Source organism: Mesorhizobium sp. M0276 (assembly GCF_040321755.1).
Classification (GTDB): domain Bacteria; phylum Pseudomonadota; class Alphaproteobacteria; order Rhizobiales; family Rhizobiaceae; genus Mesorhizobium.
In genome coordinates, this window is record NZ_JAMYSC010000030.1 from 1 (window position 1) to 56,778 (window position 56,778).

The 56,778-nt window shown below is 60.4% G+C and carries 52 protein-coding genes and 1 tRNA gene; 14 read left to right on the forward strand and 39 right to left on the reverse strand.

All coding sequences use genetic code 11. The features are described 5' to 3' along the window. From NKJ01_RS22485 to NKJ01_RS22590, 22 genes are all read right to left on the reverse strand, one after another. Nucleotides 1-1,357 (reverse strand): rhamnan synthesis F family protein (locus NKJ01_RS22485; protein ID WP_352731047.1); only part of this gene is annotated, 1,357 nt, incomplete at its 3' end. Between the two features lie 100 nt (nt 1,358-1,457). Then, the gene (locus NKJ01_RS22490; protein ID WP_352731050.1) at nt 1,458-2,516 is read right to left on the reverse strand and encodes an NAD-dependent epimerase/dehydratase family protein; all 1,059 of its coding nucleotides are present in this window, start codon (nt 2,514-2,516) and stop codon (nt 1,458-1,460) included. A gap of 152 nt (nt 2,517-2,668) precedes the next feature. After that, nucleotides 2,669-3,550, reverse strand: coding sequence for a dTDP-4-dehydrorhamnose reductase (gene rfbD, locus NKJ01_RS22495; protein WP_352731053.1), 882 nt, complete (start codon nt 3,548-3,550; stop codon nt 2,669-2,671). Beyond that, entirely contained in the window at nt 3,547-4,617 is a 1,071-nt protein-coding gene (rfbB, locus tag NKJ01_RS22500) for a dTDP-glucose 4,6-dehydratase (protein ID WP_352731056.1), read from the reverse strand. Before rfbB ends, rfbD begins: the two co-directional genes overlap by 4 nt. Nucleotides 4,618-4,652: 35 nt before the next feature. Further along, the gene (gene rfbC, locus NKJ01_RS22505; protein ID WP_352731058.1) at nt 4,653-5,207 is read right to left on the reverse strand and encodes a dTDP-4-dehydrorhamnose 3,5-epimerase; all 555 of its coding nucleotides are present in this window, start codon (nt 5,205-5,207) and stop codon (nt 4,653-4,655) included. Beyond that, on the reverse strand, nt 5,208-6,089 hold the full coding sequence (gene rfbA, locus NKJ01_RS22510; protein ID WP_352731061.1) for a glucose-1-phosphate thymidylyltransferase RfbA: 882 nt from the start codon (nt 6,087-6,089) through the stop codon (nt 5,208-5,210). A 143-nt stretch (nt 6,090-6,232) separates the two neighbouring features. Next, nucleotides 6,233-7,570, reverse strand: coding sequence for an O-antigen ligase family protein (locus NKJ01_RS22515; RefSeq protein ID WP_352731063.1), 1,338 nt, complete (start codon nt 7,568-7,570; stop codon nt 6,233-6,235). After that, on the reverse strand, nt 7,567-8,826 hold the full coding sequence (locus tag NKJ01_RS22520) for a tetratricopeptide repeat protein (RefSeq protein WP_352731065.1): 1,260 nt from the start codon (nt 8,824-8,826) through the stop codon (nt 7,567-7,569). Before NKJ01_RS22520 ends, NKJ01_RS22515 begins: the two co-directional genes overlap by 4 nt. Next, entirely contained in the window at nt 8,714-11,086 is a 2,373-nt protein-coding gene (locus NKJ01_RS22525) for a GumC family protein (RefSeq protein WP_352731068.1), read from the reverse strand. Before NKJ01_RS22525 ends, NKJ01_RS22520 begins: the two co-directional genes overlap by 113 nt. 38 nt (nt 11,087-11,124) lie before the next feature. After that, the gene (locus tag NKJ01_RS22530; RefSeq protein WP_352608095.1) at nt 11,125-12,162 is read right to left on the reverse strand and encodes a polysaccharide biosynthesis/export family protein; all 1,038 of its coding nucleotides are present in this window, start codon (nt 12,160-12,162) and stop codon (nt 11,125-11,127) included. Next, complete coding sequence (locus NKJ01_RS22535) at nt 12,143-12,637, reverse strand: hypothetical protein (protein WP_352608093.1); 495 nt, start codon at nt 12,635-12,637, stop codon at nt 12,143-12,145. Before NKJ01_RS22535 ends, NKJ01_RS22530 begins: the two co-directional genes overlap by 20 nt. Before the next feature lie 148 nt (nt 12,638-12,785). Further along, nucleotides 12,786-12,965 carry a hypothetical protein gene (locus NKJ01_RS22540; RefSeq protein ID WP_352608091.1) on the reverse strand — a complete coding sequence of 60 codons (180 nt, stop codon included), beginning with the start codon at nt 12,963-12,965 and terminating at the stop codon, nt 12,786-12,788. A gap of 562 nt (nt 12,966-13,527) precedes the next feature. After that, nucleotides 13,528-14,673, reverse strand: a complete 1,146-nt coding sequence (locus NKJ01_RS22545) for a glycosyltransferase family 4 protein (protein ID WP_352731071.1) — start codon at nt 14,671-14,673, stop codon at nt 13,528-13,530. Beyond that, entirely contained in the window at nt 14,670-15,827 is a 1,158-nt protein-coding gene (locus NKJ01_RS22550; protein WP_352731073.1) for a glycosyltransferase, read from the reverse strand. Before NKJ01_RS22550 ends, NKJ01_RS22545 begins: the two co-directional genes overlap by 4 nt. Further along, entirely contained in the window at nt 15,805-16,614 is an 810-nt protein-coding gene (locus NKJ01_RS22555) for a class I SAM-dependent methyltransferase (RefSeq protein WP_352731076.1), read from the reverse strand. Before NKJ01_RS22555 ends, NKJ01_RS22550 begins: the two co-directional genes overlap by 23 nt. Before the next feature lie 5 nt (nt 16,615-16,619). Continuing rightward, nucleotides 16,620-17,396, reverse strand: coding sequence for a class I SAM-dependent methyltransferase (locus NKJ01_RS22560; RefSeq protein ID WP_352731078.1), 777 nt, complete (start codon nt 17,394-17,396; stop codon nt 16,620-16,622). Beyond that, on the reverse strand, nt 17,389-18,657 hold the full coding sequence (locus NKJ01_RS22565; RefSeq protein WP_352731081.1) for an MATE family efflux transporter: 1,269 nt from the start codon (nt 18,655-18,657) through the stop codon (nt 17,389-17,391). Before NKJ01_RS22565 ends, NKJ01_RS22560 begins: the two co-directional genes overlap by 8 nt. Beyond that, complete coding sequence (locus NKJ01_RS22570; RefSeq protein ID WP_352731083.1) at nt 18,654-19,547, reverse strand: glycosyltransferase family 2 protein; 894 nt, start codon at nt 19,545-19,547, stop codon at nt 18,654-18,656. Before NKJ01_RS22570 ends, NKJ01_RS22565 begins: the two co-directional genes overlap by 4 nt. A 46-nt stretch (nt 19,548-19,593) precedes the next feature. Further along, entirely contained in the window at nt 19,594-20,619 is a 1,026-nt protein-coding gene (locus tag NKJ01_RS22575) for an NAD-dependent epimerase (RefSeq protein ID WP_352731084.1), read from the reverse strand. Then, a complete protein-coding gene (locus NKJ01_RS22580; RefSeq protein WP_352731087.1) occupies nt 20,619-20,939 on the reverse strand; it encodes a UDP binding domain-containing protein in 321 nt (106 codons plus the stop codon). The genes NKJ01_RS22575 and NKJ01_RS22580 overlap by 1 nt, the downstream gene beginning before the upstream one ends. After that, nucleotides 20,939-21,487 (reverse strand): nucleotide sugar dehydrogenase, encoded by a 549-nt coding sequence (locus NKJ01_RS22585; protein WP_352731089.1) that lies wholly within the window; start codon nt 21,485-21,487, stop codon nt 20,939-20,941. Before NKJ01_RS22585 ends, NKJ01_RS22580 begins: the two co-directional genes overlap by 1 nt. Nucleotides 21,488-21,491: 4 nt before the next feature. Next, nucleotides 21,492-22,769 (reverse strand): sugar transferase, encoded by a 1,278-nt coding sequence (locus NKJ01_RS22590; protein ID WP_352731091.1) that lies wholly within the window; start codon nt 22,767-22,769, stop codon nt 21,492-21,494. Nucleotides 22,770-22,955: 186 nt separating this feature from the next. On the opposite strand from NKJ01_RS22590, the gene NKJ01_RS22595 reads away from it, so the two are divergent. Further along, on the forward strand, nt 22,956-23,291 hold the full coding sequence (locus tag NKJ01_RS22595) for a hypothetical protein (protein ID WP_352731093.1): 336 nt from the start codon (nt 22,956-22,958) through the stop codon (nt 23,289-23,291). 34 nt (nt 23,292-23,325) lie between these two features. On the opposite strand, the gene NKJ01_RS22600 is transcribed toward NKJ01_RS22595, so the two are convergent. Continuing rightward, nucleotides 23,326-23,916: a biotin transporter BioY gene (locus NKJ01_RS22600; RefSeq protein WP_352731095.1), complete on the reverse strand. Its 591-nt coding sequence runs from the start codon at nt 23,914-23,916 to the stop codon at nt 23,326-23,328. Between the two features lie 123 nt (nt 23,917-24,039). Here NKJ01_RS22600 and NKJ01_RS22605 point away from each other — a divergent pair, with 123 nt between their 5' ends. Further along, nucleotides 24,040-24,948: an MBL fold metallo-hydrolase gene (locus NKJ01_RS22605; RefSeq protein ID WP_352731097.1), complete on the forward strand. Its 909-nt coding sequence runs from the start codon at nt 24,040-24,042 to the stop codon at nt 24,946-24,948. A gap of 34 nt (nt 24,949-24,982) precedes the next feature. On the opposite strand, the gene NKJ01_RS22610 is transcribed toward NKJ01_RS22605, so the two are convergent. From NKJ01_RS22610 to NKJ01_RS22630, 5 genes are read right to left on the reverse strand one after another with little or no spacing between them, the layout of a single operon-like run. Then, nucleotides 24,983-25,903, reverse strand: a complete 921-nt coding sequence (locus NKJ01_RS22610; protein ID WP_352731099.1) for a phosphorylase family protein — start codon at nt 25,901-25,903, stop codon at nt 24,983-24,985. 14 nt (nt 25,904-25,917) lie between these two features. Next, nucleotides 25,918-26,709 carry an ABC transporter permease gene (locus tag NKJ01_RS22615; RefSeq protein WP_352731101.1) on the reverse strand — a complete coding sequence of 264 codons (792 nt, stop codon included), beginning with the start codon at nt 26,707-26,709 and terminating at the stop codon, nt 25,918-25,920. Further along, on the reverse strand, nt 26,702-27,583 hold the full coding sequence (locus NKJ01_RS22620) for an ABC transporter permease (RefSeq protein WP_352731103.1): 882 nt from the start codon (nt 27,581-27,583) through the stop codon (nt 26,702-26,704). The genes NKJ01_RS22615 and NKJ01_RS22620 overlap by 8 nt, the downstream gene beginning before the upstream one ends. After that, nucleotides 27,580-28,620, reverse strand: coding sequence for an ABC transporter ATP-binding protein (locus NKJ01_RS22625; protein ID WP_352731105.1), 1,041 nt, complete (start codon nt 28,618-28,620; stop codon nt 27,580-27,582). The genes NKJ01_RS22620 and NKJ01_RS22625 overlap by 4 nt, the downstream gene beginning before the upstream one ends. A gap of 27 nt (nt 28,621-28,647) precedes the next feature. After that, the gene (locus NKJ01_RS22630; protein ID WP_023760587.1) at nt 28,648-29,688 is read right to left on the reverse strand and encodes an ABC transporter substrate-binding protein; all 1,041 of its coding nucleotides are present in this window, start codon (nt 29,686-29,688) and stop codon (nt 28,648-28,650) included. A gap of 191 nt (nt 29,689-29,879) precedes the next feature. Between NKJ01_RS22630 and NKJ01_RS22635 the strand changes: the two genes are divergently transcribed. Then, entirely contained in the window at nt 29,880-30,878 is a 999-nt protein-coding gene (locus NKJ01_RS22635) for a LacI family DNA-binding transcriptional regulator (protein WP_352731108.1), read from the forward strand. A gap of 62 nt (nt 30,879-30,940) precedes the next feature. Here the strand turns inward: NKJ01_RS22635 and NKJ01_RS22640 are convergent, their stop codons facing one another. After that, a complete protein-coding gene (locus NKJ01_RS22640) occupies nt 30,941-31,726 on the reverse strand; it encodes a DUF1499 domain-containing protein (RefSeq protein ID WP_352731110.1) in 786 nt (261 codons plus the stop codon). 205 nt (nt 31,727-31,931) lie between these two features. Continuing rightward, a complete protein-coding gene (locus NKJ01_RS22645; RefSeq protein WP_352731112.1) occupies nt 31,932-33,560 on the reverse strand; it encodes a fatty-acid--CoA ligase in 1,629 nt (542 codons plus the stop codon). 181 nt (nt 33,561-33,741) lie between these two features. On the opposite strand from NKJ01_RS22645, the gene NKJ01_RS22650 reads away from it, so the two are divergent. After that, the gene (locus NKJ01_RS22650) at nt 33,742-34,098 is read left to right on the forward strand and encodes a hypothetical protein (RefSeq protein WP_352731114.1); all 357 of its coding nucleotides are present in this window, start codon (nt 33,742-33,744) and stop codon (nt 34,096-34,098) included. A 142-nt stretch (nt 34,099-34,240) separates the two neighbouring features. Then, nucleotides 34,241-34,630, forward strand: coding sequence for a DUF427 domain-containing protein (locus NKJ01_RS22655; protein ID WP_352731116.1), 390 nt, complete (start codon nt 34,241-34,243; stop codon nt 34,628-34,630). A gap of 174 nt (nt 34,631-34,804) precedes the next feature. Here the strand turns inward: NKJ01_RS22655 and NKJ01_RS22660 are convergent, their stop codons facing one another. The 3 genes from NKJ01_RS22660 to ppdK all read right to left on the reverse strand — a co-directional run bounded on the left by NKJ01_RS22660 (nt 34,805) and on the right by ppdK (nt 39,740). After that, nucleotides 34,805-35,545, reverse strand: coding sequence for a polysaccharide deacetylase family protein (locus tag NKJ01_RS22660; protein WP_352731118.1), 741 nt, complete (start codon nt 35,543-35,545; stop codon nt 34,805-34,807). Nucleotides 35,546-35,709: 164 nt separating this feature from the next. After that, a complete protein-coding gene (locus NKJ01_RS22665; RefSeq protein WP_023760594.1) occupies nt 35,710-36,813 on the reverse strand; it encodes a glycosyltransferase family 9 protein in 1,104 nt (367 codons plus the stop codon). Nucleotides 36,814-37,055: 242 nt separating this feature from the next. Further along, on the reverse strand, nt 37,056-39,740 hold the full coding sequence (gene ppdK, locus NKJ01_RS22670; protein WP_352731121.1) for a pyruvate, phosphate dikinase: 2,685 nt from the start codon (nt 39,738-39,740) through the stop codon (nt 37,056-37,058). A 214-nt stretch (nt 39,741-39,954) separates the two neighbouring features. Here ppdK and NKJ01_RS22675 point away from each other — a divergent pair, with 214 nt between their 5' ends. The 3 genes from NKJ01_RS22675 to NKJ01_RS22685 all read left to right on the forward strand — a co-directional run bounded on the left by NKJ01_RS22675 (nt 39,955) and on the right by NKJ01_RS22685 (nt 42,817). Next, entirely contained in the window at nt 39,955-40,299 is a 345-nt protein-coding gene (locus NKJ01_RS22675; RefSeq protein WP_352731123.1) for a VOC family protein, read from the forward strand. Nucleotides 40,300-40,427: 128 nt separating this feature from the next. Next, nucleotides 40,428-40,502: transfer RNA gene (locus NKJ01_RS22680), tRNA-Gln, on the forward strand. Nucleotides 40,503-40,726: 224 nt separating this feature from the next. Then, nucleotides 40,727-42,817 carry an O-antigen ligase family protein gene (locus tag NKJ01_RS22685; protein WP_352731125.1) on the forward strand — a complete coding sequence of 697 codons (2,091 nt, stop codon included), beginning with the start codon at nt 40,727-40,729 and terminating at the stop codon, nt 42,815-42,817. Nucleotides 42,818-43,010: 193 nt separating this feature from the next. Here NKJ01_RS22685 and NKJ01_RS22690 read toward each other — a convergent pair whose 3' ends face one another. The 4 genes from NKJ01_RS22690 to NKJ01_RS22705 all read right to left on the reverse strand — a co-directional run bounded on the left by NKJ01_RS22690 (nt 43,011) and on the right by NKJ01_RS22705 (nt 48,689). Then, nucleotides 43,011-43,403, reverse strand: a complete 393-nt coding sequence (locus NKJ01_RS22690) for a hypothetical protein (RefSeq protein ID WP_352731127.1) — start codon at nt 43,401-43,403, stop codon at nt 43,011-43,013. A 314-nt stretch (nt 43,404-43,717) separates the two neighbouring features. Further along, nucleotides 43,718-47,176 carry a chromosome segregation protein SMC gene (gene smc / locus NKJ01_RS22695; RefSeq protein WP_352731129.1) on the reverse strand — a complete coding sequence of 1,153 codons (3,459 nt, stop codon included), beginning with the start codon at nt 47,174-47,176 and terminating at the stop codon, nt 43,718-43,720. A gap of 105 nt (nt 47,177-47,281) precedes the next feature. Then, complete coding sequence (locus tag NKJ01_RS22700) at nt 47,282-48,025, reverse strand: DsbA family protein (protein WP_352731131.1); 744 nt, start codon at nt 48,023-48,025, stop codon at nt 47,282-47,284. Nucleotides 48,026-48,188: 163 nt separating this feature from the next. Then, nucleotides 48,189-48,689 (reverse strand): DUF721 domain-containing protein, encoded by a 501-nt coding sequence (locus NKJ01_RS22705; RefSeq protein WP_352731133.1) that lies wholly within the window; start codon nt 48,687-48,689, stop codon nt 48,189-48,191. A 55-nt stretch (nt 48,690-48,744) separates the two neighbouring features. Between NKJ01_RS22705 and mutY the strand changes: the two genes are divergently transcribed. Both mutY and NKJ01_RS22715 read left to right on the forward strand, forming a co-directional pair. Beyond that, nucleotides 48,745-49,917 (forward strand): A/G-specific adenine glycosylase, encoded by a 1,173-nt coding sequence (gene mutY / locus NKJ01_RS22710; protein WP_352731135.1) that lies wholly within the window; start codon nt 48,745-48,747, stop codon nt 49,915-49,917. Then, nucleotides 49,910-50,521: an HAD family hydrolase gene (locus NKJ01_RS22715; RefSeq protein ID WP_352731137.1), complete on the forward strand. Its 612-nt coding sequence runs from the start codon at nt 49,910-49,912 to the stop codon at nt 50,519-50,521. Before mutY ends, NKJ01_RS22715 begins: the two co-directional genes overlap by 8 nt. Nucleotides 50,522-50,578: 57 nt before the next feature. Here the strand turns inward: NKJ01_RS22715 and NKJ01_RS22720 are convergent, their stop codons facing one another. Continuing rightward, entirely contained in the window at nt 50,579-51,712 is a 1,134-nt protein-coding gene (locus NKJ01_RS22720; protein ID WP_023759150.1) for a site-specific DNA-methyltransferase, read from the reverse strand. 162 nt (nt 51,713-51,874) lie between these two features. Between NKJ01_RS22720 and NKJ01_RS22725 the strand changes: the two genes are divergently transcribed. Further along, nucleotides 51,875-52,564 (forward strand): HAD family hydrolase, encoded by a 690-nt coding sequence (locus tag NKJ01_RS22725; RefSeq protein WP_352608446.1) that lies wholly within the window; start codon nt 51,875-51,877, stop codon nt 52,562-52,564. Between the two features lie 42 nt (nt 52,565-52,606). Here NKJ01_RS22725 and NKJ01_RS22730 read toward each other — a convergent pair whose 3' ends face one another. Further along, on the reverse strand, nt 52,607-53,332 hold the full coding sequence (locus NKJ01_RS22730; RefSeq protein WP_352731140.1) for a hypothetical protein: 726 nt from the start codon (nt 53,330-53,332) through the stop codon (nt 52,607-52,609). A 128-nt stretch (nt 53,333-53,460) separates the two neighbouring features. On the opposite strand from NKJ01_RS22730, the gene thrC reads away from it, so the two are divergent. The 3 genes from thrC to NKJ01_RS22745 are packed head-to-tail and all read left to right on the forward strand — an operon-like array spanning nt 53,461 to nt 56,777. Further along, the gene (thrC, locus tag NKJ01_RS22735; protein ID WP_352731143.1) at nt 53,461-54,858 is read left to right on the forward strand and encodes a threonine synthase; all 1,398 of its coding nucleotides are present in this window, start codon (nt 53,461-53,463) and stop codon (nt 54,856-54,858) included. A 14-nt stretch (nt 54,859-54,872) separates the two neighbouring features. Beyond that, on the forward strand, nt 54,873-56,165 hold the full coding sequence (locus NKJ01_RS22740; protein WP_023759146.1) for a M16 family metallopeptidase: 1,293 nt from the start codon (nt 54,873-54,875) through the stop codon (nt 56,163-56,165). A gap of 15 nt (nt 56,166-56,180) precedes the next feature. Continuing rightward, nucleotides 56,181-56,777, forward strand: a complete 597-nt coding sequence (locus NKJ01_RS22745; protein WP_023759145.1) for a GNAT family N-acetyltransferase — start codon at nt 56,181-56,183, stop codon at nt 56,775-56,777. Nucleotide 56,778 lies beyond the last annotated feature (1 nt).

Genomic DNA, 56,778 nt, shown 5'->3' on the forward strand with positions numbered 1-56,778 from the left:
CAAACCAGGAATGCCCCATGGTCGGATATGAGATATGAAAGATCGGCGGAATGGCCAGCCCGATTGAAGGATTGCCGTGAAACATGTCCAACACGTTGTGAACGTAGCCACGGCTATTCAGCAGATTGTCAAGCATGTGCCGCTTGAACAGATTGCCTCTCGACGATTGCACTTGCGGCGACTTCTTTGTGTGCAGGCGGCAGACGAGGTCATAGCGATCGTCGATGAGCAAATCGCGCAAGGAGATGAACAGCGACGACATGTCACGACCGCGATTTTTCTCGATAACGCGGACGATGGCATTCTTTACACCAGGGCGTTTTGCCAAGGCGGCTTCAATCTCGACCTTCTTCTCCGCGGTATCCGTGGTGGCGATAAAATCATAGGCAACCGGAATATTCTCGGTCAGGGCTAGGATCTCGTCGAGCATATCAGTGTAGTAAATATGCGCGCAGACCGCGACCTTGCCGTAGTCGGCAGCGGCGCCATCGCCTTTCATCCACTCATCCGGCAAGACGCTCATCAGCGCAGCGTTGGTGTTGAGATTCCTCAACTCCGAAGAGCGTAAAACATTGCGCCAAATCAAATTGAGGTCGTAGTCGGAGGTCTCTTTAAGCGCCCGCAAAGCCCGAGGCAAATCAATGCCATTCTGCTCTAAAAAAATCGGATCGTTAAAGAAAAGTCTCCGCTTCAGTATCGGGTTTCTGTTTGAAATAGTCTCATCAACTTCAATGAATACAGGATATTTCGACGTATACCTTTCCGAATCAACATAGACATCAGAACTATATCCGAAATCTTCAAAAAACTTGGTAAAACGCGACTCGTGAATCAATACAGAGTCCGTATAATCCTTGATTATCGGCATACTTTCCCAATAATTACGAAAAGCAAGCGAGGTGAGCATCGTCCTTCTTACCGCGATGAAATGAGAGTTTAGATGGCTGGCTAAGCTCCCCTGTCCCGTGAAAGGATTGGGTACCATTTCCTTGTGACCTGATATGCCCCAAAAATCACAATCTCGAAGTTCCATTTCTGAAAACATTTCCGAGAATGGGAAAAGAGGCCCGTAGAATGTGTGATTGAGTAAAAGGATTTCATCGTAGTCGCCGAGCTTGTCATAACCTATGAACTTGAGCCCATCGCTGTACGCTCCAACGTCGAGTCCCGTATTCTCACGGATGATGATCTCGTCTACAGCAGACCGCACTGCAATTTCCGACGATCTTGAAAGGTCGCCGTTGGAGACAAAGATAATCGTCTCTACGAATGGTCTCAGTTTGCCCAGAAGGAAGAGTATGTATTCATCGGCAAGACCTGTTTCATTATAGAAGAAAAAAATTGCCCCACGACGCATCCCCAATTCCCCGCAAAACCAAACCCACGTGGCATAGGGACCACGTCTCCCACGGAAGCATCTCGACGGCGGAACACTTCCGTGTCACGATGTCGTAGTTCTAGCTAAGCTGTGAATCTATCCATCCGGAAAGTTGGCCGATCCCCTCGCCCACAGTTTTCAAAGGTTGCCATTCCAGTTCACGAACCGTCCTGTCAATGTTGGCGACAGCGCAGCGCACATCGCCGTTGCGGAACATGCCGTTGACATGCGGTTCCGGCGCTCCGTATCTTTTTGCGATGATCCTTGCCAGGTCAAGAACCGTGGTCTTGGAGCCGGTACCAACATCGTAGGCGAGCGACTGCGACAGATCTGTAGTTGTGGCTTTGTCGAGGGCCGACGCTACGTCATCGATGAAAACGAAGTCCCTTCCGATATCCCCATCTTCATAGATCGGGATACTCTTGCCTTCCTTGGCCATTCTGATGAACAACGATACAATTCCGGTGTAGCTATTCGTCAAGGACTGCCCGGGACCATATACATTCTGAAGGCGAAGTACGTTGACGATTGTTCCGAACGAAAGAGCCCAAGCTCGCAATATTTGTTCCTGGGTTAGTTTCGTCGCTCCGTAGATACTGGTTGGATTCGGTATCGTTTTCTCCGCGTCCATTGGGAGAGGCTCAAGTCCGGGAAAATCCCACTCCGCGCGTTCAAGCTGCTGCTTTGATCTTTGACCAGGATAAGTTACCTCTCCCAGATTTCTGGACTGCCATGCCCCTTCTCCGTAGACGGCGCGGCTTGAAGCCAGCACAAAACGCTCAGGAACATGCGATGCCGTGGCGAAGGCGTCCAACATGCGGGTTGTGCCAAGGACATTTGCTGTCGCGTGGCGTGAGGCCTCGGTGAGCGACTGCCCCGTGCCCGTTTCAGCCGCCAGATGTACCACGACGTCCGGTCGGGTGATTTCCAATGCCTGAGCCCAGGTCGAAGCCTCGGTCACATCGGCAACCATGAGTTCGACGCGAGGGTCAAGTTCGGTAGGACGTTTCCGTTCAGCGTGAATCTGGGGATGCAAGCTATCGATGACAATTACACGCCCGAAACGGTTTGCCAATTTGGTGGACAACGCACATCCAATGAATCCGGCTCCGCCCGTCACAACACACATTTTGGACATTCAATCAGCATTCCATGTTTCGTTGATTTGGTTGCTCCGCATCGGTCGATCTGATTTGAACAGATTGGAGCCGCGAACCACAGCCGCTCTGCCGATCGCCGGGCGCGGCGCGCAAGGCCTTTTGTCAGATGTCTCAAGACCCATCCTGTCCCTCAGACCAGGACACGGTGCACCACCGCTTCCGTCGATTGCCGCCAGTCCGGCGCGTTCCAGCCGAAGACGGAGGCGAACTTCGCGCTCGAAAGCCTGGAATTGGAGGGGCGACGCGCCTTTGTCGGATAGTCCATCGTAGCAATGTCCCGTACCCGCGCCCAAGGACCACCAGACACGCGGCTTGTGTCCAGGATATGACGGGCAAAGCCGCTCCAGTTGGCTTCGCCGGTCCCGGCCAGGTGATAGGTGCCGGGCGCACCGAAGCTCTTGTCGCCATTCAGCTGTGCTGCCGCATGCAGGATTGCATCGGCGATATCAAGTGCGGATGTGGGATTTCCCCATTGATCGGCCACCACGGCGATCTCGTCGCGGTCGGCGGCAAGCCGCAGCATGGTCTTGACGAAATTCTTGCCGAACGGGCTGTAGACCCATGCCGTGCGCAGGATCAGGTGATGCGGGTTGGCTGCCGCCACCACCTGCTCGCCGGCTAGCTTGGAGGCGCCATAGACGCTGGCTGGTGCGGTCGCGTCGGTCTCGACATACGCGCTGTCCTTCGAACCGTCGAAGACATAGTCGGTCGAAAGATGGATGACGGGAACGCCAAGCCGCCTTGCTGCTTCCGCCACTTTGCCGGCACCGACGGCGTTTACCGCGAATGCCAGATCGGGCTCGTCCTCGGCCTGATCCACCGCCGTGTAGGCGGCAGCCGAAACGACGATGTCCGGCTTGCCGGCCGCAATAGCTTCGATCAGAGTATCGGGTTTTGCCAAATCAAGTTCCGGACGGCCAATGGCGATGACCTCCACGCCGGTACGCCCCTGACCGGCCTCCAGAAGGCTTGCCGCGACCTGGCCCTCGCGTCCGGTGACAACGAGCCTCACACTACCCCCTTGCGCGCTTCGCCCAGTCTTTCACCGGCATAGTGCTGTTCGCGGATCGGCCCCCACCACCATTTGTTGTCGAGGAACCAGTCCACGGTTCTCGCCAGGCCGCTGTCGAAATTCTCATTGGGCGCCCAGCCGAGATCACGGCCGATCTTCGATGCGTCGATGGCGTAGCGGCGATCATGGCCGGGACGGTCGGTGACGAAGGAAATCAGGTCGCGATAGCTCTTGCCACCGGCCCGGGGACGCCTGATGTCGAGCAGATCGCAGATCGTCTGGACGACGCCCAGGTTCGTCCGCTCGGAATTGCCGCCGACATTGTAGCTTTCGCCCGGCTGCCCTTTCGTGGCGACGAGTTCCAGAGCCCGCGCGTGATCCTCGACGAACAGCCAGTCGCGCACATTGGCGCCGGCGCCATAGACCGGTAGCGGCTTTTCGTCGAGCGCATTGAGGATGACCAGCGGGATCAGCTTTTCGGGAAAGTGGTAGGGTCCGTAATTGTTCGAGCAGTTGGAAAGCACGACCGGCAGGCCGTAGGTTTCGTGCCAAGCGCGCACCAGATGGTCCGACGCCGCCTTGGAGGCGGAATAGGGCGAGGACGGCGCATAGGGCGTTTCCTCGACGAACATGCCGCCATCGAAAGGCAGATCGCCGAACACCTCGTCGGTCGAGACATGATGGAAGCGGAAGCGGCTCCTCCTGTCCTCAGGCAGGCCGCGCCAGTATTCCAGCGCGGAATTGAGGATCTTGTAGGTACCGACGATGTTGGTCTCGATAAACGTACCTGGCCCATCGATCGAGCGGTCGACATGGCTCTCGGCGGCGAGGTTCATGACGATGTCGATATCGTCCCGGCGGAGGATGTCGAGCACAGCCCTCTCATCGCAGATATCGGCCTGCGCGAAGCGGTAATTGTGTGCATTCTCGATCGGCCGCAGCGAGGCCAGGTTTCCCGCATAGGTGAGCTTGTCGAGATTGGTCACGCGATAAGCCGGGTTGGCGCACAGATGCCGGCACACCGCCGAACCGATGAATCCAGCACCGCCTGTCACCAGAAAATTCATGCCGCTGTCCTCTCTGCGCCCTTTGGCAGCACCCATCACGCAAATACCTCGGCGGCGACCAGCAGCGGCGCCTCCAGGTCCTTGTCCGAAAGCTGGAACCCGCCAGCCAGCGATGGCCAATCGATACCGATGGCGGGATCGTCGAAGCGGATCGATCGGTCATGCGCCTGCGAATAGGTGTCGGTGACCTTATACAGGACCTCGGTGTCGGGCACGAGCGTCACGAAGCCGTGCGCGAAGCCTTTTGGCACCAGAATCTGGTTGCCCTTTTCAGCCGACACTTCGAGCGCGACCCACTTTCCAAAGGTTTTCGAGCTGCGGCGAATGTCGACCGCGACGTCGAGAATGCTGCCCCGGATGACGCGCAGCAGCTTGTCCTGGGCCCGCGGCGGAAGCTGGTAGTGAAGCCCTCGCAAGACTCCCGCCGCGGCGGAATAGGAATGATTGTCCTGCACGAAAAGCAGGTCGATGCCCGCCTGCGCAAAGCGTTCGGCATTGTAGGTTTCCACAAAGAAACCGCGCGCGTCGCCGTGCCGCTTCGGAACGATTTCCAGCACGCCATCGATGCCGAGGGACCTGACTTCCAGCATCTAGCCCTCCGACAGCTCGACGACACGCCGGCGCAGGTAGGCGGCATATTCATTCTTGCCCAGGCGGTCGGCGCGCCGCAGAATCTGGTCCACTGTCAGCCAACCCTGTTCAAGGGCGATCTCTTCTGGACAAGCAACCTTGATGCCCTGGCGATGCTCGATTGTGCGCACGAAGGAAGACGCTTCGTGCAGGCTGTCATGCGTTCCGGTGTCGAGCCAGGCATAGCCGCGGCCCAACCGGTGAACATGCAGCTGGCCGCGCTCGAGGTAGACATTGTTGACCGCCGTGATCTCGAGTTCGCCACGCGCCGAGGGCCGGATGGCAGGGGCGATGTCAACGACGTCGTTGTCATAGAAATAGAGACCGGTGACAGCCCAGTTGGATTTCGGCTCCTGCGGCTTTTCCTCGATCGTCAGCGCGGTTCCGGTGGCCTTGTCGAAGGATACGACACCATAACGCTGGGGATCCTCGACATGGTAGGCGAACACCGAAGCGCCCTTTTCGCGCGAGGCCGCAGCCCGGCAAAGCTGCGACAACCCGTCGCCGAAATAGATGTTGTCGCCAAGGATCATGGACACGCTGTCCTTGCCTATGAAATCCCGGCCAATGATGAAGGCTTCCGCAAGGCCGTTGGGCTGCGGTTGCTCGGCATAGGACAGTTCAAGCCCGAACTCCGATCCATCGCCAAGCAGATCGCGAAAAACTGGCAGATCACGCGGCGTTGAAATGACCAGAATCTCACGGATACCCGCAAGCATCAAAACGCTCAGCGGATAATAGATCATCGGCTTGTCGTATATCGGCAGAATCTGCTTAGAGATTGCTAATGTTAGCGGGTAAAGACGCGTTCCGCTGCCCCCAGCAAGGATAATTCCTTTCAAGAAGCTCTCCTTGACATGTCTAGGCCCCCCGGGCCCTTGCCGCCCGTGATTAGGTTCCACGCAATGGCTTGTCAATCTCGGCGCTCGACAAACGACCAGACTATATCCACCCCGGTGCCCATCGACGTTTTCGGCGAGCCGTTTTATCCTGCTGAGGTCGAAGGCCTGGCGGGAACAAGCCGATTGGCGTCATGGTGATCGACTTTGACTGGCTCGCCTCTTGGGTTCAACCGTTCAGCAAAGCCTTTGTGAAAGATAATGCCATTCATGTAGGCAAAAATCATCGCAAGCGCCGCTGTTCGCAAGGGGTAATCAACCAGCGAGTGAACGAGAAGAAACGACACCGAGAGGAACGCGGCTTTCTGCAGCGGATACCGCCGAACCCCAACGGACGACGTGAAAAGCAATGTCAGGTAAACCGCGATCAGAAGAACAACGGGCGCGCCACCCTCAAGTGCCAGTTCCAGATAGTCGTTGTGAGCGTGATTCACGTAAGGCTTGAAGATCATCTCTCCCCTTTCGTAAATCTGATAGACCTTCTGAAAGCTGCCGAAGCCCACTCCTGTCGCCCAGTTCTCTTCAATTCCCGCGATCGTCGTGCGAGCAAATTCGGCGCGCCCAAAGGTCGGATCAACCACCTCCGCATCGATCTTCGCCCACGCGCCCATCGTGTAGAGCGAAAGACCGATGAAAACCGCAAGAATGCCACAACCGCCTAGCCTGGAGCGAGCGGACAGAAAGACAACCGATACTATGGTGATCGCCAGTCCGATCAGGATACCGGCGCGCGAACCGGCGGCCAGAAGCAGCAGCAACAGCATTATCAATCCGAGCGATCCAGACAGAAGGTGCCCGCGGAACAGGCCGTGGCAGACAACGAAGGGGATGGACACGAACAGCAACGCCGAAAAGTGATTCTGGTTGGCAAACAGTCCCGCATTGATCGTGAACGGCAACAACCCCTCTATGGCAACCGTTTTGGAGAGTGAATACTGGATCGCGGCAGCCAATCCGTTACAGATGATACCCATGAAAAAGAACGGCAGCAGGCCGTAGACCTGATCCGTACGCAAGCGGATAACGCTCAGAAAGAATGCTGCCGCCGCCGAAAAATACAGAAAGCACTCGATCGTGCGCCCGACGCCAACACTGACGAAGCGCAGCCGGGTTTCGCCGGCGAGCCACGGAGTTGCGAGCAGCAGTTCCGGCCGCAATCCGCTCAACAGGGCCGCAGGCAGCGGCACGATCTGAAGGCAGAACACGGCAAGGGTCAGGGCAAGCAGCCACAAGACCGGACGAGGGATGCGCTGCCCCGATGGCCTTGAAAAGACGGCCGCGGCCGAGACGATCGCTGCAATTTCGATCAGCGTTTCGGTGTAGAGGCCACTCGCCGTGCCGCCGCCAATCAGCATCGACAGGAAAAGAACCGACCCAAGCAGATACTTTTCCCATTCCGTGGACCGGCTTGGGCGCTGTCTCACAATGAAACTCTTTCGATGCTCAGCTTGTGCATGACCAACGTGCCGACGTATCGAAATCGCCAGCTCTCAGCGATGGCTGCTGTTTCCAGCCGCAACAACTGCATCGGACACGCGCTCGTTCCGATCGCGAAATCAAGGCTCAGATGCTGCCGGTTGAATGTGCCTGCCGGAATGTTGAACCGGGCTATTTCGCTTGCCGGATCTGCGCAGCGGATGGACCAGAACAGCCCCTTTGGCAACTTCAGGTTTCTCCCGGAGGCAGTCAGGGAAATCCTGTAGGAGCCGGGAGGCAATTCGACATATTGCTGGAGCGCGGCGTTCTTCACCGGCGTGTTCAAAAATCGAACGATCGCTCCGCTGTCGCTTTCGCCGACATCGCGCGACCCGGCAAAAGTAATTTCCAGACCGGAGCGATCGTGAACCTGCCAATCGAAGGGCTTGCCGCTGCGGACGGGTTCAAAGCCGCCGTTGAAAATATAGCCACCCAGCGTCCGCTCCTGATCGGACAGGCTGAAAAGGAACAGCCGATAGGCTGGCTCGTAGTCCTTTTGCCTGATGTAGCCGTTGATCACGGCAGACAGTTCCTTCGATGTCGGTGGTGAACTCGATCCGGTAAGGTCGAGCAACAGTTGACTTGCCGCGCGCAGGCCTTGCGGATCCTGACCAAGGGCAGCGAAAAGATTGGACCTCCACGGAGCCTTTATCTTTATGGCTGCCAGGACAGCCCGGTATCCGTCCGGATTTGAAAGAATCGCCGGCATGCCCGCCGCGATGATTGGAAAGCGGTCCGGCCACCGGCGTAGCAATGTGTCGATCTCGGCGACAGCGCGTGACAGATCACCTACCTCGATCGAACGGTCGATCGATCTCTGAAGTGCATGGATTTCCGTCTTGGACAGTTTTCGAGCCTGGTCGAAGAATTCAAAAGCTTCGTCCTTCTCGCCGTGCCGGTACTTGATCTCGCCCAAAAGGCTGTAGAGCCGGGCATCCGCGACATTGAAGCGAAGCGCACCCCTCGCCCTGGCAGCCAAAGCATCCAGATCAGGATCACTGCCTGTTTCGTTCAGGTCACCTGTGATGTCACCTATCAACGCATTTATGTTCAGCGGATCGATCGCAAGCGAGACGGCTGGCGTTCCGGCCTCAAGGAGCCGACTTAGCCCGATCGACGAAGCGGCCAACACTAGAACGGAGGCGACGAACCAAACGCCTGACCGCAGGAGATTTCGCGTGAGCGGGCTGGCCTGCTCCATCATCGACTTTGCCTTCGATTTTCGGGGTGCTCGCGCCGTAGTCGTAGTACTGGTAGTTCATATATTTGTAGGCATAGTTGTAGTCGAACTTGTTCACTGCAAACTTCGACATCGCCCCTCCGATCACATTCGCACCGGCCGCCCGCAGACGCCTGAGCGCCGTCTTGGCTGATTTGCGCGTCACCTGGTTGGTGGAAACGACCATCAACGTGCCCTCCGCCAGCCGGCTAAGGATTGGGCCGTCGGAAAGGCCGACGACCGGTGGAGCATCGATGATGACCAGATCGAAGCGTTTGCCGAGATTGGTCAAGATCATTGCCATCTTCTGCGAAGAGAGAAGGTCGGCCGGGTTCGGCGGAATGGTCCCGGACGTCAGTACAGTCACGTTAGGGTATTTCGTCGTCCTGAAAATGCCCGCCAAATCATCCTTGCGAACGGTATTCGTCAGAAGGTTGCTCAACCCGATCACGTTGTCGAGACCGAACAGCCGATGCAGGTTCGGTTTGCGAAGATCGCCATCGACCAGCAGAACCCTTGCGCCGAGCGCCGCGAAATCCTGGCCGAGCTTGAACGAGGTGGTCGACTTGCCTTCCGAAGGTTCCGAACTGGTCACCAGCAGCGATCGCGGCGCACCCTCCGCACCGGAGAACTGCAGCGATGTTCGCAACGAACGATAGGCCTCTGAGAGCCCGGATTTTTGATCGGCGATGCTGGCTATGAGTTCGCGGTCGTCGACAAGCGGCAGGATGCCGAGCATCGCCAGTCCCAGCTCTTTCTCGACCTGCTCCGGATTGGTGAAGGTGTTGTTCAAGAGCTCGATGATGTAGATGATCGATGCAGTCAAAGCCATGAAAAGCGCCAGCGCGATTGCAAGATTGATGCTCAGGCGTGGAGAATAGGGGGCTACGGGCAGCGAAGCGAAGTCGACGATCGCGGCGCTTTGCGTCTTGAGTTCCGAGCTAACCCCAACTTCATTCAGCTTGGTGATAAGGCTGTCGTACTGCGACCGATTGGAATCGACCTCACGCTTCAGGATCGTGTATTTGATATTTTTGTCGTTGAAGACGGCCTGCTGTCTCTCCATTTCCGCGAGCTTGGATTTTAGGTCGGCCTCCTTGCCTTGCGCTTCCTGGTATTTCAGTCGCAACGAATCCGTTATCGCAAGAACGCCATTGTCATAGAGCCGCTGCAGTTCCCTGATCTGCGATTGCAATTGCTGCATTTCCGGATAACCAGGCTTCAGGATGCCCAGTTTCTGCTGATACTGGCTGGACAGATCCGCCAGCTTTTCGCTGAGCTTCTGCAGACCTTCGCTTTCCAGAACCGGGCCGAGGCTTGATCCGCGTCCCTTTTCTATCTGACTCACGACCCGCCCCGCATCCAGGCGCTCCTGGATCGCCATGGCCAGCGCGGTGTTCAGGGCTTCGATGTTAGAGTCGATCAGCGATTTGTCGTCGCCTGTGACCGTGATGCCGGCGTCTTTTGCGTAGGTGACCAATTCCTCCTCGGATTTTTGCAGCTTTTGCTTCACCTGCAGAACCTGTTCCTGGATGAATTGCCTTGCCAGATCAGAGGTCTCGCTGGTCTGGTCCAGTCGCTGATCGATAAAACTCTGTGCGACCTGATTGGCTACGTCGCTTGCATATTTCGGCTTCTGATCGACAAAGGTGATCGACAGCAGGCTTGTATTGGTGACCAGATTGACCGTCAGATCGTCCAGGATTCGCTTGATGGCGATTGCCTCGCGCTCCTCGGGCGTTCTCTCCTCGATGGAGGGCGACTTCGAAAGTCCGAATGCCCGGTAGACAATGTTGCTCAGCGAAAAGCTCGGCGTCGGAAACAGGAAGTCCGGCTTTTCGCCAAGCCCTAGCTGGAAGGCCACGCGCTGAGCCAGCGCACGGCTCTTCAGCTTTTCACGGGCGGTCAGGAAGGCCCTGACGTCGCTGTTTTCGGAAACAACTTCGATGTCCTGAAAGACCTTCGCCGAAGGGACCAGCACTTCGAGCTGCGTCGTTGCCTGATATTTTGGTGTCTGCATCATTGTCACGATGACGCCGGCGACAAGTCCGGCAGCGGCCATCATGACGATCAACCAACGATACTGGACAATGTAAAACAACAGCTTGAGCGGGTTGAACCCGTCATCCCGACCGCCATGGTCACGACCATAAGGACCGTAGTTTTGCGGCACGTCATAGGGGAGGTCCGCAGACAGGGCCTGTCGGGATCCGGCAAGTTGGGACTGCCTGTTACGATCGAGCATGTGCGAGGTGACCCTGGGGTTGTTCGTCGTGCCCTGTCCTAAGGAATGACCGCAATGCGGGCCGCGCTGGACGCGAGACCCAGGGCATCCTTCAAATTGTTCATCGCGATTTTCGACTTGGAAGCAAACACGACGATCACATCGCCGCCATAAATGCGTGGGTTGCGATTTTTGCCGGCCCGGATTTCCTCGACATTGTAGTTTGCCACGAGCTTGTTTTGGCCGATATTCCGATAGACGAAGACCTTGCCGGCATCACCGACCGGATTGAAGCCTCCGGCAAGGGCGATCGCGTCCAGCAAAGAAGCACCGCTGGACACAGGATAGATACCGGCCTTGTTGACTTCGCCATCGACCGTGATGCGCCGGCCAATCGATTCCTTGACGAAAATCGTCACGTCAGGCGCTTGCAGGTATTTTTCACCGTAGCCAGTCTCGATTTCCTTCTCGAGTTGACGCACGGTCCTGCCGGCCGCAGTCATCGTTCCGATTAGCGGAAGCGAAATCTGCCCGCCTGCGTCGACCTGAACAGTCCTGTTCAAATTGTCGACCTGGAACACGCTAACCTCCAGCACATCATTGGCAGAGAGGGGTTGCTCGCGGCCATTCTGCGTATTCTGCGGCGGCGGCAGGTCCTTCACCACCTGCAGTGTGCCGCCGCCTGAAAGAGCCCTGGAGGACGCCGCCGGCTGAAGGGCGCTGACAGGATTTGTGGACGACGTCGATGTCGACGGGGTGCTGGTGCAAGCAGATATCGCCAGCGATGCGAGCAGCGCTGTCACGGTGCCTGCATTTCGCCTTGCAAAATCGAAGATGCCGATCAGTGGGTCCCGCTCTTGAACAGCCGGCCAAATCCGCCGAAACGGCCTACGCTGCTGGCACCCGACCTTTTCGCATTCCGCTTTCCAATGGGCACGAGCGCCCGATCCTGCAATATCGCGTCCGGACGGTTGACCGCCAGAAGCGTCGCCTCGACAAAACACAAATGCGCTACCCGCATGACGGCGAATGACGCATTCGACAAAATTACGCAAAACAGCGGGTGTCGGACCTCGGCTATCGGCTGACAGCGTCATCGTCGTCCTGCAGCCCGGTAATAAGAGCGGCGGCGCCACCAACCGCGGCGGCGCCCAAGAGAGCTGGCAGCATGACAGGCTTCGAGCTGGCAGGCACAACCGTCGCAACTGGCGTATCGAGCGAAACGCACATGCCACCTTCGACAGGATCGACCTTGATCGTGGTGTTGCCAGGAATATCGAATGCGCAGTTGGCACCCACCGCAAGCAAAGCGGACGCCTCTGCCCCGGTCATGATGCGCGCGCCCGAATACACTGGTGCTTCGGGACCCACGCCAGCATAGCCGCCGGCCTGGGACATTTGAACGTTACCATGGACCTGCGTAAGGCGACCTACCGCACCGGCGGACGCCGGCACGGTCGCAAGACAGGAACAGGTCTCCTGAGCGAAAGCATCGGGCGTTGCAAACAGAATGCCCTCTGCGGCGAATACAACAAAAACGAAAACAGCCCCGAACCTACGACGAATCCCCATTTCTACCCCACCCAAACCTGCAACTCACCCTCTTGGAATGAATCACACCGGCTCCCCCGTCAATCTCCGTCAGAGGCTGACGCCGCTGACGTCGTACTGCGTCGCCGCGAACTGTCAGAAGCGCGCAGGCAAAATCGCTTCCAGTAGGTCAACCCCCACCGCCGCCACCGGACGGCTGAATTGCGGCCGTCTGTTCGGAACCAACAAGCTTGAGGCAAATGTTGTCGTCGAGGCGGAAAATATCGAGACTCGAATTGGCCGGCACATTCAGGCTGCAGCCGCCGAACTCGATCGACGCAACAAATACGGCAGGCGCCGTTTTGCTCACAGATTCATCTGTCTTTGATCCCCTCTGCATCACCTTCGACGCACCAATTCAAAGATAGCAGATCAGCACGTAGCAGTTTTTCGATCACAATTCCAACACATTTCGCGTTGGCGGCAATTTATGCCGATTCGTAACTGTCATAGCACAGTACTTTAGCCATATCGAATGAACAGTTTCGACCAAAAATCTCAGAAACCGACGTTACCCAGCAGAAGATCACAAATACCCTAATGCAGGAAACTCGTTGGCCGGGGCCAGGGCAGATCCATTCACTTCGCCGCAAGAGCATCCAGTCCGTGGCGGTTCAGCAAGACTTGCACATTGGACCGGCTTGAATCGACTCGCCGCAGAGAATTCGGCCCTGCGTAAATATGGCAGCCAGGTCTTCCCCCTTGGCCGTCGAGCACTGCACAACCAGGATATCGCCAACCTTCGAAGCGATCTTGCCATCGCAAGGCGTTCCGGCAGCAACGGGTTTGCAGGTCAGGACCATCCCCTGATAGTTCCGGTGCGCCGCTCCGAAGGTCGTCCTCCATCCGGCCCAACTGTCCGTCAAGCCCTTTCATTCTTTCGCCGCGAGGCCATCCAGCTTTTCTATCTGCTGCATATACTTCGCGATGACGATAGTTTCCGAAAATTGCCGCTCGACCTTGTTTCTGCCCTCCACTCCCATCCGGCCCCTGGAGGCATCATCCATCATCGCAAACTCGATCATCTTGCTTGCCAGATCATCAGTGTCCCTCGCCTTGCACAGGAAGCCGTTGATGGCGTGGTCCACCACCTCTCTGCACCCGGGCACGTCGGTGGTGATCAGCGGCTTGCCCATCGCGGCCGCCTCGAGCAGCGAACGCGGCGTTCCCTCCCTGTAGGAAGGCAAGACGACACAATCGGCGGCACGCAGGAAAGGCCGCACATCATCGGTGGTGCCGAGATATTCGATCAATCCCTCACCGACCCATTGCTCGACATGCTGCCGACTGACGGCGGTCCGGTTCTCGACATCGAGAAAGCCGAGCAGTTGGAAACGCACACCGGGCATCTTCTGGCGAACTAGACGGGCCGCCTCGATAAACTCGCCGACACCCTTGTCCCAGAGAAGCCGGGCCACCAGAAGAAACACAATCGCACCAGCGTTGGTGCGCGCTTCGGACGACGGAGTAAAACGCACGAGGTCGATGCCGGAGCCGGGCAAAAGCCCGGTCTGCTCCTTGCGAACCAAATTCCCAATGACGAACAGCGTCCTGTCATCGTCATTCTGAAAGAAAACCATTTTGGAACGGGCCAGCGCCACCCGATACAAGGCCTTGGCAATTCTGAGCAGGAGGCCACCGCGGACGAATGCTGTCCCCAGTCCGGAAATGTTATTTATGACCGGAACGCCGTTCAGATTGGCGGCGATGGAGCCGAACACGTTGGGCTTGATCGTAAACCCGACAAACGCCAACGGCCTCTCATGCCGCAAGAGAAGCCAGAAGCGCCACAGAAGTGCCATGTCCCGCAAAGGCGACATACCGGAATTGTCCATTTCGAGTTCGACGTAGCCGCAGCCCATGGCCGATATCAGCGAAGAGTATTCGTCTCTCGGCGCCGCGATGACGATGTCATAGCCATGGCTCCGCAAGCCCTCGATCAGCCCCTTGCGGAAATTGACGACATTCCAGGACGTGTTTATCGAAATGATTATCTTGCTGCGAGCAGCCGGCATCATTGGCTCCCGCCCGGATATGGCGAAGGCGCTCCTAACAGCATATCCGCAAATCGCCCAGGCGACCTTTCCGACAGGGTCTCCCCATATAAGGCCGACCGATCGCCGGCGTGCATGACCTTCAGCAGTGCATCCGCAATTTCCAGCGCACCAAATCCGGCTGAAATCTCGAGGCCGGACAGCGTGTCCAGATCTCCCGCACAGGGCGTGGTGACGATGCCGGGAATCCGGCAAGCCATCATTTCCAGAAGGACGTTTGGAAATCCTTCGATCGCCGACGTGAGCAGGCCGGCGCGCGATGCACGAAACAGCGGAAATGGATTATCTCTCTGGCCGAGCAGATTTACTCGAGAGGCCAGATCGAACCTGCCGGCGTAGGCTCTTAGCTCCGCTTCCATGGGTCCGGCCCCCACCATGCTAAGCTCATAGTCTTCGCCGGTTCTTCGCCTGACCTCGGCGAGCACGTCAATCGCGATCGTTGGCCGCTTTACTTCGATCAGCCGGCCGCACCAGACTATCTGCGGACGACGGGAAATCATCTTCGCGTCGTCCTCCGCCAACATTTCGGTGGACATTTTGACGATGAGATCTTCGTCAACCGGGTTGGGCAACGTACACAGTTTATCGATTGCTCGCCGAGGCAACACGTCACGCAGGCGTTCATTCATGTAGCTCGTTTGCGCGACAACCATGTCCTGGCTGCCATAGGCAGCGTAGAGCGCCCTGTAGGCCAGTGCGCGAGGGCCATTGAAGCGATCCAGAAGTACCGTGGATTCGCGAGCGACCAGCCTGCGGCTTCGAAGAACCCCGATACTTCGGGCGGCGGCCAGGAACGAATTCACCCGCGTGTGGCTTGAGAATACCAAATCGTACCGATGCCGGATCAGCCGCGGGGCAAGCAAAAGCTCGCTCATCGCTTTGCCGCCGCCGAAGCCGTAACTGCGCCGAATTTCATCCTGGAGTGGCCCAACGGCATCCCCCGCCGCCTGGCTACCCAGAAAGCCGATTTCGACGTCCCAGTCGGGACGGCGCGCAAGTGCCTGCGCAACCAGTTTCAGGATGGTTTCAGCTCCACCTCTGATGTCGAGCGGAATGGCGACCAGCGCGAGCTTCCTTTTCATGAGCTGCAGGGATTCACTGTTTTCGCCGAAAGACATAGGCGTAGGTTTCGGCAGCATCCTTGCCGAGAAACAGCGCCGAAACGCCTAACCAGATGCGCCAGGCGAGAAAGGCCGGCACGAAAAAATAGAAATAGGAGCTCTTCCAGAACAGACGACGCTCGATGATCTCCAGGCCGTTCCGTTTTGCGATTGTTTCGACCTCACTTGGCAGGCATTTGTCGTAAAAAGCCGGAAACCCGTCATGACCCTTGCCCTTTTCGGGAAAGATCGCAAAAAGCAACCGTCGCTTCACCCCCTCCGGCAGGACCCGATTTAACCTTGCGAAAACAGCGTTGCGCGAGGGCGAGAAAATGGCGACCACGCCTCCGGGCTTCGCGCAACTGGCAATGCCACGCAAGGCACCCTCACCGTCGCGGACGTGTTCGAGCGTCGCCTGACAAATCACGACGTCGCCATCACCCCTCCCCTCAAACGAGGTAAGGTCCGCTTCAATCTCCTCGTCGTATATTCCGCGCGGCGCTTTCGACAATTCCTGTGCGTCCAGATCGACCCCAATGACAAAAAGCCTCAGGCGCCGCTTCTCGGATAGGCCGACGAACGGCCTTGCACCCCCGCCGAGGTCATAAACCAGCGCATCGGAGGCAAGCCAGGCAGGCGCTATCTCCGTCGCAAAAGTTCGGTTGCCGTCGATACGAAGGCGCATGGGTAGAACGCTGTCCAGCAACTCGGAAACGGCTACGTTCGCGCGCATAAACTTTCGCAACATCGACACTGCCTCACCGTCAATTTCGTTCGCCGGTCTGTGTCCACTCGGACCAGACATCCGCGCTATATCCTGTGGAACACATAGAGCCGCGTATGATGCGAAAACGGGCCGAGCAACCGATCGGCAGCAGCCCGCAAACCTCTCATGATGCTGTTCCTGCTGTCGTACCAAGCCTGCATCGGCTTTTTGAGGAAAGTCTCGTCCTTCAACCCCTTGAAGCCACCCCTTGGTCGTGTGTCCAGAAGTTTGAAGCCGTGCTGCTCGAACTCGGAAACAATCGAAGATGGCTCAAGGATGAACTGGTAAAATCCGGCCCGCTCACCTGAAAAACTGGGGTAGAGACCCATACTGGCCTTCAATCTCCTGAGAGGAGAAATGCTCGGCACCGTCACGAATGCAATTCCTCCCGACCGGATGATGCGCCGCATCTCCAGTACGATCTCGCTGTACCCATCGAAGAAGTGCTCGATCACGCCGAGAGACCACACTCCATCGAAGAATTCGTCCGCGAAACCTGTTGCCCGAACGTCCCTAACTGTCACTTGTAAATGCGGCGCGGCGCGATTCACCATCCCCACAGTCTTTCGCGCAAAGTCGATTCCATGTGCGGAAAAGCCCGCCTGATGCAGGCAGTAGACCGTGTTGGCCAGGCCACATCCGGCGTCCAGGACCTTGGCCGATCCTGTCAGATATCGCTTGGTCGTTTCGACTACAAAGCGATCCGGCCTCAAGACAATCCCTTCGGCCCAATGGGAATCCCAATAGTCGTCGTCGGCTATCGTGCCGACATGGACGATCCGGCCGTTCTTCTCGTCATAGAATGCCTTCTTCTCATTCATTTCCGGCATCCGACCGGCCACAAAAAACGGCTCGCTGCGTTGCATCAGGCCCATTGTCCGCAATCACGCCCCTTAACGCGAAAAACGAACAAGCCGCGGCTATGGCATAGCCGGACAGGAATGCCATTTCGCTGCCAAGCGGCAGCCGCCACCACAGACTCAGTGCCGCCAAACAGCAGCAAGCCAATGCTCCTGCCGCGTAGGAATAGGTCAGCGTCCTTGCGTTGTTCGAGCGGAGCGCAAACGGATCGATGACCACCTTTTTCGTCCTGTTTACCAGGACAGCGCAGGAAACGATCGCGAAGACCGCTGGGTGAAATGACCTTCCCAGCCATCCGGATGCATAGCCGGAAAAAAACACGCCGATTATCCCCACTGCAGACGCAACTGCAAAAATCAGCGCAATGGTCGCGCCCTCGAACAATCCACGCCGAAACTCCCTGACCTCTCCATTTGCGGCATTGAGAAACGCCCGCGGCACGAACACGAAACTGGCCGCATTCATGAAGAAGCCGACGGAGCGTTGCGAGAGATCGACACAGAACGAGAAGACGCCGAGAAGAGCCTGAGAGCCAAACAACAAGATGATGTATCGAATGCCGACGAACACACCGCTCTCGGCCAGATTGCTCAGCACAAATGCCCAGCCTGTGGCCAGAGACCCGCCAAGGTAGGAAAGGCGCGGCCGCCTCAGATTCATCGGTCCCAGCAAGGCAAATGAAATCAGCGCTCCGGCGAAATAGCTGAGCGAAAAGGCCGTAAGAGCAGAACCTACTTTTGCATCTCCGGCAAGCAGGACTACCGCTCCCGCCTGGTATGCGACAGCCTGGCCGATCGCTGACCAACCGTACGCCCACAACCGCAATTGCGACCTCAGGACCTCTTGAAGTGCGGTGTGCAAGCCGAACGAAACGATGATGGTTGCGGCGACGGCGTTGCCAAATCCGAACCACGCCAGCGCCGATCCAGCCAGGATCACAAACAACGCCACAATGGCCAGCGCAGCCAAAACAGACGATACGTACTCTCTACCCATTGCAGCGGCATGCATTTTTGCAGAAACCGGCATTATCGAATAGGTCGCAGTTCCAAAAACAAGCGTCGAGATAAATAAAACGGTCGCAATCGTCGTGCTGAAAATCCCATACTGCGCAGTTTCCAGATGGCTTCCGATGTATAGTAAAGTCACCATGTTCAAAAGGCCGGGCACAATTCTTATGACGATGGCCTCCACGAATTTCCACAGGCTGGTTATTTTCATGAGATCACCCGTGCTAGTGACCTCTTGAGCAAGAAGGGAAAACTCAACGCACCAAAGTGCAAGCAGGCAATGACCGCCTTGCTCAGGAACCCACCCGAGCGATATCGTCCAAGCCAGAATGCCCTGATGTAATTCAAGTTCAGCAACAACAGCGGGTACGCATTTTGCCGCTGAAGAAGCCGATTTCTTGCCGTCATCCCCTCCGCCAAATACCTCTTTCGCCCGACATCGACGTTGACACAAATGACATCGTGTTCGATCGCCAATCTGGACCAGAGAAGAGATGTTGGAACGCGGCGGAACCGCCCGGCAGGGGGCACGGCAACCTGTTTCAACAAGGCAGTTCTGATGACCTCTTTCCTGTCGCCGACTACACCTTCGTCGGCTCGCATCCTGATCAGGTTTGTACGCTCAGACGGAAACCGGTTTGTTGCTGCATCTGCTCCCTCGAGAACCATGGAGAACACAAATCCCGCAATCTGCTCATCGGCACCTTGCCGGGAGAGACGCTCACAAACCTCCGGCAAGCGATCGGGGAAGAGATCGTCGTCGTCATCGAAAATCATGCAATAATCGCCAGTGGCGGAAGCGATCGCCGAAAACATCGCGACCCCTCTGCCGCCATTCGGGCCGGTTGTGACCACCAATCTGGCATCGCGAGACGCGATCTCCGCAAGCGCTTCGCTTGTCCCGTCGGTCGAACCGTCGACATGGACACATATTTGCACTGGGCATTTTGCGCGCAGCAGCTCCTGAACCAGCGCAGCAACGCGATCCCGCCGATTGAACGTGGGGATGCAAACGCTCAACAGCGCCTGGGACCGCAATGGATTGCAATCTGCCTGTTTGCGAGCCGTATCGATCCCCTCTCCCCCTGGTTGCGCGGTCATGGAACGCAGCTATGCGCGGATCCGCCGGGAACCGCCAAGACCAGGCCTATCCCCGTCCAAAATACGCCAGGTACCACTCGACAAATCGCCCGACGCCCTCGGTCACCGTCGTCGTCGGACGATAGCCCACCGCCTGCTCCAGCGCCGACGTGTCGGCAAAGGTGTCGGGCACGTCACCGGGCTGCAGCGGCAGCAGTTCGACGATGGCTTTCCTGCCCAACGCGTTTTCCAGCGCCTCGACATAAGCGGTCAGCTTCACGGGGCTGTTGTTACCGATGTTGAAGATGCGCCAGGGGGCGCTGCTCGTGGCCGAATCCGGATGGCTGGAATCCCAGGCAATGTTGGCCGTGGCCGGGCTGTCGCTGGCCCGCACGACGCCTTCAGCGATGTCATCGACATAGGTGAAGTCGCGCGTGTGGTTGCCGTTGTTGAACAGTTTGATCGGCTCGCCGGCAAGGATGTTCTTGGTGAACAGGAAAAGCGCCATGTCCGGGCGCCCCCAGGGGCCATACACGGTAAAGAAGCGAAGCCCGGTCGTCGGCAGCCTGAACAAATGGCTATAGCTGTGTGCCATCAGTTCGTTGGCGCGCTTGGTCGCCGCGTAGAACTGCAGCGGATGGTCGGCCGGCCGGTGCTCGGAAAATGGCATGTCGGTATTGGCGCCATAGACGCTCGAGGTGCTGGCATAGGTCAGGTGCGCAACGGCGCTGTTGCGGCAGGCTTCCAGCATGTTGGCATAGGCGATGATGTTGCTTTCGACATAGGCATGCGGGTTTTCCAAGCTGTAGCGAACCCCGGCCTGGGCGGCGAGATGGATCACACGGTCGAATGCGTGGTCGGCAAAGCAATCGTCAACCACGCTTTTGTCGGCGAGATTGCCGCGGATGAAATGGTAGCCCGCATTGGTCTTGCGGCTCGCTTCATCGAGCAGCCCCAGCCTCGCCTCCTTGATCTGCGGATCGTAATAGCTGTTGACATTGTCGATGCCGACAACCTCATCGCCGCGCTCCAGCAGCCGCTTCGATACGTGATAGCCTATGAAGCCGGCGGCGCCGGTGACCAGAACCTTCATCAGAAACGCCCATCCGTGACATGTCTGGGGAACAGACCCTTGATGTCGTAGATGACGCCTGGGGTCTTGCAAAGCGTCTGCAGGCCATCGACGCCCGGCGCGCGGAACTGCCTGTGGCCGACGGCCACGATGACGCCGTCATAGGGCTCGTCGGGAATATCCTTCATGCTCGTCATGCCGAAGGCGCGCGCGCATTCCTGCGCGTCGCCCCAAGGATCCCAGATGTCGATGTCGCCATTATACTCCTTCAACCGGGAGACGATATCGGCGACCTTGGAATTTCTCAGGTCCGGGCAATTTTCTTTGAAAGCCGCGCCCATCACCAATATCCGGCTGCCGACGACTGGTATCCCCTGCGCATCATCAGGCGGGCTTTCTGATCCGGCGCGTGCCGACCCATACCGTCATTGACACGGCGGCCGGCAAGAATCACCTCTGGATGATAGCCGAGTTCCTGGGCCTTGTGGGTAAGATAGTAGGGATCGACCCCAATGCAGTGACCGCCGACTAGACCCGGCGTAAGGCGCAGGAAGTTCCATTTGGTGCCGGCGGCCTCCAGCACCTCGGACGTGTCGATGCCCAGCTTGCCGAAGATGAGCGATAGCTCGTTCATCAGCGCGATGTTGAGGTCCCTCTGGGTGTTCTCGGTGACCTTGGCTGCCCTTATCTCATCGCTGCTGGCTTCCAGCGTATGGTCCTCGCCGCGCTCCAGCGCGTCCACCCTCGATTGGTTGATGTCGAAGCCGACGACTTCCCTGGTGGCACCGAAGGCGACCGCCAGCGGCAGGGCGACGTAGCCAAGTCCGATGATGGTTATCTTCCTGGCGGCGAGATCCATCTGCTTCCTGTTCAGATTCATGCTCCGCATTGGGCTATCGCGCGCCAAATCCGGTGATCATTGTTTTCGTAGTCTTGAGCGTTATCAGAACGTCCAGCCAAGGTGAAAAGTTCTTTATGTAATAGAAGTCGTAGTGTAATTTTTCCATAACGTCATCGACGGCGGCTACATGCCCTTGATTTACTTGTGCCCAGCCGCTTATACCTGGCCTGACAATGTGCCGGTAGCGGTAGAACGGCAACTCAGTCTCGTACCACTGCGACAGCACGACGGCTTCCGGCCGCGGCCCGATCCAGCTCATTTCACCACGCAGAATGTTGATGGCCTGCGGCAACTCGTCGATCCTGAATTTGCGCAGGAAACGTCCGACGCGGGTGATGCGATCGTCGTCGCGCTTGGTGATCGCCTCCTCCCTGTCGCTACCGGCCTCGCCATGTTGCCGCATCGAGCGAAACTTGTAGACCGTGCAGATCTTGCCCCGGTACCCCATGCGTTGCTGGCGAAACAGCACGGGACCCTCTGAGTCCAGCCGGATCAGCAGCGCTATCGCCGCCAGCACGGGGGAAAGGGCGACAACCAAGACAAACGCGGAAATCCAGTCGGCCGCCTGCTTGATCTTAAGATAGGCCTGGTTCGGGTTGAGGGAGCCAAGCGTGTTTTCGGACAGATGCTCGATCTCGACCCGACCGGTCAACGATTCCCTGACTTGCTTGACATGGTATACGGGCGTTCCCGAAAGGGCCCGATCGGCGATGTACCGCTCCCATTCCGCGCCAAGATCGGCACGCAGATCGACGACCACGCCGCTGGCTGTTTCAATGACCGTGCTGGTTGACTTGATCCAGAACCAGTGCACCCCGGGCAAGGTCTTGAGACGCTCGACATCTCCGCCGGGAACCACGACGAGCCGGTGTGGGTCGAGATGCCGCGTCAACAGGCTCAGGCCGAAATACCAGAGCGTGGACTGCGTGAAACTTGCTGCGGCCTGGAACCGGCTGTACTCGAACCGGAAAAAGAAGATGGTCAGGAAGACAGCCCCGTAGGACAAGGCAAATGTCGGCAAGATGTAGCTTGCCGCGGCCACTCCCGGGAAATTTCCGATGCGGCGATAGGAGAGGAAACCCGCAAGGTGCGCAATCGCCGCGGCAGTCACCGTTACCTGAAGGTATGCCGAATAGATAAACTCAGGATTGAAGACAATCCGGATAATGGCAGGGGCAAAAATCGCGAATGTCAGTCCGCCAAGCAGCTGAAATCGAATCCTGAACAGGAAATGCCGGCTTCCGACAATAGTTGAAGCCGCGACATTCAACGCCTTGCCCCTTCTCCCGAAGTTGCGGCCACAGGCCAGCGCGATTCTGCATCTGACCTACCCGTTCGTTCGTAGAACGAATCGAACATCTCACCCCCGGCGACTCGACACAGTCGAAGAGCAATGGCTACAACACTTCGTCTGCCTCAGCAAGTATCTGTTTCATATCAATAGTTATCAGAAGTCTTGATCAACATCATTGTTTTTGATGCCTCAGAAAAGCCGCTGTGCACGCAACGTCGATGCCATGATTATCGAGGCAATGACGAGGTGCAGTTCTCAGTGCGAGGCGCGCTGGAGCTTGGGCAGATCGGTTTCGGGGCGAGGAATCTTGTGTTCCCGAAGCCGCTGGATCTTGGCGTCGTCGTGACGGGAGCTGGTCGGATGCTTGGCCAGCCGGCAGGTGCCGATGATCGGCCATGTGCCGACGCACAGGATGCGCTGTTTCCGGAAACCCAAGTGAGATTACTTGGCGGACACCAGGCCGAAATCCGCCAGTCACGCCGTTCCAGCCGGGCTTGACCGCTCAAGCCGCCGGCACCTACCCGCTCGCGTTTCAGCCGCGCTTCAGCAACGACCACACGGCCGGTACTAGGCTTGCCGCGAGCGCCACCTTGATCAGGTCGCCAACGATGAAGGGCACAACGCCGAACTGCCACGACTTTTCCGGGCCGATCAGCAGCGCCAGCCAGGCGAAGCCCATGGCCATCATGACGATTTCAGCAATCAGCATGGCGTTGAAAAGCTTGATCGGATGGCGGTCCCAACCGCGATCGGCGGCCCAGCCGACAAGCGCTGCCATGACGACGAAGCCTGCGAGATAACCGCCGGTCGAGCCGAGCATGTAGGCAATGCCGATGCCCTTCTCCGGGGTGCTCTGGAAGACAGGGAAGCCCATGGCGCCCTCCGCCATGTAAAGCAGCAGGGTGGCGACGCCGAGACGCATGCCGAAGGCGGCGGCGATCAGCAGCACGGCCAGCGTCTGCATCGAAATATCGACTGGCCCGAGCATCACCTTGGTCTTGGCCGACAGGGTCAGCAGCAGCGTTCCGGCGATGGCCAGGAAAAGCTGCGTTGCCAGCCGCGCCGCGCCATTTTGCGGCAGAGCCAGAGAAACAAGCGGACGCGTCGTTGTTGCAATTGCCATGGTATTTCCCCAATCCGGTTGCCGCTATCCGATGTTCGCGGCCTCACGTTCTCCTATATTGGCTTGCGTGTTATGCGGCAATCGGTTTTGCCGTTCCTGAAACAAGGCACCGATGCATCCGCCATGGCACTCAAGTTCGATACCAGCTTCGATCCCCTTTATGGCAAAGGGGTAAGCGTCGCGCCTGACATCCAGCGCATCACGGCCCGCAATCCGAGCCCCTTCACCTTACACGGCACCAACAGCTACATCGTTGGCAACGATACGCTGGCCGTGATCGATCCGGGCCCGGACGACGAGGCGCATCTGCAGACCCTGCTTGACGTGATCGCAGGCCGGCCGGTCAGTCATATCCTCGTCAGCCACACGCACCGCGACCACTCACCGCTGGCGGCCCGGCTGAAAGAGCGCACCGGCGCCGTGGTGCTGGCAGAGGGACCGCATCGCCCTGCAAGACCGCTGCATATCGGTGAGACCAATGCGCTCGACGCCAGCGCCGACATGGCTTTCGCCCCCGACATCACGCTTTCCGACGACGAGGTAGTCAACGGCGACGGCTGGTCGATCAGGACCGTTCTGACCCCGGGCCACACCGCCAATCACGCGGTGTTCGCTCTGGAAGGAACCGGCATCCTGTTTTCGGCCGACCATGTCATGGCCTGGGCAACCTCCATCGTCGCCCCGCCGGATGGGGCGATGGCCGACTATATGGCCTCGCTGGACCGGCTGATCGAACGTGGGGACCGTTTGCTGTTGCCAGGACATGGCGGGGCGGTGACCGCACCGCGCGCTTTCATGCGCGGCCTGAAGACGCACCGCAAGATGCGCGAGCGCGCCATACTGGAGCGGGTCAGAGCGGGCGACCGGACGATCGTGGACATGGTCAAGGCGATCTACAGCGATACCGACCCGCGGCTGCATGGCGCCGCCGGATTGTCGGTGCTTGCTCATCTCGAGGACCTGGTGGCGCGCAGTCTTGTCAGCACTGACGGCGACCCGGCTATCACCGGTATCTTTGTGCCGGCGGGTTAGAACCCGGGCACGAGTTCATCCGTGCTCTCGTACGCTAGAAACGGCTGGAGCGCGCTGTCGGTTGGGGCGACTTCAAGCCCTGGCAGGAGCATTCGGGGTTAGCCGGAAGTCGTGCCGCGGTCTCCAGCGCAACCCGCGAGGCTGTCATGGAAAGGCTCGGCAACACGTGCTCCTGCAACAATTCCTGGCGGTTGCGGTCCATATAGTCGTTGAAACCTGCGGTCACGAACGCGCATGGCACGAAACACGCGCCGATCTCGCGCGACAAGGTAGCCTCAGGGGCAATTGAATGGTTGAGCACGTCCGCTCCCATGTTCCGATACGCCAGAGCTTCAGCGGGGGTTGTCAATCGCGGCCCGTAGCAGTGGGCAGCGACCAACTGCTGTTCGATGCCATGGACCCGGCATTCGGCAGGCCAATGGCGCCGGGCGGTCTCGGCCAGCAATGCCGCGCATCTTGGACATACGATCTGCTTGCCCGAGCAGTCGAAGCTCTGGCGGCCAGGTAGCAGTGAAAACGGGGTCTGCGACAGTTCGATGATATCGGCGCTCACCACCATGTCTCCGGGCTGGATCGCCTTGTTGACGGCGCCGACGGTCGAACAGGCGAGCACTTGTCGTACACCCGCGTTCATCAGGACCCAGAACGCGCGGCGATGGCAGGAATGGTCGATATGGTCTCGGGGATTGCCGTGCGAATACATGCACAATGCACGTTTCGTCTTACCTTCGGCTGTAATCGACGCATCGAACTCGAGAAGCTTCCAATTGTCGGAGCGACCGAAAGGCGTTTCAAAACTCATGTCGCGCCGCAAGGTGCGCACACCATCGACTTCGACATCTTCCGGGAAGGCAAGCCCCCAGTTTGCAGAGCCGGTGATGATGGCCAACCCTACCTGAGGTATGTCCGTTGATTGATACGCCAGATCGGCGGCTGGGTGATGATTTGTAGGCATGTTTCCAGTCTCGGTCAGGATTTTCGGCGAAGGGTCACGATCAGGACGACGGCCACGACGATGGCGGTCCACAATGTCGAGATCGCCGCAATGGTCGGATCGATCTGATCGCGCAGCGATAGGAACATAAGCTTCGGCATCGTGCTGTTGCGACCACTTGAGATGAAGATTGAAATCACAGACTCATCAAGCGAAGTCAGAAACGCCATCAATGTCGCCGACAGCAAACTGATCTGAAGTTGGGGAACAATTATTCCGCCAATAGCTCTGGCCCAGTTCGCACCGAGGCTACGAGCCGCCTGAACCTGGTTCCAGTCAAAGCGGGCCAGGGCGGGCAACAACACAATGCATGCGACCGGAACGGCCAGCACGACATGTCCAACCAGCACACCGAACAGCGTCCCGACCAGCCGTTGCGCCGCCAGAACAAAGAAGAGACCGATCGCAAGCAGGATGCCCGGCACAATGGACGGGGTGAGCAGGACGCCCTGAATGGTTACCGCGGCCTTTCCGCCAAGCCGATTTATCGAAATGCAGGCCAGCAGCCCCAGAGGCACTGCGACCATCGCCGTCAATGTCCCAAGGATGAGGCTCGTCCTGAGTGCGGCCATCCATGTCGCCGAACCGAAGAAAGTCTCGTACCAGCGCAACGAGTATGCGCGCGGCGGGAACTCGAGAAGATTGGACGCCGAAAAGGACAGCGGCACGACCACGAGCGTTGGCAACATCAAAAACGCCATTACGAGTGCGGAAAAGCCCCACAGAAAAATGCGGGACAGCCTGTTGTCCGGATAGGCCTCAAGCATGGGCCGCACCGTTGCGCGTCGACAGTCGCCGTGCCGCCAGGAACATCACCCCGATCATCGCCATGACAATGAGGAGCAGAATACCCAGGACGCTCGCCGACCCCCAATCCTGAAAGGTCGATAGCGCGCGCTCGATCCGGGTAGAGAGAGGATTTACCTTGCCGCCGCCAAGCACCGCCGGTGTGATGAAAAACCCTATGGTGTAGATGAAGACGATGGTCGAACCCGAGAAGATGCCGCCGGCCGAAAGAGGCAGAATGACCGTGCGGATGACTTGCCCGAGGGTGGCGCCCATGCTCGACGACGCGCGAATGAGGTTTGCGTCGATATCGCGCATCGCGGCATAAACGGGCAGCAGAAAGAGTGGCAGCATGTAGTGAACCATGCCGATGAGCGTTCCCGTGAAGTTGTAGACCAGCGGCAATGGCTCCGCTGTCAGGCCTGAACCTGTCAAAGCCGCGTTGATCAGGCCGTCGCGCCGCAAGAGCACGAGCCAGCCATAGGTTCGCACCAGAATTGAGGTCCATAATGGCAGCATGACGAAGGCCATCAGCAAATTGGCGACCCTTGGTCTGGCGCTGGCCAGAGCGAGCGCCAGCGGGGTGCCGAGAAGAATGCAGATCGCCAGCGTGGCCAGGGACAGCTCAAGGGTTGTGACGAGTGCCGACCATGTCAGCCCGCTCGAAAGCACCTTCTCGTAATTGCCGAAAGTGTATTCGCCTCCCGTGGTCAGGAAGGATTGCCGGATGATCCACAGAATAGGCAATATCGCCGCCAGTCCAACGATGACCAGCGCCGGCAGCGAAAGCGACAGGAAGAACCGCCGCTCGCGCAGGGCGTCTGCCGCGAGTGCGGGATCCGCGGTCGCGGTCACGCTATCGTTTCCGGCAACGGGTGAACTTTCGCTGCCGGCGCATAGGCGGTCACCCGCTGGCCGGTGGAAAGCTCGCCGCAGCCGCTGGCCAGGGCTGCCGGAATGCAGACAAGAACCTCTTGCCCGCCGCCATCCAGCGCAAGGGTAAGAAGCCAGTTCTCCCCGCGAAACGCCTTGGCGCGCAGTGTTCCTTCGAGCGCTATCCCGTCTCGCCCGACTAGCTTCTCATCAAGATGGAAGCTTTCCGCGCGGATCATCAAAGTGGCGCGCGACGCATCGGCGCCGTCGATTCTGCGCACCAGGCCTGGGGCAACAATGTTGGCCTCCCCCATGAACTCCGCGACGAAGCGGGTCGATGGGCGATCATAAATCCGCTGCGGCGTGTCGATCTGCTGGATGCGGCCGGAATTCATCACCGCAATCCGGTCTGACATGATCAGCGCTTCGCGCTGGTCATGCGTCACATAGATCGTGGTGATCCCCAGATCGTCATGCAGACGCCGGATCTCGTACTGCATGGTTTCGCGCAGGTTCTTGTCGAGCGCCGACAACGGCTCGTCCATCAGCATCACGCGTGGCTCGAAGACGATTGCCCGTGCCAGCGCCACCCGCTGGCGCTGGCCGCCGGACAATGCGGCAATGTTGCGCTCCGACAGACCTTCCAGTTTCACGCGGGCCAATGTGTCAAGCGCTCGCCGACGGGCCTCCGCCTTCGGCATCTTTCGCAGCGCCAACGGATACGCGACATTCGCCAGAACGTTCATGTGGGGGAACAGGGCGTAGTTCTGGAACACTATGCCGATGTCCCGCTTGTTGGGGGCCAGGCGGGTGATGTCCCGATCCCCCAACAAGAGTTTGCCGGAATCCGGCCGGACAAAACCGGCCAGAGCCATGAGCAGCGTGGTCTTGCCCGATCCCGATGGCCCTAGCAGCGTGAGGAATTCGCCAGCTTGAATGTCGAGCGAAACATCGTCCAGTGCGACGTAGGTCCCGTAAGACTTGCTGACGCTGTCGATGGTGATCGGGAGCGACTCCATCATCTGCTCCAGTCTTACAGCTGAGACTCAGCGGGCCATCATCTCATCGAAGGCTTTTTGGGCAGCCTCACCGTTCTTGACCCACCATTCTGAATTCGAAAACACCGAAGTGCCGGCATTTTCAGGCGCGGTCGCAAGGGTCTTCAGACGGTCCTCGGGAATAAGGCCACCCTCATAGCCAGCAGGATTGACCGGGCCATAGGCTATGAAGTCGGTCAGCTTCGCCACGCGCGCGGGCTGTGTCATCGCCGCGATGAGCTTCATGGCTGCTTCCTTGTTCGGCGCCCCCTTCGGCACCGCAAGACAGTCGGTGCCAATGACCGAACCCTTAAATGTGTAGTCAGCCGCGCCACCATCCGCTTTCACGGTTTGGGCCCGCCCGTTCCAGGTAACGACCAAATCCGCCTCACCATCTTTCAGCAACTGCGCCGACTGCGCTCCCGAGGTCCACCACACGGCGACATTTGGTTTGATCGCTTCAAGCCGCTTGATGGCGCGATCCAGACCCTCCGGCGTGCTGAGAACGGGATAGACGTCCGCCGGTGCTACGCCATCGGAGAGCAGCGCGATCTCAATTGAGTCTTGGGCATTGGCACGCAGCGCACGACGGCCGGGAAATTTGGCAACGTCCCAGAACTCCGCCCATGTCTTCGGCGGGTTCTCGCCATAGGTCTTGGTGTTCCACGACAAGACGGTGCCATAGGAGTCGAACGGATAGCAGTAGTCGGACTTTGCGCCAGCCGGCACGGCCTTTGGGTCGATGATCTTGTAGTCGAGCGGCTCCAGCAGCGATTGTGCGGCGGCCTGCGCGCCTTCCGGTGAGCCCAGGTGAATGACGTCGGTTGTGACCGCACCCGAGGTGACCTGCATCTTCAGGGCGGCCAAGCCGTCGCTTAGGGTCTCCTCGCGGACATCATAGCCAAGCTCTTTTGCAGCAGGGGCCCACATGGCCTCCTTCATGGCGTTGCCATAGTCGCCACCCGCGGTCGTGATGGTGACTGTCTGGGCATAGACGGGCAAGGCTGCCGAGACTGCGAATGCTGTTAAGGAAATGCGTAGCCAAGACATAGGTTCTCCTCCCCAATCTTTTACGAATGGTGCCTGAAAGGCCCGTTTATTTGTAATCGTAACGTTACGATTTCACCTTAATGCAAGGGAGTCAAGCTGCTTTGTACGGGAGTTCGGATTGACCGGGATGTCGAATCCGGTAACGCTATGGAGGTCAGCAATCAGCCGGCGCTTTCGAAGTCGGGCGAACAATGGCCAACCTAAAGCAGATCGCGGCGGAACTTTCCCTGTCGGTAACCACGGTGTCACGCGCTCTGAAGGATGGGCCGGAAGTACAGCCCTCGACCATAGCCCGCGTCAAGGAGGTGGCTAAGCGGGTTGGCTATGTGCCAGATCATCATGGTCGTGCGCTGAAAACCGGTCGGACACTGACGCTGACGGCAGTGCTCCCGATGGAGACACGAGACCATCTGTCCGATCTGTTGAAGCTTCCCTTGATCGAAGGCATGACGCTGGCTGCCCGGCAAGCCGGTTATAGTCTGTCCATTTATTCTACGACTCCCGACGACGATCCCGTTGAGAGTGTGCAACGGCAGCTTCAGGCGCGCAGCACAGACGGACTGATCATCACGCGCATGGTGTCGGGCGATCCGCGCGTCAAGCTGCTGCTGGATCAACGCATGCCATTTGTCGCGTTCGGAAGAACCGACGTGGATGTCGCATATCCTTATGTTGATATCGACAACGAACAGATCGCCTACGAGGCGACCCGGCGGCTGATGGAAAAGGGCTGTCGACGCATTGCACTGCAACTTCTCGTTCCGGAAGATCAGACGAGTGCCATGCGTCTTTCCGGGTATGGAAGGGCAATGGCCGAGGCCGGCATCCCAATCGACCAATCACTGATCGGTCACGGCATGTTCACGATGGAATTGAGTGCGGCCTGGTTCGATCGCATGCTGGCGTCGTCAGATCCGCCGACCGGCTTGGCATGCGCCAACGAACTGGGCCTTCTAGGAGCGTTACATGCTCTTGGCAGAAGAGGTCTCGTGCCAGGCAACGACGTCCACATTGTCAGTCGCGACAGCACGCGGCTGGCACGCTTCCTGCCGGCAAAGATCGGTGTTCATTTCGTGGATATGGCGGCGGTTGGACGCAAGCTTATCGAAGTCCTGGAGAGCCGGATCGTCAATCCGCTTGGGCCGTCGGCGGCGATCTTGCTGCAGGGCAGATACGAGCCCGCCGAATAGTCGGCCGCAGGCTCAAGCCGCATCTCCGCGGCGGGGCGGATCGGCCTAACAAGTTCTGAACATCACTCGACGGGCGCCGCACCAACCTGACCGGCGACTTCCTGGTCGAGTTCGGCGAGGAAATCGACGATGCGCGCGGCGTTATCGCCGAGATCGAAGCGGCCGTATCGCGAAGCTGACCGCATGTCGACGATGACCGCATCGCCATCGTCGGTCACGCGGATCGCAACGTCGGCCGGAAGACCGATCACGAACCCCTTGGCGACGGCGGTGATGGTGACATCGTTTTGCCCGGCGAGGTCAGGATAGGGTTCGGACAAATCCCAATCGCGCCGGTCAAGGACGGTTTCGACGGCATTGACGACAGTCTCGAATGGCAGGGCGTAGCTGCGTGCACTGACCAGCGGATAGCTATCGGTCTGCAGCCGCTGTTCGCCAGGCGTCGACGGGGAAAGCACGTTCATGTCCTTCGTCCGGTCACCCACGTCGAGCGCCGGCGGCTCGTCAAAATCCGTCGAGATATCCCTGAGCGGCGGGTAGATTGTCGCCCAGTAGGCGGCGACGCCGTAGGGTGCGAGCACCAGCAGCGCCAGGAGGGTGCCGACCGTCAGGTCGCGGCCGCCGCGGTCGCCGAAGTTCCATAGCCGCGAAAAGGCGAATCCGGCAAACAACAGCGCCAAGGCCGCCAGCAACGCGACAATGCCCAGCACCCACAGGAAGGCCGGCGTTTCGACGAGATCGAAGCGGTGGCCGACGAAAACGGTCAGCAGCAGCACCGCCGAAAAAGCGGCCGTGCGCCGCGACCAGCCGGCCGCCCTCGACGTTTGCCGTTCAGGAATGCTAACCATCGTTTTCTGTGCTGCCCCTACCCGAACGGAGACTTAGAACGGTTCACCGTTTCGCGGAACCGGCAAACCGCTCCATCGCCTTGTTTTGACGCAATTCCCAAGGGAAAGCGCTAGGCGCTTTTGCCGGGAAACCGCTTCACACTTTTCCTGGAATTGCTCTAGTGCCTTTTTGCGGCCGCTTGAAGCCGAAACGCGCGACACCCCGTCAATCCGTCGGCAAGCGATAGTCCTTGAACTGCTGGCGCAAGGTGATCTTCTGGATCTTGCCGGTGGCGGTGTGCGGAATTTCGCTGACGAAGGCGACATCGTCCGGCATCCACCATTTGGCCACCTTGCCGTCCATGAAGCCGAGAATGTCCGCTTTGGTCGGTTCCTTGCCCGGCTTGCGGACGACGACCAGCAGCGGCCGCTCGCCCCATTTCGAATGGCAAACGCCGATGGCGGCAGCCTCGGCGACATCGGGGTGGCCGACAGCCAGGTTCTCGAGGTCGATGGTCGAAATCCATTCGCCGCCGGATTTGATGACGTCCTTGGCGCGATCGGTGATCTGCATATAGCCGCCGGCGTCGATGTGAGCGACGTCGCCGGTGTCGAACCAGCCGTCCTCGTCGAACTGTTCTGGGCCCGCACCGCCGTAATAGGCGCGGGCAACGGCCGGTCCGCGCACTTTCAGGCGGCCAAATGTCTTGCCGTCCCAGGGCTGTTCCTTGTTGTCGTCATCGGTCACCTTCATCTCGACGCCGAAGGGCGGATAGCCCTGTTTCTGCTGGACATCGAGCCGGGCATCACCCTCAAGCCCGGCATAGTCCGGCTTCAAGGTGCACAGCGTGCCGAGCGGTGACATTTCGGTCATGCCCCAGGCATGGATGACCTGGACATCATAGTTCTGCTGAAACTTGGACATGATCGCGCGCGGGCAGGACGAGCCGCCGATGACGACCTTGTTGAGATAGGGAAGCTTCTTGCCGGTCTCCTCCAGATGCTGCAGCAGCATCATCCAGACGGTCGGCACGGCGGCGCTGAAGGTCACCTTCTCGGTGTCGAGCAGTTCGTAGATCGAGGCGCCATCCATCTTGCAGCCAGGCATGACCAGCTTGGCGCCGATCATCGGTCCGCTCTGGCCAAGCCCCCATGCATTGGCGTGGAACATCGGCACGACCGGCAAGATCGTATCACGCGACGACAGGCCCATGGCATCGGGCATGGCAGCGATCATGGCGTGCAGCACGTTCGAACGATGGCTGTAGACGACGCCCTTCGGATCGCCCGTGGTCCCCGACGTGTAGCACATGCCGGCGGCGGTGCCTTCGTCGAAGCTCTTCCAGGCGAAGTCGCCATCCGCCTCGTTTAGCCAGTCCTCGTAGGCGACCACGTTGGGCAGTGTCGTCTGCGGCAGGTGAGCCTTGTCGGTCAGCACGATCACCCGTTTCAGCGACTTGACGGCGCCGGCGATCTTCTCGAGCAGCGGCACGAAGGTCAGGTCGACGAAGACAGCCTTGTCCTCGGCATGGTTCATGATCCAGACGATCTGCTCGGGAAACAGCCGCGGATTGAGCGTGTGGTAGATGGCACCGATGCCCATAATGCCATACCAGGCCTCGATGTGGCGCGCGGTGTTCCAGGCAAGAGTGGCGATGCGATCGCCCAGGCGATAGCCGTCACGCTCCAGCCGCTGGGCGACTTTCAGGGCGCGACGATGGAGGTCGGCGTAAGTAGTGCGCACGATCGGCCCCTCGATCGATCGCGACACGATCTCGCGCACGCCATGCTGCCGCGCGGCATTGTCGATGAGCTTATGGCAAAGCAGCGGCCATTCCTGCATTAATCCCAGCATTCGATCCTCCCTTAACGCTTTTGCATGCGCTTTTCGGGCCATTGTGGAGCGAACCGCCGGATTGTCCAGCCGCCATGACGGTCGAGCGCTGCATTGGCGGAAAACCGCCACAATCCGGCCATCCTCGGCGTTAAGCTTCGTTAACGGGCAAGGGGGCGATTGGCGACTGAAAGAGGTTCGCATGGACGCGCAACTCGACGATAAGACCCTCGAGAGTACGCTTGCCGAAAGTCTGACCGATCTGGTGCCGGGCACAAAGACTGTTTCCGAAGACGAATTTGTCGAAGTTGTCGGCGGCGCGCTCGAAGCGGTCGGCGGCACGCTGCTGTTCAAGATGTGCGTCCAGAACCACGGCGAAGGCCAGCATGTCGCGGCCGCATCCGTCGGCGACGGCGGCAATCGCCAGTTCCTGCTGCTCACGCTGCCGACCGGCGGCGGCCCATTGAAGGTCGAAACCGCGTCGAGGAGCAGCAACCCGGTCGCCGGCATCGCTGCTGCCTATGCCGGTCTCATGGACGTATTCAAGGCCGCTGCCTGATTGCTGACGGCAGGTATTTCAATTTGCTTCGGAGGCACCGTCGGTATCGGTCCAATTGGGCCTGCGCATTGCATGGCCACGGCCGGCCTTGAACAATGCCCTTGCGCGACACATCTGAAAAATCGACGCAAGGAGACCCCGCATGGACCAGATCACCAACCCCGCCCCCGGTTTTCAACGCAATCCCGACAAAGTCATCACCATCGAGCCGTTTGCCGGCACAGTCACCGTGCGCGCCGGAGATGCGGTCATCGCTTCATCCACGAGGGCCAAGGTGCTGAGCGAGCCCCCCTATCCCGCGGTCTTCTACATTCCGTTCGCCGACATCGATTTCGGCAAGCTGGCCGGCACCGAACACTCGAGCCATTGCCCCTACAAGGGCGACGCAAGCTATTGGAACATGCTGCCTGCCGGCGAAACCGGCCAGAACGCCATGTGGGCCTACAAGCATCCTTTCGACGAAATGGCTGAGATCCGCAACCACGGCGCGTTCTACGCCAGCAAGGTCAGCATCGAAGCCAAACCGGACTGACCGATTTTCGAACCCAGGCGAACTCGGCGTGAAGTGCGTTGAGATTCAGGTCAGGCCTAGTCGAGAATGCTGGGTTCCGAGAACCGGAACGGAGCGGACTTTTGGTTCGTGAGTACCGGAAGCGCAGGAAACCAACATTCGCAGGCCGGCATCACCTGAATATCAATGCACCGGTCAGTCGGTGGTGCCGTGATCGCCAATGCCATCGGCATCGTCGAGCCGCACAAAGGTCAGGCCCTTGGCCTTGAGCGCCAGGAGCCCCTGCACCACGCCTTCGCCGGCGGCATGGGTCGGCTGGTTGATGTGCGAGATAATCACGTCACCGTCCTTGGCCGCCGCAATGCGCCGCGCGGTCTCCTTGGCGCCAAGCAATGAGCCGCCGTCGCCGTTTATCGAGAAGCCCGCGATCTTGAAGCCAAGCTTGCGGATCATGGCGATTGCCGACGGGCTGTATTCGGCGGTTGCGCCCCGAAACCATTTCGGCGCCGGCTCGCCGGTCCCGGCAAGAGCGGCGGCACCCGATTCGACCTCGGCCAGCACCGCATCCGGGCTGCCGGCGCTGCGGATACCGTAGATCTTCCGCGGCGTGTCGACCGCCGGGATATGATGGCCGCCGTGATTCTCAAGCTCGAACAGATCGGGATGGGCGCGCATGATCTCGACGGCAGCGGCGTTTCGCTTCAGCCAGATGCCGGTCACGAAAATGGTGGCGGGGATCTTGTTTTCCACTAAAGCCGAAAGAATCCGGTTGTCGGTCTGTCCGCCGCAGGCATCGAGCGTGAGCGCAACGCGGCCGGCTCCGCTCGCCTCCGGCCTGATGTGCAGGGTGGGCTCGACGAGCGGCGCGGCATGGCCGGCGGATACCATCGCCAACGACATGGCGATCATGCAGAGATTTTTTCGCAGCAGGCGCATCAAACCTAATTCCTGACCGGTCGTTTCAAGCCGGCATGCCAAGACCCGCATGAAGGCGGAAATCGGGATGGTGGATAGCAGGAAAGTAGCTGTCGCGACAATTTGACCGTTCGTGTGATGAAAAGGCCATTGCGGCGATAGCGGTTGGCTGCGCTACGACGATGTCAGATGGCGCGTCCCAGCTTCATTTCGGTGCGCGAAAGAACCTCGCGCACCGCGTCGACAACCGGCTTGACCTCCAGGCCCCAGACGCAGCAGGCCTTGCTGGGATCCGGCGCGCGGCAGAGGCCCTTGGCCAGGCAGTTGCAAGGCATCGGCGGCTGGAGCGAGATGCTGGGCACGCCGACAGGACCCCAGCGCGACGGACGCGTCAAACCGAACAGCCCGACAACCGGGGTTCCGGTGGCGGCAGCCATGTGCATCGGGCCGCTCTCGTTGCCGAGAAACAGCCGGGCCTGCTTCAGCACCGCCAGCAGACTTTCGAGCGACAGGTCCCCGACGAGATTGACGACCGACGGCGCGGTCCTGGCGACGATACGCTCGGCAATCTCCCGCTCGTCCGGGCCGCCCACCAGGACGACGTCCAGATCGGTTTCGCCCATAATCTCGCCGATCGCCGCGGCAAACCGCTCCGGCTGCCAACGTCGCCCCTCGAAGCTTGCACCCGCGTGCACGGCGATGAAGGCGTTTGGCCGCAGGTGGTGCTTGCCCAGCAGCGCCAATGCATTCGCCGTCTCCAGCGGCAGCGGCTGAAGGCTCGGAATCACCTTGCGGAGTTCGATGCCGAGCGCTTCGAGCGGCGAGAGGTAGCGGTACAGAAAATGCTGACCATCAAAGCCGTAGGGCTTGGCAAAGATATTGGCGGGCTGGCGCTCCAGCATACGCAAGGGTCTTTCGGAAGGATTGTAGCCGACGCGGGTCTTTGCGTTGACGAGCCCGCTGACAATGCGCGACGTCTTTGAATCGGTCAGGTCGATCGTCAGGTCGAAACGGAACCGGCGTAACGCCCGCACCATGGCGTAAAGCTCTTTCCCGCGCTCGAGGTTAGTGCCGCGCATACGGGCGCGCCGAAACGTGACCACCTCCGAAGCGATGCCATGAGCGATCACGAAGCTCTCGAAGCTAGCCTCGCACAGAAATACGACTTTGGCGCCGGGGAATTCGAGCCGCAGGTTTTCTGCAAATGTCGAGGCGAGGACGAGATCTCCGATGAACTTCGTTTGGATGACCAGGATAGAGCGGAACGGCACGGGTGAGGTCTGCAACATCTGCTTCCGGGGACAATTGGCGGGATAATCGCAAATTGGGCGGGAACAGTGGCGAGATTATGCAATGCCTTCAGCACGTTCGTGTGACTTGGCTTACAAAACGGTAAGCTCAGCCTGGATAGACTATCCGCGGCCTGACTTAGAGCAGTTCACCGTTTCACGAAACGGTGAACTGCTCTAACTCTTTGTTTTGACGCAATTCCTCAAGGGAAAGCGCTGCGCGCTTTCCCGGAAAAACCGTTTCACAGTTTTCCTGGAGTTGCTCTCGCGACCCGCACCGCCGCCTGTGCGGCCGCCAGCCTGGCGATCGGCACGCGATAGGGCGAGCAGGACACGTAGTCGAGGCCGACCTCTTCGCAAAAGCGGATCGAGGCCGGGTCGCCGCCATGTTCGCCGCAAATGCCGAGCTTGATGTCGGGCCGCGTCGCCCTGCCCTTTTCGGCAGCCATGCGCACCAGCTCGCCGACGCCGTCGATGTCGAGCGAGACGAACGGATCCTGGTCGATTATGCCTTTCTGGCGATAGGTCTCCAGGAACGAGGCCGCATCGTCGCGTGAAATACCGAACGTCGTCTGGGTCAGGTCGTTGGTGCCGAAGGAGAAGAATTCGGCGGACTGCGCGATGACATGGGCGCGGATCGCCGCGCGCGGCAGTTCGATCATGGTGCCGGTGAGATACTCGATGTTGACGCCGGTTTCCTCCATGACGCTCTTGGCAACCGCATCGATGCGCGCCTTGACGTAGTCGAGCTCCTTCACCAGGCCGACCAGCGGCACCATGATTTCGGGGACCACAAGCGCGCCGGCCTTCTTGCCGGCCTCGACGGCCGCCTCGAAAATGGCGCGCGCCTGCATCTCGGCGATTTCGGGATAGGAGACGGCCAGGCGGCAACCGCGATGGCCGAGCATCGGGTTGAACTCGTGCAGCGCCTCGGTGCGCTGCCTGAGCTTGTCCGGCGACACCTTCATGGCGGCGGCAACCTCGGCCACCTCCTCTTCGGTCTTGGGCAGGAATTCGTGCAACGGCGGATCGAGCAAGCGGATCGTCACCGGCAGGCCGGCCATGATCTCGAACAATTCGAGGAAGTCCGAACGCTGCATCGGCAAAAGCTTGGCGAGCGCCGTACGCCGGTCCTTTTCGGTGTCGGCCAGGATCATCTCGCGCATGGCGACGATGCGGTCGCCATCGAAGAACATGTGCTCGGTGCGGCAAAGGCCAATGCCTTCGGCGCCGAAGGAGCGCGCCATGCGCGCGTCGAGCGGCGTTTCGGCATTGGTGCGCACCTTCATGCGGCGCACCGCGTCCGCCCACTCCATGATGGCGGCGAAATCGCCGGAAAGTTCCGGCTGCAGCATCGGCACGGCGCCTTTCAGCACCTGGCCATTGCCGCCATCGATGGTGACGATATCGCCCTTGCGGAAGGTCGAACCCATCGCCATCAGCGTGCCTGCCTTGTAGTCGACGCGCAGCGAGCCGGCACCCGACACGCAAGGCTTGCCCATGCCGCGTGCCACCACAGCGGCGTGGCTGGTCATGCCGCCGCGCGTGGTCAGGATGCCTTCCGCCGCATGCATGCCGTGAATGTCCTCGGGGCTGGTTTCGATGCGCACCAGGATCGCCTTGCGGCCTTGCGTCTTCAACTCCTCGGCGTCAGCAGAGGAAAAGACGATCTCACCGGTGGCGGCACCGGGCGACGCCGGCAAGCCGATGCCGATGACGTCACGCGCGGCCTTGGGGTCGATGGTGGGGTGCAGCAGCTGATCGAGCGATGCCGGGTCAATGCGGGCGACGGCTTCCTCTTTCGTGATCAGTCTGTCCCGCGCCATCTCGACGGCAATTTTCAGCGCCGCCTTGGCGGTGCGCTTGCCCGAACGGGTCTGCAGCATCCACAATTTGCCGCGCTCGATGGTGAATTCGAGATCCTGCATGTCGCGGTAGTGCTTTTCCAGGCTGTCGGAGATGGTGACGAAGGACCGGAACGCGTCCGGCATCAGCTTCTGCAGCGACGGCTTGTCCGAGCCCGCTGCAATGCGCGCCGCCTCGGTGATGTTCTGCGGCGTGCGGATGCCGGCGACGACGTCCTCGCCCTGTGCGTTCACCAGGAACTCGCCGTAGAGCATCTTGTCGCCGGTCGACGGGTTGCGGGTGAAGGCAACGCCGGTGGCCGATGTCTCACCCATATTGCCGAACACCATGGCCTGGACATTCACCGCAGTGCCCCAGCTTTCGGGAATGTCGTGCAGGCGCCGGTAGGTGATGGCGCGGTTGTTCATCCAGCTCGAGAACACGGCGCCGATCGCGCCCCATAGCTGCTCATGCGGATCCTGCGGGAACGGCTTGCCGAGTTCTTCCTCGACCTTGGCCTTGTAGAGCGCGATGACGCCTTGCCATTCGAGCGCCGTCAGTTCGGTGTCGAGCTCATGCCCCAGCCCGCCCTTCTGGTCCTCCAGGATTTCCTCGAACACCTCATGGTCGAGACCCATGACGACATCGGAATACATCTGGATGAAGCGGCGATAGCTGTCATAGGCAAAGCGCGCATCGCCGGAATCGGCGGCTAGCGCCTCCACCGTCTCGTCGTTCAGCCCGAGATTGAGCACGGTATCCATCATGCCGGGCATCGAGGCGCGAGCCCCCGAACGCACCGACACCAGGAGCAGCTTCGACGGGTCGCCGAACCGGCGGCCGGTCAGGTGTCCGATGTGATCGAGCGCAACCGCGACATCGGCTTCCAATCCGGACGGATAGGTGCGGCCATTGGCGTAATAGGCGTTGCAGACCTCAGTGGTGATGGTGAAGCCCGGCGGCACCGGCAGGCCAAGGCTGCACATCTCGGCCAGGTTGGCGCCCTTGCCGCCCAGCAGATTCCTGTCGCCGGCACGGCCTTCCGCCGCACCATCGCCAAAGGTGAAAACCCATTTGGTCATGCATTGCTCTCCGGTTGCAGGAGATTGGCGAAACGGGTAGTTCCGCCGGTCCGACCCTGGAGCGATATGATGCTGCAGTGCGAAAGGCAAGGCGTCGGCGAAGCCGCCCGGCCCCTACAATCGATTAAGCAAAAGCCGTGTCCAAGGATGCGGCAAAAAGACTTGCCATCGCGGAGCTTTTGGGATAGAACATACCGTGAACAAAGAGGTATCCATGAAATCGTCCGGAAAACTCGACTATCTCGAAATGCCGGCGACTGGCGGAACGCTGGACCGGCTCAAGGCCTTCTACAGTGCCGCCTTTGGCTGGTCCTTCACCGACTATGGGCCGACCTATTCGGGCTTTGCCGAGGGTCTTGACGGTGGTTTTCAGGCCGATGCCGCGGAAGCACCGGCAAAGCCGCTGCCCGTGCTCTACAGCAGGGACCTGGAGGAAACGTTGCGCGCTGTCGAAAATGCCGGCGGCACGGTCGTCCAGCCGATCTTCGCGTTCCCCGGCGGCCGCCGCTTCCACTTTGTCGACCCGGCCGGCAACGAGATGGCAGTGTGGTCCGAGTAGCCGCCGCATGTCGTCCGACGGCGCTGCTTAGCCTGACCAAATTTGATCGTTCTGACCATCGCTCATAAGGATTGTGCTTTTCGGCTGCTCTGCTAATAACGCGCCGCACCAGCGACTCTGACGGCAATTGGGGCGTCGCCAAGTGGTAAGGCATCGGTTTTTGGTACCGACATTCCCAGGTTCGAATCCTGGCGCCCCAGCCATCCCTTTAAGGTCGGTTTCGGACACATAGGTTACGGTTTATACCGGAGATATGGGTAACACTTTTGGCCCGTTGGGTTTGGAGTGGTTCGAGCCTCCCAGTGCAAATCGCGGCAAACTGGGATCGTCACTTTGCAGTCTGAACAGTATTGAACATCTCCCTCTTTTCCATACAAGGTCATCGAAGATTCGACCAAGAGGGGTGGCGGCTAGACATGGAACTTCAATGAACCTTCCTATCTTCGCCATCAACCTCGACCGCGAGACCGGTCGCTGGAGCGAATTGGTCGCCAGCGCCGAAGCGGCCGGCCTGACCTTGCAGCGCATTGCCGCCGTCGACGGCCGCGCCCTCGCCAAGGAGGACTGGACGGAGATCGATCTTCCAGCCGCGCGCAAGCTGAGCGGGCGCGACATACTGCCCGGCGAATATGCCTGTTACCGCAGCCATATCCGGGCGCTGGAGACATTCCTCGCAGCTGGCGGCGCCTATGGCCTGATTGTCGAAGACGACGTCCTCTTCAGCGAAAGCACGATGCGGCGCATCGAGGCCATCATCGCGGCGGTGCCGGATTTCGATGCCATCAAGCTGACCAACCATCGCATGAGCTTCTTCATGCGCGCCGTCGAGACGACGGAAGGCGATGAGATCGGTCGCGCGCTGCATGGCCCGCAAGGGTCGGCCGCCGCCTATCTGGTGACGCGCGAGGGAGCCCAGGGACTGTTGTCGGCGCTCGCCGTGATGAAAATGCCATGGGACGTCGCACTCGAACGCTTTTGGGATACCGGCCTGAAAATCTATTCAGTTCGCCAAAACGTGCTTGGCTTCGCCGCCAGCAGCAAGATTTCCGCCATAGCCGGTCCCTCGGGAAGCTACAAATCTGCAAGGCTTGGCGGACCGAGCCGGCTAAGTGCGGGTGCGTTGCGGGCCAAGGACGAACTGCGCCGCCTGCATCACGTCCTGCTGCGGCCCCCTTTGCCGCGAGAAACCCTGGACTATGCCAAGGACAACGCGCCGCGCCATACCTTGCTTCTGTTGCTTGCGGCGCTCGCCACGCTCGCCATGGTTTCCGCGGTGTGGCGCGAGGCCGACACCTACCGCTATGCGGGCCTGGCGCTGGCCCTGGCCGCGGTCATCCGCTGGTTCAAGGTGGATTTGTGGACCTACAGCAAACCGCTGATTGGTTGGGTCGGCTTTTTGTGTCTGGGTTGGTCGCTCCACGTCTTCATCCGGCTGGCGATCGTCTATTTCGGCACCCACCAGTTGGGTGGCGCCGAAGGCATTTACATGTTTCCGCTGTTCTATGCGACGACCGGCTTCGCGTTTCTGCTGTTTGTCAGGCAGCCCGCGCGGCTTGTATTCTGGTTCATGATCCTCAGTCTTGTCTTCCTGGCGGCGGACACCTTCTATTCGGACATGCTTCAAGGTATCCAACCGACCCCGCGGCTTTTCAACAATCCCATCCACGCGTCGGTGGCTGCCGGTTTCATCTTCCTTTGCGCGCTGCAGTTCATGGCATACACGGCCCAGAGAACGGACCTCGGGAAAGCAACCAAGAACCTGCATTGGGCGCTGTCGACAGCCGTCCTGCTGTTTGCCCTCGTCAACATCATTGAGATGCGGTCGAAGGGCGTCTGGCTTGCGCTTGCGCTCGCCCTGCTCTTGTTGGCACTCATGACCCTGGCGAGAGGTCATCGCCGCGAACTGTTGGTCTCAGGTGCCGTGCTGGCGATCGTGGCGGCCGGCGTTGTCGCGACACACAACATCTTCTCGTCCACCGCCGGCGACACCATGATCTTCGTCAAGGCCTTGGTTCCGGATGTCTTGAGGCATGGCGTGCTCCCAGCCTTCGACCGAGCCATCGCGAGCGATACGACGCCGCTTGCAGCCAAGGAACGGCTGATGCTGTGGGCGGATGCGATCGAGATCTGGAAACGCCACCCGATCTTCGGAGCCAGTTCCAGCTGGCTGACCGAATGGCAGCACAGAACCTATCATCCCATGATCCTAAACGTCTTCCACAATGGTTATCTGGAGATTGCCGTGCGCTATGGTGTGGTCGGATTGGCGTTCTTTGCCTTCCTCTACACTTGGTCGTCCAGGCAGGTTCTGCTGGCCATGCGGGCCAAGCTTATCGCTCCGGCCGCATGGTCCTGCTACATCTCAACGCTGGTCTTCTTCGCCATAACCATCCTTACCAATTCAAACAATCGGCTGGCTATGGGTGAGGCCTTCATGTGGTTCGCTGCAGCGTTCGGCTTCTACTGCTATTATGTTCGCCAGCAGAACAACCTTGTCGCGCCGCGAACCTATTTCTAGGGCCGGCTCTCGCACCGCATCCGGCCAACCGGTCTGACTCAGTCAAGGATTCGGTGCAATCGTGGCGGGACGCCACCACCCGCCCCGCGCACAGGGCGTCCCTACAGGAGCCCATCCACCGTCGCGTCCGGTGCCGGCGTGTGGTTGAGGAAGCCGTTCGCGCCGGCGGCCGTTTTTGAAGGGCGTGTGTTGGTCAGCCGTTTGGATAGTAGCCGCCATCCGCGCCATCACCCATGTAGGTTCCTTGGCCGGTGGTAGCCTGAAGCCGCTGATCGAGCGCATTGATCTGTCCAAGCTTCGAACGGGCTGAAGTCGACGGGGTGTGCTGGATAATATCCGCCTGCTGCATCAGGTCGCGGGCTTGATCCTGCGTGATCTTGCCAGTTTTCCTGGCCACGCGGATACCCTGCTTCACGCTGAGCAACTGCTCTGACGCCGCCCTCGCTTCCGGATCCGCTGGCACCGATGCCGTGGTCTGGGTGTCGACCTTTACCTTGTGGTGATGGTGCACAGCGTAGGCGCTCGAAAGCGGTATGGCCGCGAAGATCGATGCGGCCGCGATGATTTTTGGCATGAAGGTGCGCATGACGATATCTCCTTTGATGAAGCGAGCGGCGAAGCCGCTTTCCAAAAGGGCCGTCTGGTCGCGTCGAGCCGCAGTGGCGCATTCATCGGCCGGCGGTCCTCGGCCCGAGAAGGCATATATGGAGGCCACTCCGGCGTTGAATGACTTGGAACGCAAATGTTATCGGATGTGATCGAGCGTTGAATTGCGGCTGCAACTAGCTCGGAAGCGAGGCCAAGCCTTGGCTACTTGTCCAACTGCGTTTCGGCGCCTTCCTGCTCGTGCGCGCACTGGACCATGCACCCCAACGGCAGATAGTCGACAGCCGGACCGCGTCAGCTCGCTTCACGCATCGCTTCGGCGGCCTGCAGGTCGACCGACACAAGCTGGCTGACGCCCTGCTCGGCCATGGTCACGCCGAACAGCCGATTCATGCGCGCCATGGTGATCGGGTTATGGGTGATGATGACGAAGCGCGTCTCGGTGGTGTTAGCCATTTCGTCCATGAGATTGCAGAAGCGCTCGACATTGTGATCGTCGAGCGGGGCGTCGACTTCGTCGAGCACGCAGATCGGCGCCGGATTTGTCAGGAACACGGCGAAGATCAGCGACATCGCCGTCAGCGCCTGCTCGCCACCGGACAACAGTGTCATGGTCTGCGGCTTCTTGCCGGGCGGGCGGGCCAGGATTTCGAGCCCGGCCTCGAGCGGATCGTCGGATTCGATCAGTTGCAACTCCGCCGTGCCGCCGCCGAATAGATGCGAGAACAGCCGCTGGAAATGGCTGTTGACGACGTCGAAGGCGGCAAGCAATCGCTCGCGACCTTCGCGGTTGAGGCTCTGGATTGCTTGCCTGAGCTTGCGGATCGCCTCGATGATGTCCTCGCGTTCGGACACGATCGCCTCGAGCCGGTCGGAAAGCTCCTTCTGCTCTTCCTCGGCGCGCAGGTTGACGGCGCCCAGCCGCTCGCGCTCGATCTTCAGCCGATCGAGCTGACGCTCGATCTCGGCCATGTCGGGCATCGGGCCGTCAGCCTCCAGACCGGTGTGGCGAATGACCAGATGCGGCGGCGTGTTCAGCGTTTCCTGGATGCGCGCCTCGACCTCCAGCCGGCGTTCGTCGGCCGCGGTCAGCCGCTCTTCGGCACGAACACGGGTCTCGCGCGCTTCGGCCAGGAACTGGATGGCGCCGGTGGCGGCCTTGTCCAGTTCGGATTGCCGGTTCTCGGCTTCCTGCAAACGGTCGGCCGCCGCCTTGCGCAAGGTCTCGGCCTCGGTGAGCTGCGATAGCAGCGCGCGCCGCTTGGCGTCGATTTCATCGGGAGCATCCGCCAGCCGTTCGCGTTCGGCCTCGGCTTCGGCTTTGCGTTCGCCAAGCGATGCGATCTGCGTCGAGGCGTTTTCAGCCCGCTCCAGCCAGTTGCTGCGCTCGGCGCCAATGGCATCCAGCCGGCGCGCGCGCGCCTCGGCTTCGCGCCGTAGACCCTCGTGCACCGCACGTGCATCCGCAAGCGTGGCGCGGTCGCGGGCGACATTGGCCGAGGACTGTTCGAGCTGCAATTGCAGGTCGCCGAGATCGGGCGCGTCCTGCAGCAGCATTTCCGCCTCGGCGAAGGCTTCCGAGGTCTCCTCATAGCTGTCGACGATGCGGGCACGCGCCTCGTCCAGTGCCGCGCGGCGGCTCTGCAATTCGCCGCCGGCTCGTTCAGCCTCAACCAGCGCATTGCGGGCAGCGTCCAGCCGATGCTGAGCGTCACGACCGGCCTGGCGCGCATTGCGCTCGGCCTCGCTCGCCAGGCGGAGCGCCTGTTCGGCCTGCGCAAGCGCCTCCTCGGCCTGGCGCAGGACGAGCGTCGCCTGTATCGCCTCGGCATCGAGTTCGGCCAGCCGGTTCTTTTGCGCTAGCCGCTGTGCGGCGGCGGTCGGTGCGTCGGCGCTGGCGGTAAAGCCATCCCAGCGCCACAGTGCGCCCTCGCGGCTGACCAGCCGCTGGCCGGGAGCAAGGAGCGCCTGCAGGCGGCGGCCATCGCCCGGCTCGACGATACCGATCTGCGCCAGGCGTCGGGCGAGCTGTGCGGGCGCGTGAACCACGCTGGCAAGGCTCCTGACGCCTTCGGGCAGAGCCGCGTCGCCGGGCTGGATTCCGCTTTCGCCCCAATGCACCGGTGCGCTGCGGTCGAGCGGCACGTCGAGGTCTTCGCCAAGAGCCGCACCAAGCGCCGTCTCGAAACCGCGATCGACGCTGATCTGCTCCAGCACGGCCGGGAAAAGGTCGCCGCTGGCGGCATTGAGTATCTTGGCCAGCGTGCGCGCTTCCGTCTCGATCCGTGCCAACTCGGCCCTGGCATCCTGAAGCGGTGGGCGGGCAGAGCTCTCGGTAGCGCGCGCATCGATGACCGACTGTTCGGTCTCCAATACGGCAGCCTCGGCTTCCTCCAGCAGCGCCATGGCCTGTTCGACCAGCACGCGCTTCTCCGCCGGATCCGGCAGGCCGGCGACCTTGGAGAGTATCTCCGACAATTCGCGGTCGACATCGGCAAGCTGACGGGCGAAGCGGTCGCGGCGCTCGGCGGTGTCGCGCAGCGTCCGTTCGATCTGGTTGCGCGCGGCGGCGGCCTCCGCCCGCTCGGCGGTCAGCGTGGCGAGCTTGGCTTCGCTTTGCGAAAGCGTCGATGCCGCCTGTTCGAAGGCGGCGCGGGTGGTGGCCTCGCGCTCGGCCGCACCGGCGTTTTCGGAATTCAGCGTGGCTTCTTCGGTGCGAAGGCGTTCGAGGATGTCCGCATTGTCGCGGACCATGCGCTCCTCACGGGCGATGTCGCCGTCGAGTTGCTGCAGCCGGCGCTCGAGTTCGGTCTGACGGGCGCGAATACGGCCGGCTTCCTCCTCGATCTGCGACTTGGCGATCGACAGGCGCTGGAAGGCAGCGGCAGCGGCGGCTTCCGCGTCGCGCAGATCGGGCAGGCGGTGAGCGCCGATGCCTTGCTCGCGGGCGGCGGCCATCTGTGCGGCGGCGCGGTCGCCGACAAGCGCCGTGGCAACCGCAAGCGCCGAGCGCGCATCGCCCTCCTGCGTCTTGGCCAGTGTCCAGCGCAGATGCAGGAGCGTTGCTTCGGCCTTGCGGATGTCGGCCGACAGGTTCTTGAAGCGGGACGCCTGGCGCGCCTGGCGCTTCAGGCTTTCGATCTGGCTTTCCAGTTCACCGACGACGTCGTCCAGCCGTTCGAGGTTCTGCTCGGCCGCCTTCAGCCGCAGTTCGGCCTCATGGCGGCGGGTGTGCAGGCCGGAAATGCCGGCCGCTTCTTCGAGCAGTGCGCGGCGCGCCTGCGGCTTGGCCTGGATCAGTTCGCCGATACGGCCCTGACCGACCATCGACGGCGAACGCGCGCCGGTCGACTGGTCGGCGAACAGAAGCTGCACGTCCTTGGCGCGCGCTTCCTTGCCGTTGATGCGATAAAGCGAGCCCGCCTCGCGCTCGATGCGGCGCGACACCTGCAGTTCGTCGGCATCGTTGAAGGCCGCGGGCGCGCTACGGTCACTGTTGTCGAGGAAAAGCGTGACTTCGGCGGTGTTGCGTGCCGGGCGCGTGCCCGAGCCGGAAAAGATGACATCGTCCATGCCGGACGCGCGCATATTCTTGTAGGAGCTTTCGCCCATCACCCAGCGCAGAGCCTCGACAAGGTTCGACTTGCCGCAGCCGTTCGGCCCGACAATGCCGGTCAGTCCGCGTTCGATGACGAACTCACCGGGCTCGACGAAAGACTTGAAACCGAGAAGGCGAAGGCGCGAAAACTTCATTCGCGCAGCCTATCAAGCGGGTTTGCACGGTTTTGCGATGGGAATTCACGGCACAACGAGACGCGGCGCGCGCCGAAGCGGCGCCGCCTCAGCGCTGACCGTATGTCAGAGCAAGGGGTCGATAATGGCCGACATTTCCTCAATCGACATCGCCCCCTTGTAGGTCTTACCGTTGATGAAGAAGGTCGGTGTCGAGTCGACCTTGAATTCATTAGCGCCGCGCTTCTGGACCGATCTCACATCGTCCAGAAGTTTCTGGTCCGTCAAGCAGGCCTCGAAGGACTCCTGTGTAAAACCGGCGAGCTTCGAGATTTGCAGCAGCGCATCCTTGGTGTTCTGGACGCCGACCCAGTTCGCCTGCTGCCTGAACAGGACATCCACCATCGGGAAATAGTTATCCTTGGCGCAGCGCGCCAGCATGAAACCGGCTTCGGCGCTCGGATCGAACGGGAATTCGCGCAGGATGTAGCGCGCCTTGCCGGTGTCGATGTACTTGGTCTTCAGTTCCGGAAAGGTGGTCTCGGCGAAATGCGCGCAGTGCGGGCAGGTCATCGAGGCGTATTCGACGATGGTGACCTTGGCGTCGTCCTTGCCAAGCTGCTTGTCGGGCAGCGCACCCGGCTTCATCAGTTCCGCCATGTCCACGGTGCCCTGGGCCTCCGGCGCGGTAGCGGCGGCCGGCGTCGCAGGCTTGGCGGGAGCGGCCGGGGCCGCTGGCTTCACATCCGCGGCCTTGGCCTCCTCGCTGGAGTCGCTGCAGGCGGCGAGCAGGGCAACCGCCGGAATGGCCGCCAGCGAAGACAGAACGTTTCTGCGAGACAGACTTTGGCCAAACGGGGGACGGTTCATACGAATCACCTGACAGGGGTTGGATTTTGCAATGCAAAGATACGAAAAGGCGAGAGTTGGCGCGAATTAAGGCATCTCCGTCCCCAATCCAATCTCCAAACCTGACAAGGGCGATCACGAAAGCGAGATATTGACAACAAATCCATGACTTTCTTCAAGAGGCTTATGACTTCCTCTCCCCGATAATGGTTGCGCCAAGTTTTTCCAGCGATGCGCGCAGTCCGTCATTGTCGACAAGGCCGACAGTCCCCGACAGTTTCGTCTTCTCGGCTGCCGTCAGCGGCCTGAGGGCCGGTCTGCGCCTTGCCTTGTCGGCTGTCACCGGCTTCTGCAGGATTCTGATGCGGCTGATGGCGGTGAAACCGAGGAAGGCGTTGACCCGGTTGATGATCTCGCTGGTCTCGTGCTGCAGATGAAGTGCCGCCATGCCTTCGCAGGCGATGACCAGTACCGCCGGCTCGAACGGATCGTCCTCGTGCATGCGGCGCGGCCACTGGATTTTTTCAGGGCGCGAGTGGCTGGCCAGACGTGGGCCGGCGATCTCTTCCCATGACTGGACGAGGCCGATCGAAATGCCGGCCCGCTTGCGCAGCACCGGATCGAGGATCTTGGTCGCGAGATCGCTGACCGGGACGGGATTGCCGTAGGGCGTTCTCCCTGCCATGTACGTTCTCCAGCCACGACGTTCATCAGTATCGGCCAAGGCCAATTCCCGATCAATGGCACCAGCAGACCAGACCCGCAAGACCGCCTCCCGAGATAGCAGCAACGATGCATCCGGAGAAGCTGCATCTGGAGTTCGTGACGATATCGCATCCCGCTTGCTCGGCTGGTACGATGTGCACCACCGCGAACTGCCGTGGCGGATAACGCCACGCGAGCATGCGCGGGGCGTAAGGCCTGATCCCTACCGCATCTGGCTGTCCGAAGTCATGCTGCAGCAGACCACGGTCGAAGCGGTGAAGGCCTATTTCCGGGTTTTCGTCGAGAAATGGCCTGATGTCGAGACGCTGGCCGCGGCACCGGCCGAGGACGTGATGAAAGCCTGGGCCGGGCTCGGCTACTACTCCCGCGCCCGCAATCTCAAGGCCTGCGCCGATCTGGTGGCCCTGCGCGGCGGCCGGTTTCCCGACACCGAGGCGGGATTGAGAGAACTGCCCGGCATCGGCGCCTATACGTCGGCGGCCATCATGGCGATCGCCTTCGACCGCCCCGCCGCCGTCGTCGACGGCAATGTCGAACGCGTCATCTCCCGGCTGTTTTCGATCACGACGCCGCTGAGCGAGGCCAAGCCTGAGATCCGCGCCCATGTCCAACGCATGATGCCAGGGACAAGGCCGGGCGACTTCGCCCAGGCGATGATGGATGTCGGCGCCACCATCTGCACGCCGCGCCGGCCGCGCTGCATGCTGTGCCCGCTGCGCGAAGACTGCAGCGCCGTCGTTTCAGGCGATCCCGAGCACTTCCCGGTGCGTCTGCCCAAGGCCGACAAGCCTTTGCGGCGCGGCGCCGCCTTCGTCGCCGTGCGGGGCGACGGCGCCATCATGCTGCGCAAACGGGCGGAGAAGGGCTTGCTTGGCGGAATGACCGAGGTGCCGACGACAGGCTGGACCGCGCGGATCGATGGAGGGACCACGGAAGCGGCCGCACCTTTCCCTGCCGACTGGCGGCGTGCCGGCCAGATTGCGCATGTCTTCACCCATTTCGCTCTCGAACTCGAAGTCTTTCACGCCCACATCAAAGGTGATGCGCCGGAAGGGCATTTCTGGTCGCTCGCCCACGAGATTTCCGGCGAGGCGTTGCCGACTGTCATGAAAAAGGCAATCGAGGCTGCGATACCCGGCGCTACGAAAAAGCCGTCGCCACACAGTGCAAAGAGGCCCCATGACTGAAATACGCCACATCGTTTTCGACATCGGCAGAGTGCTGATCCACTACGATCCCAACATTCCGTTCAGCCGCCTCATTCCGGATGCCGAGGAGAGAAAGTGGTTTTTCGACAATGTCTGCACGCATGACTGGAACATCGAGCAGGATCGCGGCCGGACCTGGGAAGAGGCCGAGGCGCTGCTGATAGCGGACCATCCCGATCAAGCGGAAAACATCCGCGGTTTCCGCCGCCACTGGCACGAAATGGTGCCGCATGCCTACGAAGACAGCGTCGCCATCATGGTCGGCCTGATCGAGAGCGGCCACGACGTCACCATGCTGACCAACTTCGCCAGCGACACGCTGGCCGAGGCGCGCGAGCGCTTCGATTTTCTCGAACGGCCGCGTGGCGTCACCATCTCGGGCGAGATCGGCATGATCAAGCCGGATCGCGGCATTTACGATCATCACGTCGCTGCTTTCGGCCTCGAGCCAGCCGCGACGCTGTTCATCGACGACAGCCAGAAGAATGTCGACGGCGCCAAGGCGGCCGGCTGGCAATCGGTGCTGTTCACCGATGCGAAGACGCTTCGAGCAGACCTTCAACGCCTTGGAATCAAGGCGTGATTTGAACCGCTTCCAGCGATCCGTTGCGTTGCTACTTTCGCAGCAATTGGCAGGAGATCAGGCCCCTGCCCGCTCCATGCCAAGCCGTGCGATGCGGCGAAGCTCGTCGATCGGGGTCAGGCCGCCGCTGCGCTCATAGTGCCAGAAGGTCCAGCCGTTGCAGGCATCCAGCCCCTGCACTTCGGCGCCGATCTTGTGGATCGAGCCGGCGCTGTCGCCGATCGCCACCGTGCCATCGGCGCGCACCTTGGCCGCCCAGCGCTTCTTGGCGTCGTAGAGCGTCGCGCCCGGCATCATCAGCCCGGTGTCGATGAGGCTGACGAAGGCGACGCGCGGCTCGGCGCGCTTGCCGGTAAGCACGGTGAGATCCGCGCCATCCAGCGGCCGCACCGCGTCGATGCGCTCGTTGGCGGCGTCGATATAGGCCTGTTCGCGCTCGATGCCGACGAAATGGCGGCCGAGGCGTTTTGCGACCGCGCCAGTGGTGCCGGAACCGAAGAAGGGATCGAGCACGATGTCGCCCGGTTTGGTCGACGCCATCATGATGCGGGCAAGCAGCGCTTCCGGCTTCTGCGTCGGATGCAGCTTGTCGCCATTGTCGTTCTTCAGCCGCTCGCCCCCGGTGCAGATCGGAAACAGCCAGTCGGAGCGCATCTGGATGTCGTCGTTGGACGCCTTCATCGCTTCGTAGTTGAAGGTGTAGCCCTTGCCCTTCTGGTCGCGCGAGGCCCAGATCATCGTCTCATGCGCGTTCTGGAAGCGGCGGCCGCGGAAATTCGGCATCGGGTTGGTTTTGCGCCAGACCACGTCGTTGAGGATCCAGAAGCCAAGATCCTGCATCTTGGCGCCGACCCGGAAGATGTTGTGATAGGAGCCGATGACCCAGATGGTGCCGTTGGGCTTCAGCACCCGTCGCGCCGCCAGGAGCCAGGCACGGGTGAAAGCGTCATAGGCCTCGAAGCTTTCGAACTGGTCCCAGTCGTCATCGACCGCGTCGACCTTCGACTGATCAGGGCGGTGCAGATCGCCGTCGAGCTGCAGATTGTATGGTGGATCGGCGAAGATGACGTCGATCGACTTTTCGGGCAGCCGGTCGAGCGCGGCGACGCAGTCGCCCTTGAGGATCGTGTCCAGCCATTCGGATTGCAGGGGAGCGTGGGATAGCTCGTCGAGAAGACGCACGGCAGACATTCTGACACCCAGGGCACGCGTTACTGTTTTACTCTCTGTTATGGTTACCGATCAGCGTAAATATTCGGTGAAGACTGCCGAGTTTGCGAAGGTGGCCCTGTTGGTGTATGCCGCGCCGCCTCACCTGCCGAGGCCCTTCATACTCCCATTGTCCGGATCACCATGCCCCAGCCAGACCTTGTCATCTTCGATTGCGACGGCGTGCTCGTCGATTCCGAAATCATTGCCGCCCGCGTCGAGGCGGAGCTGCTGACCTTAGCCGGGTACGAAATCTCTGCGGAAGAACTCGCCGAGACCTACGCTGGCCTGACGTTCAAGGACATCATGATACGGGTCGAGGAGAAGTCCAGCATCCCGTTCCAGGTATCGTTGATCGACCGCGCCGAAGAACTGGTCGACCGCAAATTGCGCAGCGACGTACGTGCCATCGATGGCGCGCGCGAGGCAGTCGCCGCAGTCACCGCGCCGCACTGCGTCTGCTCGAATTCGCGCTCCGAGCGCATCGAATTTATGCTGGAGAAGGTTCACCTGATGCCCTTCTTCAAGGACCGCATTTTTTCCGCGATGGAAACACCGACCGGAAAAACCAAGCCTGCTCCAGACGTGTTCCTGTTTGCGGCGGAGAAACTCAACGCAAACCCGGCGAACACGTTCGTCATCGAGGATTCCGTGCACGGCGTCCATGGCGCCAGGACGGCCGGCATGCGGGTGATCGGCTTCACCGGCGCCGCCCACAGCTATCCCGGCCATGCCGACGCGCTGACCGAGGCCGGAGCCGAGACGGTGATACGCCGCTGGGCAGAGCTGAAAAGCGTGATCGCCGCGCTGTCGGAGTGGTCGGCGGATGCCTGAAAAGCGTGCGCCGCGACGCACGCTTCATCCAAATGCCGAGACTTAGTTCGTCGCGACAGCTTTCTTCCTGCGGGTCTTCTTCAGCTTGTCCGTCGTCGCCTTCGGCGCGTTTTCATCATAGCCGGCAAAGACCTGATAGTCCTGCGCCGTCGGCTCCGGTACGACAACATTGGAATCGGTGAAGACGAACTGGGTTGCGACCGAGGGATCGGTGACCTGGACCTGATATTGGTGGATCTGCGAATAGAGGACCTCGGCACCGTGCATCACGGCGATGCGGATTGGCATGGTGATGTTGCCGGGCGAGAACTTCGGCCCCGGCACAATTTTGCCGGCGACCGCGATCTTCATCGTCAGCTGGCCGTTGGCACGGCTGCAGTCGCGCGTCACGTCGCTGACCGATGCCTGGTAGACGATGTTCGCAGACTCGTCGGGCGGAGCAGCAGCGGCGTCGGCCTCTGCCTGGGCGGCGGCATCCTGCGCGGCGTCGCCCGTCTTCTTGAGCTTGGGCCTGGGCTTCTGGACGTCCTTGGAATAGGTGTTGAAGAAGGCCGTGCCGTCACGCACCGTCACTCTGGGACAATAGGCTTGCAACTGGCTGGCCAGTATTTTGGGATCCTGCGGCGGCGGTGGCGCCGTCGGGTCCTTCTTGCCAAAGCCGAGGTTCAGAATGCCATTGTCGCCCGATTGGCAACCGGCGGCGGCGAGCATAAAGCCGGTGAGCGCAAGACCCGCCAAAAAGCGACCTCTAAATGTACGAAACGCCATGAAACTGCACTTCCCTCTCGCAAAGCTGGTGACGTATATCAACCGCGCGGCAAAAATGCGACTGAGCCAGCGCAGAAATTAACCACCTTGCAGTGGACGAAAAAGCCAAGCAGTAACGGATTTGTGACATGCAATATGTGAGTACCCGAGGCGAAGCCCCCGTTCTTGGATTTTCCGACGCCGTGCTGGCTGGCCTGGCGCGCGACGGCGGGCTCTATGTGCCGCGCGAGTGGCCGCGGTTTTCCGCGTCCGAGATCCGCGCCATGCGCGGCCTTGCCTATCCCGATCTTGCCATCCGCGTGCTGTCGCCGTTTCTCGGCGACGAAATCCCGGCATCCGTCTTCGAACGGCTGGTGCGCGAAGCCTACGCCAGCTTCCGCCACGAGGCCGTCTGCCCGCTGGTGCAAACCGGCCCCAACACCTTCATCCTGGAACTCTTCCACGGGCCGACGCTCGCCTTCAAGGACGTGGCGATGCAGCTTCTGGCCCGGCTGATGGACCACGTGCTTACCGAACGCGATCAGCACGCCACCATCGTCGGCGCCACCTCGGGCGATACCGGTGGGGCGGCAATCGATGCCTTTGCCGGGCGCAACCGCACCGACATCTTCATCCTTTTCCCGCACGGCCGCGTCTCGCCGGTCCAGCAACGGCAGATGACCACATCGACGGCTGAAAACGTCCACGCGCTGGCTATAGAAGGCAATTTCGACGATTGCCAAGGCCTGCTCAAGGACATGTTCAACGATCACGGCTTTCGCGACCGGGTTGCGCTTTCCGGCGTCAATTCGATCAACTGGGCCCGTATCATGGCCCAGATCGTCTATTATTTCTCCTCGGCGCTGTCGCTCGGCGCGCCGGACAGGCCGGTCTCCTTCACGGTGCCGACCGGCAATTTCGGCGATATCTTCGCCGGCTACGCAGCCAAGAAGATGGGCTTGCCGATCGAACGGCTGGTCATCGCCACCAACGACAACGACATCCTGGCGCGGACCTTCGCGACCGGCGAATACCGCACCAAAGGCGTCTTTGCGACCACGTCGCCGTCGATGGACATCCAGGTGTCGTCCAATTTCGAACGCTTGCTGTTCGAGGCCTCAGGCCGTAACGCCGCGACGGTGCGGCGCTACATGGACAGTCTGAAGCAGTCCGGCGCTTTCACCATCGAGCCCCAGCAAATCGTCGGGATGCGCTCCGAATTCGATGCAGACCGGGCCGATATGGATGAGGTCGCCGCCACCATCCGCTCGACGCTCGCGGCCAGCAACTACCTGCTCGATCCGCACACCGCGGCAGCCGTGCATGTCGCGGCGGGCAAGGCGTCAGGCGCCGTGCCGATGGTGGTACTGGGCACCGCCCACCCGGCAAAGTTTCCGGCCGCCGTCGAAGCCGCCAGCGGCGTGTCGCCCGCACTGCCCGCATGGCTAGGGGGGTTGATGACATCCGAGGAAAAATACACGGTACTTCCATCTGACCTGAAAATGGTGGAAGATTACGTCGGCCGCCGCGCGCGGGCGGCGCGTTAGGGAGTAGTAGCCATATGGGTGTTGAGGTAAGCCGTCTGTCGAACGGCCTGACAGTCGCCACCGAAACCCTTCAAAGTATCGAATCGGTTGCCCTTGGAGCCTGGGTCAAGTCGGGTGCTCGCAATGAACGTGACAACGAGCATGGCATGGCCCATCTGCTCGAGCACATGGCGTTCAAGGGTACCAATAGGCGAAGCGCCTTCGAAATAGCCTCGGAGATCGAGGACGTCGGCGGTGAGATCAACGCCGCCACCAGCGTCGAAACCACCTCCTACTATGCCAGGGTGCTCTCCGACGATGTGCCGCTGGCCGTCGACATTCTTGCCGACATCCTGCAGGAGTCCGAGTTCGACCCACAGGAACTCGAACGCGAGCAGCATGTGATCCTGCAGGAGATCGGGGCCGCGCACGACACGCCCGACGACATCGTCTTCGACCGTTTCACGGAGACGGCGTTTCGCCACCAGACGATCGGACGCTCGATCCTGGGCACGCCGGAAACCGTCAAATCCTTCACCTCAAGGCAGTTGCACGATTTCATCGAAAGGCAATATGGCGCCGAGCGCATGGTGATTGTCGCTGCCGGCGACATCAAGCACGACAATTTCGTGCGCGAGGTCGAAAAGCAGCTCGGCGGCTTCCGCAGCAAGGCCGACAGCACCATCCCGCAATATGCGCAATATATCGGCGGCGATTTCCGCGAGGACCGCGACCTGATGGACGCGCAGATCGTGCTTGGGTTCGAAGGCCGCGCCTATCATGTGCGCGACTTCTATGCCTCGCAGGTGCTGTCGATGATCCTCGGCGGCGGCATGTCGTCGCGCCTGTTCCAGGAGGTCCGCGAAAAACGCGGCCTGTGCTATTCGGTCTATGCCTTCCATTGGGGCTTTTCCGACACAGGCGTCTTCGGCGTCCATGCCGCCACCGGCCAGAGCGATATCGCCGAACTGGTCCCTGTCATCATCGACGAACTGCAGAAGGCCGGCGAGAACATCCTGCAGGAAGAACTCGACCGTGCGCGTGCGCAATATCGCGCCGGGCTGATCATGTCCGCCGAAAGCCCGGCCAGCCGGGCTTCGCAGATCGCACGGCAACTGCTTCTGTTTGGCCGGCCGATCGCCAAGGAGGAATTGATGGAACGGCTGGCGGCGCTGACGATCGAGCGGCTGACCGATCTGTCGTCGCGATTGTTCTCGACCAAGCCGACGCTTACCGCTGTCGGGCCCGTGGGCACACTGGCGCCATACGAGGCGATCCTCGAATCGCTCGCAGGCACGCAGACCACGGCCCGCAAGCTCGCCGTCTAAGCCCCTCAAAGCGCCATGTTCGCGCTCCCTTTCTTCCGCCGTGACCTACCGGCGCTGAAAGGCGACCGCGTCACACTGCGCGTGCCATTCACCAATGATTACCGCGAGTGGGCGGCGGTGCGCGGTGAAAGCCGCGCCTTCCTGGAACCTTGGGAGCCGCGCTGGACTCCCGACGAACTCGACCGCAATGCGTGGCGGCTTCGCATCAGCCGGTACCGCGAAGACTATGCGCAGGGGACGGCCATCGCCTTCTTCATCTTCGAAGGCAGCAGCGGCAAACTGGCAGGCGGCATCACGCTCGGCAACATACGCCATGGCGTCTCGCAAAGCGGCCATGTCGGCTACTGGATCGGCGAACGCTTTGGCGGCCGCGGTCTGATGACCGACGCGGTCAAGGTGGTGACCCGCTTCGCCTTCGATACGCTGAGGTTGCACCGGATCGAAGCGGCCTGTATTCCCGACAATATCAGGTCGATCCGCGTGCTTGAAAAAGCCGGATTCCGGCGCGAAGGACTTCTGCGATCCTATCTCAGGATCAACGGCATCTGGCAGGACCACTACCTCTATGCCCGGATCGCAGACGATCCGCCGTGCGTTGGAACGAAGGACTGAT

Excerpts from the sequence above, each read along its gene's own strand:
- NKJ01_RS22630 (WP_023760587.1), bottom strand. The coding sequence starts at position 29,688 with ATGTCTTGGCTACGCATTTCCTTAACAGCATTCGCAGTCTCGGCAGCC.
- ppdK (WP_352731121.1), bottom strand. The coding sequence starts at position 39,740 with ATGACCAAATGGGTTTTCACCTTTGGCGATGGTGCGGCGGAAGGCCGT.
- NKJ01_RS22490 (WP_352731050.1), bottom strand. The coding sequence starts at position 2,516 with ATGTCCAAAATGTGTGTTGTGACGGGCGGAGCCGGATTCATTGGATGT.
- NKJ01_RS22610 (WP_352731099.1), bottom strand. The coding sequence starts at position 25,903 with ATGCCTACAAATCATCACCCAGCCGCCGATCTGGCGTATCAATCAACG.
- NKJ01_RS22715 (WP_352731137.1), top strand. The coding sequence starts at position 49,910 with ATGACTGAAATACGCCACATCGTTTTCGACATCGGCAGAGTGCTGATC.
- NKJ01_RS22675 (WP_352731123.1), top strand. The coding sequence starts at position 39,955 with ATGAAATCGTCCGGAAAACTCGACTATCTCGAAATGCCGGCGACTGGC.
- NKJ01_RS22700 (WP_352731131.1), bottom strand. The coding sequence starts at position 48,025 with ATGAACCGTCCCCCGTTTGGCCAAAGTCTGTCTCGCAGAAACGTTCTG.
- NKJ01_RS22545 (WP_352731071.1), bottom strand. The coding sequence starts at position 14,673 with ATGATGCCGGCTGCTCGCAGCAAGATAATCATTTCGATAAACACGTCC.
- NKJ01_RS22565 (WP_352731081.1), bottom strand. The coding sequence starts at position 18,657 with ATGAAAATAACCAGCCTGTGGAAATTCGTGGAGGCCATCGTCATAAGA.
- NKJ01_RS22690 (WP_352731127.1), bottom strand. The coding sequence starts at position 43,403 with ATGCGCACCTTCATGCCAAAAATCATCGCGGCCGCATCGATCTTCGCG.
- NKJ01_RS22625 (WP_352731105.1), bottom strand. The coding sequence starts at position 28,620 with ATGGAGTCGCTCCCGATCACCATCGACAGCGTCAGCAAGTCTTACGGG.
- NKJ01_RS22530 (WP_352608095.1), bottom strand. The coding sequence starts at position 12,162 with ATGACGCTGTCAGCCGATAGCCGAGGTCCGACACCCGCTGTTTTGCGT.
- NKJ01_RS22575 (WP_352731084.1), bottom strand. The coding sequence starts at position 20,619 with ATGAAGGTTCTGGTCACCGGCGCCGCCGGCTTCATAGGCTATCACGTA.
- NKJ01_RS22650 (WP_352731114.1), top strand. The coding sequence starts at position 33,742 with ATGGACGCGCAACTCGACGATAAGACCCTCGAGAGTACGCTTGCCGAA.
- rfbC (WP_352731058.1), bottom strand. The coding sequence starts at position 5,207 with ATGCTGGAAGTCAGGTCCCTCGGCATCGATGGCGTGCTGGAAATCGTT.
- rfbB (WP_352731056.1), bottom strand. The coding sequence starts at position 4,617 with ATGAATTTTCTGGTGACAGGCGGTGCTGGATTCATCGGTTCGGCGGTG.
- NKJ01_RS22580 (WP_352731087.1), bottom strand. The coding sequence starts at position 20,939 with ATGGGCGCGGCTTTCAAAGAAAATTGCCCGGACCTGAGAAATTCCAAG.
- NKJ01_RS22525 (WP_352731068.1), bottom strand. The coding sequence starts at position 11,086 with ATGCTCGATCGTAACAGGCAGTCCCAACTTGCCGGATCCCGACAGGCC.
- NKJ01_RS22570 (WP_352731083.1), bottom strand. The coding sequence starts at position 19,547 with ATGACCGCGCAACCAGGGGGAGAGGGGATCGATACGGCTCGCAAACAG.
- mutY (WP_352731135.1), top strand. The coding sequence starts at position 48,745 with ATGGCACCAGCAGACCAGACCCGCAAGACCGCCTCCCGAGATAGCAGC.
- NKJ01_RS22645 (WP_352731112.1), bottom strand. The coding sequence starts at position 33,560 with ATGCTGGGATTAATGCAGGAATGGCCGCTGCTTTGCCATAAGCTCATC.
- NKJ01_RS22605 (WP_352731097.1), top strand. The coding sequence starts at position 24,040 with ATGGCACTCAAGTTCGATACCAGCTTCGATCCCCTTTATGGCAAAGGG.
- NKJ01_RS22520 (WP_352731065.1), bottom strand. The coding sequence starts at position 8,826 with ATGATGGAGCAGGCCAGCCCGCTCACGCGAAATCTCCTGCGGTCAGGC.
- NKJ01_RS22660 (WP_352731118.1), bottom strand. The coding sequence starts at position 35,545 with ATGCGCCTGCTGCGAAAAAATCTCTGCATGATCGCCATGTCGTTGGCG.
- NKJ01_RS22665 (WP_023760594.1), bottom strand. The coding sequence starts at position 36,813 with ATGTTGCAGACCTCACCCGTGCCGTTCCGCTCTATCCTGGTCATCCAA.
- NKJ01_RS22640 (WP_352731110.1), bottom strand. The coding sequence starts at position 31,726 with ATGGTTAGCATTCCTGAACGGCAAACGTCGAGGGCGGCCGGCTGGTCG.
- NKJ01_RS22600 (WP_352731095.1), bottom strand. The coding sequence starts at position 23,916 with ATGGCAATTGCAACAACGACGCGTCCGCTTGTTTCTCTGGCTCTGCCG.
- NKJ01_RS22725 (WP_352608446.1), top strand. The coding sequence starts at position 51,875 with ATGCCCCAGCCAGACCTTGTCATCTTCGATTGCGACGGCGTGCTCGTC.
- smc (WP_352731129.1), bottom strand. The coding sequence starts at position 47,176 with ATGAAGTTTTCGCGCCTTCGCCTTCTCGGTTTCAAGTCTTTCGTCGAG.
- NKJ01_RS22550 (WP_352731073.1), bottom strand. The coding sequence starts at position 15,827 with ATGTCTTTCGGCGAAAACAGTGAATCCCTGCAGCTCATGAAAAGGAAG.
- NKJ01_RS22720 (WP_023759150.1), bottom strand. The coding sequence starts at position 51,712 with ATGTCTGCCGTGCGTCTTCTCGACGAGCTATCCCACGCTCCCCTGCAA.
- NKJ01_RS22655 (WP_352731116.1), top strand. The coding sequence starts at position 34,241 with ATGGACCAGATCACCAACCCCGCCCCCGGTTTTCAACGCAATCCCGAC.
- NKJ01_RS22685 (WP_352731125.1), top strand. The coding sequence starts at position 40,727 with ATGAACCTTCCTATCTTCGCCATCAACCTCGACCGCGAGACCGGTCGC.
- NKJ01_RS22555 (WP_352731076.1), bottom strand. The coding sequence starts at position 16,614 with ATGTCTGGTCCGAGTGGACACAGACCGGCGAACGAAATTGACGGTGAG.
- thrC (WP_352731143.1), top strand. The coding sequence starts at position 53,461 with ATGCAATATGTGAGTACCCGAGGCGAAGCCCCCGTTCTTGGATTTTCC.
- NKJ01_RS22535 (WP_352608093.1), bottom strand. The coding sequence starts at position 12,637 with ATGGGGATTCGTCGTAGGTTCGGGGCTGTTTTCGTTTTTGTTGTATTC.
- NKJ01_RS22635 (WP_352731108.1), top strand. The coding sequence starts at position 29,880 with ATGGCCAACCTAAAGCAGATCGCGGCGGAACTTTCCCTGTCGGTAACC.
- NKJ01_RS22740 (WP_023759146.1), top strand. The coding sequence starts at position 54,873 with ATGGGTGTTGAGGTAAGCCGTCTGTCGAACGGCCTGACAGTCGCCACC.
- NKJ01_RS22705 (WP_352731133.1), bottom strand. The coding sequence starts at position 48,689 with ATGGCAGGGAGAACGCCCTACGGCAATCCCGTCCCGGTCAGCGATCTC.
- NKJ01_RS22585 (WP_352731089.1), bottom strand. The coding sequence starts at position 21,487 with ATGCGGAGCATGAATCTGAACAGGAAGCAGATGGATCTCGCCGCCAGG.
- NKJ01_RS22730 (WP_352731140.1), bottom strand. The coding sequence starts at position 53,332 with ATGGCGTTTCGTACATTTAGAGGTCGCTTTTTGGCGGGTCTTGCGCTC.
- NKJ01_RS22745 (WP_023759145.1), top strand. The coding sequence starts at position 56,181 with ATGTTCGCGCTCCCTTTCTTCCGCCGTGACCTACCGGCGCTGAAAGGC.
- NKJ01_RS22615 (WP_352731101.1), bottom strand. The coding sequence starts at position 26,709 with ATGCTTGAGGCCTATCCGGACAACAGGCTGTCCCGCATTTTTCTGTGG.
- NKJ01_RS22560 (WP_352731078.1), bottom strand. The coding sequence starts at position 17,396 with ATGAATGAGAAGAAGGCATTCTATGACGAGAAGAACGGCCGGATCGTC.